Origin of the sequence: Nocardia sp. NPDC057668 (assembly GCF_042799795.1) — a bacterium.
Taxonomy (GTDB): Bacteria; Actinomycetota; Actinomycetes; order Mycobacteriales; family Mycobacteriaceae; genus Nocardia.
The window spans coordinates 193452-250747 of record NZ_JBHVIC010000008.1 but is presented as its reverse complement, the minus strand read 5'-3'; the positions used below and the strand labels follow the sequence as shown (position 1 = coordinate 250747).

The following is a 57296-nucleotide window of genomic DNA, read 5'->3' as shown; positions in this document are numbered from 1 at the left end:
GGACATGGACGTCGCCACCGCCAACGGCATCGAGATCGTGCAGCCGCTGGACGCGGGCGGCAAGTTCACCTCCATGGTGCCGCCGTACCAGGGCCTGATGGTGTTCGACGCCAACCCGGTCATCATCAAGGACCTCAAGGCCGCCGGAAAGCTGTTGCGGCACGAGACGATCGAGCACTCCTACCCGCACAGCTGGCGCTCGGGCCAGCCGCTGATCTACATGGCGGTGCCGTCCTGGTTCGTGGCGGTCACCAAGTTCCGCGACCGCGCGCTCGAACTCAACAAAGAGATCACCTGGGTGCCCGAGCACCTGCGCGACGGCCAGTTCGGCAAGTGGCTGGAGAACGCGCGCGACTGGAACATCAGCCGTAATCGCTTCTGGGGCGCGCCGATCCCGGTGTGGATCTCCGATGATCCGGCCTACCCGCGGGTCGACGTGTACGGCTCGCTGGACGCGCTCGAACGCGACTTCGGGGTGCGCCCGCAGGATCTGCACCGCCCCGGCATCGACGAACTGGTGCGCCCGAATCCCGATGACCCGACCGGGAAGTCGATGATGCGCCGGGTGCCCGAGGTGCTCGACTGCTGGTTCGAGTCCGGGTCCATGCCGTACGCGCAGGTGCACTACCCCTTCGAGAACAAGGAGTGGTTCGAGGGGAACGGCGCCGACAAGGCCGCGCACAGCCCCGGCGACTTCATCGTCGAGTACAACGGCCAGACCAAGGGCTGGTTCTACAACCTGCACGTGCTCTCGACCGCGCTCTTCGATCGGCCCGCGTTCAAATCGGTTGTCGCGCACGGCATCGTGCTGGGCGACGACGGCCTCAAGATGTCCAAGTCCAAGGGCAACTACCCGGACGTGAACGAGGTCTTCGACCGCGACGGGGCCGACGCCATGCGCTGGTTCCTGATGGCCTCGCCGATCCTGCGCGGCGGCAACCTCATCGTCACCGAGCGCGGCATCCGCGAGGGCGTCAGCCATGCGCTGCGGCCGCTGTGGAACGCCTGGACCTTCCTGGGCCTCTACGCGTCCGAGCCCGGGACCTGGCGCACCGACTCGGCCCATGTGCTCGATCGCTACATCCTGGCCAAGCTGGCCGCGACCCGCGACATCATGACCGACGCGCTCGAGGTGTTCGACATCGCCACCGCCGCCGAGGAATTGCGGTCGTTCGCCGACGCGCTCACCAATTGGTATGTGCGCCGGTCGCGTTCGCGCTTCTGGGAAGAGGACCGCGACGCCATCGACACCCTGCACACCGTGCTGGAGGTGGTGACCCGGCTGGCCGCGCCGCTGCTGCCGCTCATCACCGAGGTCATCTGGCGCGGTCTGACCGGCGGCCGCTCGGTGCACCTGACCGATTGGCCGAGCGCGGCCGAACTGCCCGGCGATCCGGAGCTGGTCGCGGCCATGGACGAGGTGCGCGTGGTCTGTTCCACCGTGCTCGGCCAGCGCAAGGCGCAGAACCTGCGGGTGCGGCTGCCACTGTCGGAGGTCACCGTGGCCGCCGAGGACGCCGAACGCCTGCGGCCCTTCGCCGAGCTCATCGCCGACGAGGTCAACGTCAAGAAGGTCGACCTCACCACCGATGTGGCCGCGCACGGCCGCTTCGAACTGGTCGTCAACGCCCGCGCCGCGGGCCCGCGCCTGGGCAAGCAGGTGCAGACGGTCATCAAGGCGGTCAAGGCGGGGGAGTGGAGCGAATCGGCCGACGGCGTGGTCACCGCCGCGGGTATCGCCCTGCTGCCCGAGGAGTACACCCAGCGCCTGGTGGCGGCCGAGCCCGATTCCACCGCCGCGCTGCCCGGCAACGCCGGTCTGGTGGTGCTCAACTCGGTGGTCACCGAGGAACTCGAGGCCGAGGGCTGGGCCCGCGACCTCATCCGCGATCTGCAGGAGACCCGCAAATCGCAGGGCCTGGACGTCTCGGACCGGATCTCGGTGGTGCTCGAGGTACCTGCCGAGCGGTTGTCCTGGGCGCAGACCCACCGCGATCTGATCGCGGGTGAAATCCTGGCCACCGCACTGACTTTCGGTGATGCGGGCGCGGACGCGGCCGATATCGCCGGTGGCGTGCGGGCGGCGGTCAGCAAGAACTGACGCGTGTCACCGGGCGGGGCGGGGCCTTCGGGCTCCGCCCCGCCCGGCGTTTTCCGCCCCGGCACCGGCCCGCGACGGGTGTCGCGGCGCAAAGGCAAGCGCGTAGCAATCCTCTCGTTATCAGACAGCGGCTACCACATTCGAGCGCCTATTGCAAGGTGAAGTTCATCTCCGGACACGCCGGGATTGGTCTTCTTGTGAAGCATGTGACTCATGGGATAAACAGCTAATAGATAGCTATTGCAGGTTCCGTGTAGTCGCGAGTTGTACCGCTGAAGGGCGAGTTCAATGACACGAAGACTGCTCCGCCGGATCGGATCCCTGTCCATCGCCGCCCTGTCGCTGCTCTCCATGGGCGCCCTCTGCGCGGGTGTCGCGCATCCCGACACCGGCTCCGCCTCGGGTTCGTCCTCGGGCAGCGGCAGCGGGTCGGCCTCCGGAAGCGCCAGTGGCTCGGCGCAATTGCCCATCACCAGCCCGCGCGCCATGGCCGCGTTGGCCCTGGCCAACACCCAGACCGGAAAGCCCTACCTGTGGGGCGGGGTCGGCCCCGACGCCTGGGACTGTTCCGGCCTGGTGCAGTGGGCCTTCCGCAGCGTCGGCATCGATATGCCGCGCACCACCTGGCAGCAGGCCGAAGTGGGGCTCGAGGTCCCGTTCGGCGCGCTGCAGACCGGTGACGTCGTCATTCTCAACGGCGATGCCTCCCACGTGGGCATCTACGCCGGCGGCGGGCACATCTTCAACGCCCACAGCCCCGGCGTGCCGGTGGGGCTGACCCCACTCTCGGAATTCGATATCTACGACATCCGCCGGTTCTACTGAGTCCGGCTGTCCGGCAGCGTTTCCGGACTACTCGATCACCAGTTCCACGGGGATGTTGCCGCGGGTGGCGTTGGAGTACGGGCACACCTGGTGGGTGGCCTCGATCAGCGCCCGCCCCTGCTCGTTGTGCAGGTGCTCGGGCAGTTCCACGCGCAGCACGACCGAGAGTCCGAAGCGCCCGCCCTCGAGGGCGTTGAGGCCGACCTCGGCGGTGACCGAGGCGTCGTCCGCCTCGAGCTTCATGCGCTTGGCGACCAGTCCCAGCGCGCTGGCGAAGCAGGCCGAGTAGCCCGCGGCGAAGAGCTGTTCGGGGTTGGTGCCCGCGCCGTCACCGCCGAGCGCCTGCTGCCGCGCGAGGGTCAGATCCAGGATGCCGTCGTCGGTGAACGAGCGGCCGTCGCGGCCGATCGAGGTGGCGACGGCGGTGTAGATGGGGGCCATGATTCCTCCAAGTAGACAGACTTGTCTGTTCAGGTGCTTCCCCAGAGTAGACAGATCTGTCTGCTATCGTCAAGACCATGAGCGCAGCCCGCGAACGCCTCCTGGATACGGCCACCCGGCTCTTCTACGCCGAGGGCATCCACACCGTGGGCATCGATCGGATCATCGCCGAGGCCGGCATCGCCAAGGCCACCTTCTATCGGCATTTCAAGACCAAGGACGACCTGGTCGTGGCCTATCTGACCCGCGAATACGACCGGCAGCGCACCGCTCTGGCGCAGCTGCCGGGCGCGGGTGTGGCCAACATCGAAGCCGTCTTCGAGCAGTTGGGCGCGATCAGCTGCGGGCCCGGATTCCGCGGCTGCCCGTTTCTCAACGCGGCGGTGGAGTTCGCCGATCCCGCGCATCCGGTGCGCGCGGTGGTCGACGACTACCGGGACTGGTTCCGGGAACTCATGGCCGAACAGTTGCGCGCCGCCGGTCACGAGAATCCGGACCGGGCGGCGCGCGCCCTGCTGCTGGCCCGGGACGGGGTGGCGGTCAGCGGCGGCCTGGCCGACGAGGAGACCGTGCGGGCGGGCATCCGGGCCGCCCTGTCGCAGCTCGATACCCGCTGACCCGGGGGTCGCGGTCAGACCGCGACCGTCTCCTCCATCTCCTCCTCGGCTGCCTCGTGCTCACGCGCCGAGGTCGAATCGGGCTGTGCGACAGGCGGGTTCGAGCCCGCGCGCCGCTCGGCCGCCGCGGCCGCGATCATGAGCACCGCGCCGGCGGCGAACCAGGCGAACAGGCTGCCCAGTCGCCCGGCGAAGCCGACGCCGTCGAAGTAGAGCAGGCTGCGCGCGCCCTCCACGAAACCCGCGCCGTTCCAGAAGCCGTGCAGCGCGCCGAAGAAGTCGTTCTGCAGCGCGGGTCCGTAGACGCCACCGGACGTGGTGAAGTTCAGCATGACGAACAGGACCATCATGACCAGCGTGGTCCAGCGCTTCAGGAAGGTGTGCAGGCCGATGCCCACGGCCAGGATGCCCGCCGAGTAGAGCCAGGACATGGCCCAGATCGCGCCGAAGTCGTGGTCGACGACGTGGAAGACCGGCCCGGCGATGGCCAGTCCGATCAGACTCACCGCGAGCGAGGCGGCCAGTCCGAACGCCGCGCGCACCCGCATGGACAGTCCCGCCCCGGCCGCGCCGATGGCCGCCACGCTGCCGTAGGAGCCGATGCTCAGGGCGACCAGCAGGAAGAAGATGCCCTGCGCGGTCGGATCGCCGGGCGCGGGCACGGCCACGTCGGTGACCGTGAGCGGCACGCCCTGTTTGCCGGAGACCTGGCCGAACACCGCCTCCACGGCCATGGCGGTGGTGTCCGAACCCGCGGTGGCGACCAGGAGTTCGGGATGCCGGTCGTCGGGCACGTAGGCGCCGGCGATCTCGCGATCGCGCAGCTGGGTGACGGCCGCGTCGCGTCCGGGGACGGTGATGACGTCCAGGGCGTGACCGCCGGTGTCCTTCAGGGTCTGGGCCAGCACCTTGACCTGCGGGGAGTCGCCGACCACGGCGACCGCCAGCTGATTGGGCTCGGGCTGGTGGAACGCGCCGAGATAGGCCAGGCCCATGCCCAGGCACATCAGCAGCGGGGTCAGCAGGTGCAGGGCGACGTGCCGAATCTGCGGCGAGGCCATGTGTCACTCCAATGGTTGGTAAATACAACTATGCGTGGTTGTAGTCTACAACCATGGATACCGAGGCTGTATTTCCGCGGTCCGGCGACCGGTCCGCCGCGATCGAGGCGATCGGGCGCGAACTCACCGCCTTCGCCCGCCGGGCCCGGGGCCGGGCGGCCGAACTGCATCCGGAGTTGTCGCTGGTGGCGTCGAGCATTCTCGACCTGGTCATCGAACGCGAGGGGTGCCTGTCCACCGAACTCGCCGGGCACTTCCACCTCGACAAATCCACCATGAGCCGGCAGGTCGGGGCCCTCGAGCGCCTGGGCTATCTCACCCGCGAGGTGGACCCGGCCAATCGCCGCAACCACATGCTGCACGCCACCGCCGAGGGCCGCCGCGTCGCCCGCGCGGCCGCCCGCAGTCGCACCGCGGCCTTCACCGAGCGCTTCCACGACTGGGACGACGCGGATATCGCGCGCCTGGCGGACTACCTGGCCCGGTACAACCGCGCGGACGAGTAACGACGACCGGTGCGCACCGCGCCGATGCGACAGGTTCGGCAGCGCCCACCGAGCAGGCGGGTCCGGGGCGTCACGGCCGTGAACAGCGCCGGGCCGCGCGATGATTCATCGGGCGCGATGGGAAAACCCTGCTCAGGCAGGCAGATTCAGGCCCTTGGCCAGGACCGGCCACGAATCGCGCAGCGCGTCTTCCCAGTAACCCCAGGAGTGTGTTCCGGGCTGACTGATCTCGAAGGTCGCCGGAATGCCCAGCTCGTCCAGCTTGGTCTCGAGATTGCGGGCGCACCAGTCGCTGGCCGCCTCCAGGATGCCGCCGACCAGCAACTGGCGCGCCAATCCGCCGTCGAACGGGCCGAGGCTGCGGACGTCGGCGATGTTGTCGTGCCTGCCGGGCAGGCCGCTGCCGTTCGAGACGTAGAGCTCGAGCCCGCGCAGCGCCTCCGCGTGCAGGTAGGGATCATTGGCGGCCCACAGCGGATCGCCTTCGGGGCCGTACATGTTCACCGGATTGCCGCCGCCGATGGTGACGACCAGCTCGGCGAACCTGCGCCCGATGGGATCGCTGATCTGCGCGCACCCGCTGTACGCGGCCACCGCCTTGTACAGGCCGGGCTTGGCGATCGGCAACTGCAGCACCGAGGTTCCCGACATGGACATGCCGATGATGCCGCGCACGCCGTTGGTGCCCAGCGCGCCGTCGACGATCGGGGGCAGCTCCTCGGTCAGGAAGGTCTTCCACTTGTTGACGCCCAGGTACGGATCCGCCGCGCGCCAATCGGTGTAGTAGCTGAACGCGCCGCCGATGGGCATGACCACGTTGACGTTCTTGTCCGCGAAGAACTCCGGGGAATCGGTGTTGCGCTTCCAGGTCGCGGTGTCCTGGCCACCGCCGGCGCCGTTGAGCATGTACAGCGCCGGGCGGGGGACCGAGGCGTCGGCGGGCCGCTGGACCTCGACGGTGAACACCTCGTCCATGGCGGCCGAGCGCACGTGCAGCACCAGATTGCGGGCGTCGCGTATCTCGAAAGCGGTGATGGACGAGCCGTTCTCGGACACCGGGGTGGCCAGCAGCCGCGCCGTGCTCGTGATGGGGTCGGCGGTGCGCGGTGTCGCCACCGCCGGCACCGCACCGGCGGTGAGTGCGCCGACCAGGGACCCGACCGTTACCGCGAACGCCACGACTCGCCTGCCCACTGCGCGCAAGACACCAATCCCCTCTAATCGGCCAACGTTTCCGTCCGGTTACATCGCTGTAGCCGCCCCGATGTTTCGGGTTTCGACGGATTTCGTTTCGGCGTGTATGCGAACCACTGACGCACTTGCGCCGAAAGCGTTGCCGATCAGGGGTTTTCTATTCCTCGACGAGCTGGCGCAGCAGCGGGCCGTAATCGGGATGGGTCAGCGCCGAGGCGAATTGGGCCACCAGATAGTCCGCCGGGTTGCCGGTGTCGTACCACTTACCGCGAATCACCTGGCCGTACACCGGATTCTCGGCGGCGAAGATGTTGATGGCGTCGGTGAGATAGACCTCACCGGTGCCGTGGGTGTACCAATTGTCAACCTGGCGGCGCAGTTCCGCGATGATGCCCGGGGTGACCACGTAGCCGCCGATGGCCGCGAAGCTCGAGGGGGCGTCGGCGGGCTTGGGCTTCTCCTTCAGGCCGCTGATGCGCATGAGCCCGGCTTCGCCGTCCTCCTCCACCACCGGCACGCCGTAGCGCTGGGATTCGGAGGGGTCCATCGGCATCAGCGCCAGCACCGGCGCGCCGGTCTTCTCGTAGGCGTCGATGAGCTGCTGGGCGCGCGGCACCTCGGCGACGAAGACGTCGTCGGGCCACAGCACCAGCATGGGTTCGTCGCCCAGGGTGCGCGCCGCGTTGAGCACGGGGGTGCCGTTGCCGTACGGGCCGTGCTGATCCAGGTAGGTGATGTGGCCCAGGCGGCTGAGGTTGCCGACCTCCTCCACGGCGTCGGCGTAGGCGGCCTTGCCGTCGGCGCGCAGCTGGGCCACCAATTGCGGGTTCGGGCGGAAGTGATCCTGGATCAATGACTTTCCGCTGCTCACCACAATCGTGATGTCGGTGATGCCCGAGGCCACCAGTTCGCGCACGGTGTGCTCGATGACCGGCTTGTCGCCGACCGGGAGCATCTCCTTGGGAATCGCCTTGGTCAGCGGCAGCAGGCGCGAGCCGATGCCCGCGGCGGGAATCACGGCCTTGCGAATCGTCATGGTCCGATCATCACACACCTGCGCGTACGGACCTGTCGGTAGCCGCGCGTAGATTGCGGGCTGTGACTCCCGCCGCCGACCCCATCGATACTGGTCACAGTGTTCTTCCGGGGTCCGGCGGGGTGGCGGCGGACGCGCCGCCCGCACGCGCGATTTCGCAGCAGACTCCCGGCGGGCTCCCAGCTCACCGCCCGGCCCGGCGCTGGGTGCTGCACATGGATATGGACGCGTTCTTCGCCTCGGTCGAGCAGCTCACCCGCCCGACCCTGCGCGGCCGCCCGGTTCTGGTGGGCGGCATGGGCGGGCGCGGGGTCGTGGCGGGGGCCAGCTACGAGGCGCGGGTGTTCGGTGCGCGCTCGGCCATGCCCATGCATCAGGCGCGGCGGCTGGTCGGGGTGAACGGGGTGGTGGTGCCGCCGCGCGGCGCGGTGTATGCCGAACTCAGCTCGCAGGTGTTCGAGACCATGCGCGCCCGGATCCCGGTGCTGGAGCGGCTCTCGTTCGACGAGGCGTTCGGCGAGCCCGCGGAATTGGCGGGCGCCACCCCCGGGGAGGTGCTCGAATTCTGCGAGGAGCTGCGCGCGCTGGTGCTCGCGCGCACCGGCCTGGTGGCCTCGGTGGGCGCGGGCAGCAGCAAGCAGCTCGCCAAGATCGCCTCCGACATGGCCAAACCCGATGGGGTGCGGGTCATCTCGCCCGCCGAACAGCAGGGGTTCCTGGCGGCGCTGCCGGTGCGCAGGCTGTGGGGGATCGGCCCGGTGGCCGAAAGCCGTTTGCGCACCCTGGGAATCGAGACCGTGGGTGCGCTGGCCGCCCTGCCCGAATCGGAGGTGGCCTCGATCCTGGGCACCGGGATCGGGCCGACGCTGCACCGGCTCGCGCGCGGCATCGACGACCGGCCGGTGGCCGAGCGGGCCGAAGCCAAACAGATCAGCGCCGAGACCACCTACGAGACCGACATCGTCAGCCTCGCTCAATTGCGCCCGGCCATCGAGGCGATGGCGGTGTCGGCGCACCGCAGGCTCGGCGCCGACGGGCGGGCCGCGCGCACGGTGGTGCTCAAACTCAAACGCGCCGACATGAGCATCGTGACGCGGTCCTCGACGCTGCCGTACGCCACCGAGGATCTGGCGACGCTCACCGCGGCGGCCCAGCGCGCGGCCATCGATCCGGTGCAGTTGGGCCCGATTCGCTTGGTGGGGGTGGGTTTCGCGGGGTTGTCCGAGATCCGGCAGGAGTCGCTGTTCCCGGAGCTGGACCGGGTGGTGGTCCTGGACGAGGTGTCCGACGAGCCCGCGGCGGCGATCCCCGCGCCGGAGCCGGTGGCCGCGCCGGTGGCGCGCTCGTATCTGACGCAGTCCTTCTATCCGGGGCTCGATGTCGAGCATCCGGAGTTCGGGCACGGGTGGGTGCAGGGCGCGGGGCACGGGGTGGTGACGGTGCGCTTCGAGACCCGCAGCAGCGGCCCGGGACCGGCACACACGTTCGCCGTCGCGGACCCCCTGCTCGCCAAGGCCGATCCGCTCGGCAGCCTGCGCTGAACTCGGACAATGCAGGACTTTCGGATCAATAAGTGATTCGTGAGGATTCGGACTGAAAGTGTCGCGACGCCCGCCGCGGAGGCGGGTGTTCACCCTCGGCGTGTGTAGCCTGGCCGTCGGGCAGCGTCGCCGGTCGGGTGCGCTGCACGTAGTCCAACGGACCTACTCGAACGCAAAGGACGAGCAGTTGAAGCTTCAGAAGACTGGACGTATCGCGATCGCCGCCCTGGCCGTGGTGGCCACCCTCGGGCTCTCCGCCTGCGGCAGTGGTGACAAGGAGGTCAAGCCCGTCAAGACCACCACCGCCACGACCACCGCAGCGTCTCAGAACTTCCCGCCGGCCCCGACCGTGGCGGAACTCAACGCGCAGCTGCAGAAGGCCCTGGATCCGAGCGTCCCGAACGAAGAGAAGCTGGACATGATGCAGGGTGTCGACGCCGACCCCACCCTGCCGCAGCGCCTGAGTGACGCCTACCAGCAGAACAACGCCAAGGTCGAGGTCACCGGCGTGACCGATCTCGGCAACGGCACCCTCACCGCCGACGGCCAGTTCTCCATCAACGGCGGCGCGCCGAACCCGGCCGTCGTGCCCTTCGTCGCCGAGAACGGCAAGTGGAAGGTGCAGAAGGAGTGGATCTGCAACGCGCTGTCGCTGGTCAATCAGACCTCCCCGGCCTGCGCCTGATCCACGCGTGAGGCCGAGACGGGCCCGTCGCTCCCGCGGAGCGGCGGGCCCGTTCGCGTGCGGGGGTGACCCCGGCCATGCGCACCGCCGGAACCGGCCCGCGTCACGACTGTTGAACATTTGACCTGGTCAGCGGGACCCGACCGTGACCGGGGCGCGCGTTGCCAGGGTTCCCCCCTACTATCGGCGATCGTGACGGACGTGATGGAGAAGGCGGGGCGTGATTCCGCCGGGCGAGCCGGGCCCGAGAACGTGGCCGCGGCTCGAACTGGATGGGAACGACCGCTCGCTCTGATCGCGGGCCTGATCGCTGTATTGGCCGCGGTGGCGGTGCCGCTGCTGCCGATCACCGTGGACTCCGCGACGCTGTCCTGGCCGCAGGGCGACTCCGCCCGCAGCGTGGAGGCCCCGCTGGTCTCCTACGCGCCGCTGACCTTCGACGTGACCGTGCCGTGCGCGGCGGTGAACCAGCTCGCCGCGACCGGCGGCACAGTGGTGGCTACCGCGCCGGACGGCGCCCCCGATCTCGAGCGCTACGGCTTCGTCGCGCGGGTGACCGCGCCGAAGGTTGCCGCCGACGGTGCGACCACTCCCGGCAAACTCGAAGCGGTACTGCAGAATCAGACGCTGCTCAGCGTGCCCATGACCGAACTGCCCGCCGACTGCGCGCTCACCGTGCGCTCGGGGATGACGAGTTCGGTCGCCACCCTCACCGGATCCACCCTGACCCCGATCACCCTGAACGGTGATTACCGGCCGCAGGTGGTCGGGATCTACAGCGATCTGACCACGCCCGCGGGCGCCGAGGTGATCTCGCAGCTGGACAGCCGCTTCTCCTCACATCCGGGACTGCTCAAGCGAATCGCCATCTGGACCGCGATCCTGGGCACCGTGCTCGCGCTCTTCGCGCTGTACCGGCTCGACGGCCGCGACGGGCGACGTCAGCGCCGCTTCCTGCCGCAGCACTGGTGGACCGTCAAACCGGTCGACGGCGTGGTCATCGGCGTTCTCGTGCTGTGGCACTTCATCGGCGCGACCACCTCCGATGACGGCTACCAGTTCGGCATGGGCCGCACGTCCATCGTCGCCGGTTACATGGCCAACTACTTCCGGTACTTCGGCGTGCCCGAGAACCCGGTCGGCACACCGTATTACGACCTGCTGGGCCAGATGGCGCAGCTCTCGACGGCCAGCCCGTGGATGCGCCTGCCCGCCCTGCTCGCGGGCATCGTGACCTGGCTGGTCATCAGCCGCGAGGTGATTCCGCGCCTGGGTGCGCGCGTGCGCTTCGACCGGGTGGCGGTGTGGACCGGCGCCCTGGGCTTCCTCGCGGTGTGGATGCCGTACAACAACGGCCTGCGGCCCGAGCCGATCGAGGCGCTGGGCGTCCTGCTGACCTGGGTGTCGGTCGAGCGCGCCATCGCCACCCGCCGGGTGCTGCCGTACGCGATCGCCGGGCTCATCGGCGCGTTCACCGTCACCGCCGGGCCCTCCGGCATCATCTGTATCGCGCCGCTGCTGGCCGGAATTCGGCCGCTGTGGCGGGCGGTCGACGCCCGCGCGCAGGCCATGAGCGCACCGGTCGCGCCGGACGCGGGTTTGTTCGCGATCCTGCGGGCGCGCGGGGTCGGCTATCTCGCCCTGCTCGCGCCGGTGGCCGCGGCGGGCGTGGTGGTGCTGGCGGTGGCCTTCGCCGATCAGCCGCTCGCCGCCATGTTCGAGATGCAGCGGGTGCACGAGCTCGCCGAGCCGTACGTGCAGTGGTACAACGAATATCTGCGCTACCAGTACCTTTTCATGCCCACCATCGATGGTTCGGTGGCGCGCAAGTTCGGCATGTTCATGCTGTGGGCGGGCCTGATCGCCTGCGCCGTGGTGCTTTTGCGCAAGGGCGGGCGGATTCCGTTCACCGCGGCCGGCCCGGCCCGGCGGCTGCTGGGCACCTGCGTCGGGGTCATGCTGCTGATGGCCACGACACCCACCAAATGGACCCATCACAACGGCGTCTACGCCGGATTGGCCGGTGCGGTAGCGGTTCTCGCCGCCGTGGCGGTCGGGCCGCGCGTCATGCGCTCGCCGCGCAACCGGGCGCTGTTCGCCGCCGTGCTGGCCTTCGTCATGGCCATCACCTTCTCCAGCATCAACGGCTACTGGTACGTGTCCAATCACGGGATCCCGTGGAACGACAAGCCGGTGGTGCTGGCCGGGCTCGGGCTGAACAAGCTCTTCCTGCTGGCCGCGCTGGCGCTGCTCGCGCTGGCCGGATGGTTCCATGTGCGAGCGCCGGAACCGGTGGGCCCGCACCGGATTTCGCGCCGGGCCTGGCGGGTGGTGGCGCTGCCGCCGCTCACGATCATCGCCGCGTTCATGGTGCTGTTCGAGATCGCCTCCATGGCCAAGGGCGCGGTGGCGCAGTATCCGGCGTTCTCGCTGGCCAAGTCGAACGTCGGCGCACTGACCGGCAACGCCTGCGGGCTCGGGCACGAGGTGCTGGTGGAGACCGATCCGAACCGGGGCATGCTGACCCCGGTGACCGGGGATGCCTTCGCCGCCTTCGGGGCCGACGCCACGGGCTTCGTACCGGGCGGCGTGGCAACGGATCTGACCGCCGACGACGAGGTGGACTCCAGCGCCATCACCACCGCGGTCACCGAGGAGGCCGACGAGGTCGCCGGAACGACAACGGCCGCACTGCCGTTCGGCCTGAACCCGGCCACCACGCCGGTGCTGGGGACCTTCGGCACCGAGGAGGCGACCGCCTCGCTCACCACGGGCTGGTACCGCCTGCCCGCGGTCGCCGACCGGACCGGGCTGATCGCGCTGTCGGCGGCCGGGCGCATTCGCTCCTTCGACAAGGACGGCGTCGCCACCGCCGGGCAGAGCGTCGAGATCGAGTACGGCACGGCCGATTCCGGTGATGAGCCGCGGGCGCTGGGGCGGGTGACGCCGATCGACGTCGGCCCGGTGCCGACGTGGCGCAACCTGCGGGTGCCGTTCACCGACATCCCGGCCGAGGCCACGGTGATCCGGGTGCTGGCCACCGACACCAGCCGCGACGGCAAGCAGTGGGTGGCGCTCACCCCGCCGCGGATGCCGGAGACCCGCACGCTGCAGGACGTCGTCGGCTCGACCGCGCCGGTGCTGCTGGATTGGGCGGTGGGACTGCAGTTCCCGTGCCAGCGGCCCTTCGATCACCGGTTCGGCATCGCCGAGACGCCGGAGTACCGGATCCTGCCCGATCGCGGCGGGGCCAAGGACACCAACACCTGGCAGGGTCACGCCGGTGGTGGTCCGCTGGGCTGGAGCCATATGCTGCTGCGCGCCCAGACCCAGTCCACCTACCTGAACAAGGCGTGGCGCAGCGACTGGGGCGAGCTGCAGCGGTTCATCCGCATCGACGACACGGCGACCCCGGCGCGCCCGGCGATCACCCCCGAATCCCGTTCGGGCATGTGGAGTCCCGGGCCGATCAATGTGAAGGGCTGGCAGTAGCACGGAAACCGCGCCCCGCTCCTCGAGGAGCGGGGCGCGGTGCGTGAGGCGCGGTGCGTGAGGCGCGGTGCGTGAGGCGCGGTGCGTGAGGCGCGGTGCGTGAGGCGCGGTGCGTGAGGCGCGGTGCGTGAGGCGCGGGGCGCGGTGCGCCTACGGCCCCGACTCGCCGCGGAGTTTCCGGACCTGGGCGACGGTGAGGGCGCTGAGCTGTTGTGCGTCCGGCTCTTTCGCGCCGGACATGGCGATCTGCACCACGGTCGAGCCGACCAGGGCCAGGCTCACCGCGGAGTAGAGGGTGAAGCCCTGGCTCGTGGTGACCACGCGGTAGGCGGTGGCGGCATCGCCGGCGGCCGGCTGCTCGAGGCTGCCGACGCGGAACTCGATGGTGGCGGACGGGTCGGCGGCATCGGTGCCGGAGTAGCTGCCGCAGTCGCGCAGCAGGGTCTGCACCGCTGTGAAGGCCCGGGCCGCACCGTCTCCGGCGTAGGCGGCGGCGTCGATGTCGATGCTCGCGAAATCCAGGCCGCCGAAGGTGGCGGTCGCTCGCGCGGCCGCGTCGGGGGCCTGTTGTGCGACGGGGGCCAGCACCTTCGCGCACTGCGCCGGGTCGGTGCTCGAACCCGAGCCGGCGGTGCTGCCCGCGGCCGGATCCGGCAGGGCCGCATACCCGTCGGGCAGCGCCTGCGCGTCCAGGATCGCGGCGCGCAGTGCGGGTGAATCGGGAACCGGGCCCTCGGCCCGCACCGTGGGCGGCGCCACCGCGGGCCCCAGCGGCGGCAGGGCCGGGGCGGTGTCGTCCTTGCCGCAGGCCGCCAGGGTCAGCGCCAGCACCCCGGTCAGCGCCACGAATGCGGTGCGCGCGCCCGGGATCACGGATGCGGTCGTTCCGGTGCCCCTCACGCGCCCCACTGCACCTGCGTCCGAAGCACCTGGCGCAGCGTCACATTGCTCTGCGGGTCGCGGTAGGTCTGGTTGCCGCCCACTTCGACCGAGCCCGACACCGGCAGCGGCAGACCGAGATCGACGGTGATCACGCCGTTGCCGTGCATGAGGTAGTCCATGATCTCCAGCTGCCCGGCCTCGTTGGGCAGGTGCCACACCGTGGATTTGGGGGTCTGGGTGACGTCGAGGGAGATGGTCAGCAGATTGCCGTCGCGGTGGGTGAGCGTCGCGGTGGTGACCTGCTCCAGGGGCACGCTGCCCGAGACCTGCTGGCGCACGGTCCACACCGCGCCCTCGCCGACCGGCTCGTCCGGGAACGCGATCGACTGGTACACGGCCTGATAGAACGCCTGCTCCAGGGCGGCGCGCGCGGCGTCGGAGGTCGCGGGCTTGGGCGCCATGCGCAGCGCGGTGATCGCGCCCGCGTCGCTGATGTCGAAGCCCGCGCGCGAGCCGTCGGCGGCGAGCAGCGCCTTGGCCAGGGCGGGATCGGGGGAGGTGACGCTGCCCAGGGTCAGTTCGACGCCGTCGCTGCCGGCCTCGGCGGTGAAGGGGATGGTCACCCCGGGCGGCGAGAAGTCCCGCACCGCCTGGGAATTGATCTGCTGTTCGATGTGGTGATCGGTGCGCAGGGTGACCTGCTGGGTGGTGCCCGCCTCGACCCCGGGCCGCAGCCGGGCTCGCGGTTCGGCGCCCGGCTCGACCACGGTGGTGGTCACCGCGGCGATGGGCATGGTCACTTCCTTGCCGATGCCGACGACGGGTTCGACGCCCTCGTTCTCGGTCGTGGTCTCCGAGCCCGCGCTGCACCCGGCGCTCAGCGCGGAGAAGGTGACGGCGAGGACCATGAGCAGCACACTCGGTCGAGGATTCCGATGACCCGGGCGCGTTCGGCCCGCGGGGCCGGAACAGCGTGCGGTGGCAGGCGCCGAGCTGGGGGATGAAGACAACACCGTCACGTCGAACAGGTTACGGCCACTTCCTGAAAATCAGCTGGGATGCGAGCGCGCCCGGGCGCCGCCGCCTTCGCACCCCTCGCAGCGCGTACCGAACGGCCCGTTCGCACGCCGAGCGCGGGGCAGGCAATTGCCATAGGGAATGATGTCAACCGTGAGTACCGACCGGCCGCGCGAATCCGGCGCAGACGAACCAGACGAGTCGCCCGGCGACAGCACGCCCGCCGGCGCCGCCGCGGACCGCGCTCCGGCCGCCGCGGAGACCGCGGCCGAGCCCGCGTCGCTCGCGAAGGATTCCGGTTCCGGCACACGGGCGGCGAGCCCGGAGAAGACCGAGGCCACCGGCCCGGACATCACGGCCGAGACGACCGGCGACGCCGCCGCCGACACCGGCGCGGACCCGGCGGCCGAGTCCGCCACGGAGACCGCGGCCGAGTCCGCGACGGACACCGCGGCCGAGCCCGCCGACGACGTCCCCGCCCGGCCCAAGCGCCTGCGCACCGTGCTCGCCCTGGCGGCCGTGCTGCTCGGCCTGGACCTGCTCACCAAGATCATCATGGTTGCCCAGCTCACGCCCGGCGAACCGGTGTACCTGATCGGCAAGACCGTTCGCCTGTCCCTGGTCCGCAACCCCGGCGCGGCCTTCTCCATGGGCGGCACGGGCATGACCTGGCTGCTGACCCTGATCGCCACCGCCGTCGTGATAGGCGTGATCCGCATCGGCAGTACGCTGCGCTCGCTGCCGTGGGCCATCGGCCTGGGCATGGTGCTGGGCGGCGCGCTGGGCAACCTGGTCGACCGGCTGTTCCGCGCACCCGGCCCGCTGCAGGGGCACGTGGTGGATTTCATGGCCGTGGGCTGGTGGCCGGTATTCAACGTGGCCGATTCGGCCATTGTCTGCGGCGCGATCCTGCTGGTCACCCTGACGCTGTTCGGCTTCGAACCCGACGGGACCCGTATGCAGCGCGCCGAGGACGAGAAGGAGGACGAGACCGCATGAGAGAAACCCGCAGTATGCCGGTGCCCGACGGCCTGGACGGCATGCGTGTCGACGCCGGCCTGTCCCGGTTGCTCGGCCTGTCGCGCACGGCCGTGGCCGCCATGGCCGAGGACGGCTCGGTGCAGCTGGACGGGGTGGCGGCGGGCAAGTCCGACCGGCTCAACGCGGGCTCCTGGCTCGAGGTCGAATTCCCCGAGCCCAAGCGCGAACTCGTGGTCGAGGCCACCCCGGTGGACGGGATGCGGATCCTCTACGCCGACGACGACATCGTGGCCGTGGACAAGCCGGTGGGCGTGGCCGCGCACACCGGCGTCGGCTGGAGCGGGCCCACGGTGGTGGGCGGGCTGGCCGCCATGGGCTACCGCATCTCCACCTCCGGCGCGCACGAGCGCCAGGGCATCGTGCACCGGCTGGACGTGGGCACCTCCGGGGTCATGGTGGTGGCACAGTCCGAGCACGCCTACACCGTGCTCAAGCGCGCCTTCAAACAGCGCACCGTGGACAAGCGCTATCACGCGTTGGTGCAGGGTCATCCGGATCCCAGCAGCGGCACCATCGACGCGCCCATCGGCCGCGCGCGCGGCAACGACTGGAAGTTCGCGGTCACCGCGGACGGCCGCCCGAGCGTCACGCACTACGACACCGTGGAAGCGTTCCAGGCGGCGAGCCTGCTCGACATTCACCTGGAAACCGGTCGCACACACCAGATTCGGGTGCACTTCTCCGCGGTGCGCCATCCCTGCTGCGGCGATCTCACCTACGGCGCGGACCCGCGCCTGGCCGAGCGGCTCGGACTGGAGCGGCAGTGGCTGCACGCGCGCCAGCTCGGGTTCAACCATCCGGCCGACGGCCGCTGGATCGAGATCACCAGCGAGTACCCCGCCGACCTCGAGCACGCGCTGGACGTGCTCCGCGCGCACTAGTGCGGACCGGCGATCGGCGGCGGCTCGCGATCGCCACCGCCGCAGCGGCTTTCGCCGCCTTCGTCTACGGCCTCGGGGTGGCTGTTCCGCCGCGGCCCGCGGTCATCGCCACCGATCGGCTCGGCCCGGAGAACGGGGAGCCGGTCGCGGAGTATCTGGCCCGCGCCCGGGCGTCGCTCGCGGGTGCGGACGGTACCGCCGGGCACTGGGCGCTGCTGTCCTTCACCACGGGCATCACCGCCGATCGGATTCCGGAATACGCGGGCGGACTGCGCATTTCGGAGATCACCTACCACGTGCCGCTGGATCGGGTGCGCACGCCGATCGTCACCGTGCCAGTGCCCGCCGGTGACGAGGCCGCCCGCGCCTCGGTGAAAGCCGCTGCGTACCAAGTGGAATACCTCGCGCCGCTGGACGCTCGCGCCGTGCGCGTCAACGCGGTCACCGCCGCCCGGTTGCGCGCGAACTGCGCCTGCGTCGTGGGAATCGTGGTGTACGGGACGCTGCCCGAACTGCGCGCCCTGGCCCTGCTGCCAAGCGTCCGGGCCGTCGAGGCGCTGCCCGCGGACGCTCCCGCGGGCGTGTTCGCCCTGGTTCCCCTGCTCCCGGAATCGGACCTGCTGGCCGTCCCCGGCCCGGACGACGGACCGGTTCCCACCGACTGACGGTTCGGGCCGGTCGCCGCCGGCCGTCCGGCGCGGCACGCGCGCACCGGGCCGGTGTCGCTCGTGGCCCGCCGCCGAAAGTCTTGGGCGGCAGGCCCGCCGGTCATGATCGATGCGCCCGTGCGATCCCCGCGGCCCGGCCGCGCCGCCGTATGCGACACACCCGGAATGCATGATTCGCGCCGATGGTGTGCAATCGAATCGGGTATTCGGAGTGGCGCATTGTCGACCTATCACGGGCGTATGTCGACGTCCGGAAAAGTTTGCTGGCGGCGAAATTTGGTTTGCTGAAACCCAGTGAAACCGGACAGTATTCGAAACCGGGAGGTATTCTTTTCCTGCCACCGGGGGAAATGAGAAGAGACGCCGTAAATCTCGGGCAAATGCCGTGTGTCGCTACCGGCACATGTGTAGCGTCCTGAAATCGTAAAGTCTTCAGCGCGAGTGGTGGCTCAGTGTTCGGTATTGATAGCTGTCTCAAACGCATCATGGATATCCCCGGTGCGCGGAGTGTGACGCTCGTCGACGCGGCGAGTGGTCTTTCCGTCGCCGCCGCCGGTAGTCACGACCTGCTCGACCAGCACGAGGACGCGGCCAGTACCACCGAGGTGGTCCGGGCGGTGCTGCAGTGCCCGGCGCTGATCAACAGCGCCTACGGCGACGACATCACCGAGATCATTGTCTGCGGCAGCGGCGGATATCACCTGCTGAATCTGGTGAACGGCGACTACGAGGGCCGGCTATTCGTGCACGTGCTCTTCGACGACGCGACCGGCAACCTCGGCATGGCGCGATTCCGGATCCGCGGGATTCTGTCCGAATTGGTCGAAGGCGATCATGAGCGGTGAACTCGCCGTCGAATTGCGGCGGCTCGAGCAGCAGGGCAGCACCGGTGTCCTGCGCACCGGCGACGGCGCCTTCCATCTCACCGACGGCGCGATCACGCGGGCAGACTGCCGCCGCACCACCGGGCTCGACCGGCTGGTCATCGAGGCGGGCGTGGCCACCGCGGAGGACTGGCGCGCCGCCGAGGGCGGCAACGGCGGTTCGCTGCTGCGCACCCCGCAGCTGGAAACCCTTGCGGTGCTGTCGGTCTTCGACGCCGCCTACTTTCTGCTCGCCAACGCCTCGGCCCCGGAGTTCAAACCCGCGCCCGCGCACTGGCTGGCTCCCGTCTGTCATCTCACCCCGCGCGCCATCGTGGACGAATGCGCGCGCCGCGGCGATCCCGAGGCCGGGCTCTGGCCCGCCACCATGGTCGATCGCGTGCCGGTGGTCCCGGTGCGGCGGGTGCGCACCCAGCGGGTGGTGCTGACCGGTGGCCAGGCCGAGGTGCTCGCGGCCGCCGATTCCCGGCGCAGCATCACCGGGATCGCACATGAATTGGGCCGCACCACCTTCGGCTGTCTGCAGGCGGTGCGCGACCTCACCGCGGTGGGCCTGATCGTGGAGCCCGCGCGGGCCGGGTCGACTCCCGCCCCGCTCGTCATGACCGACTCGGTGGTGGTCACCCCCGCCGCGGCCGCGCCGGCGGGCCTGCCCCGCCGCCGGGCCCGCCAGTCCGCGGCGGTCACCGCCGCCGAGCGCTGGCAGCCGGTCGATCGTGACGTCCTCGTGCGCGTGCGCGCGGCCCTGGAAGAGCTTGCGTGACAGCGCGCAGGAGAACGTTCGGCGATTTGATGGGAAGGTTGACCAAGGTGGCGATGTCCGGACCCGAACCGAACACGGTGTTACCGGCGCAGCTGCAGGCACTACGCACACGCGTCCCGCAGCTGACCGGAGCGCTGGTGGCCTCCACCGACGGCCTACTCATCGCCCACGACCTGCCGACCCACATCGAGCCGACGGGTATGGCCGCGCTCAGCGCCTCGCAGCTGGCGCTCTCGCATCGGCTGGCCACCACCGCGCACGGCGGCAACTTCCGCGAAGTGGTGGTGCGCGGTGAGGGCGGGTACGTGGTGATCTACGCGGCGGGCTGGACCGCCGCGCTCACGGTTTTGGCGGGCCCCGAGGTGAACGTGGGCCGGCTCCACCTGGAGTCGCGCCCCGTTGCCCGCACCATCGCCGACCATCTGTCGGCGGCGAACGACCTCGGAAAGCACCAGAAGAAGAACACCGATTGAAAGGAACGCCATGTCCAACATGGATATCGCGCTGAAGGACATGATGGTGATCGACGGCGCCGTCGGCGCCGCCGTGGTCGACTACAACAGCGGCATGGCCCTGGGCCTGCTCGGCAGCTCGAAGGCGCTGGACCTGCAGGTCGCGGCGGCGGGCAACACCGAGGTGGTGCGCGCCAAGATGCGCACCATCGAACAGCTGGCCCTGAACGAGGAGATCGAGGACATCCTCATCACCCTGGGCAGCCAGTACCACATCATCCGCCCGATGACGGGCCGGAAGTCCAAGGGCCTGTTCCTGTATCTGGCCCTGGACAAGGTGCGGGCCAACCTGGCGCTGGCCCGGCACCGGCTCAAGGGCATCGAAGAGGATCTGGAGGTCTAGTCGCACGGGCTCGGCCCGAGGTCCGCTCGTATCGCGACGTCCGGTGAGTGCGCCCGGGTCCCGTGCGAGGCGGCCGTCCCCACGCGGAGACCTCCGGTACGGCCGGAGGTCACCGCGGGGCGCGCATCCGCGTCTTCCCGCCCTTGCCGCCGTGCGATCGCACCGTCCGTGAGAGTGTGGTGCCCACGCACCGATCACGAAAAGGGATGGGGTCCGATGGATTTGACGACCGCGCAGGCCGATCGAGCAGCGGGGGTGCTGCTGGGCACCGCGGCCGGTGACGCGCTCGGGGCGGGGTACGAATTCACCCATCCGGGTCCGGACCGCGTCATCGACATGATCGGCGGGGGCGCGTTCGATTGGGCTCCCGGCGAGTGGACCGACGACACCTCGATGGCCATCGCGGTGGCGCGCGGCCTGGTGCGGGCCGGAAACCTGCACGAGCCCAGCGGATTGGACGCCACGGCGGCCGAATTCGTCGCGTGGTGGGATTCGAAGCCTGCCGACATCGGCGCCCAGACCTCCCAGGTGTTGCAGTGGCGCAGCACATCCGGGCGCGACATGCAGATTCGCGCCCACGAACTCGGCGGGCTCAAGGCCGGGAACGGTTCGCTCATGCGCACCGCTCCGGTGGCGCTGGGCTACCTCGACGACGAAACCAACTGCGGCAGAGCCGCCGCGCTGATCAGCTCGCTCACCCACTACGACCCGCAGGCGATGCAGGCGTGCACGCTGTGGTCCCTGGCGATCCGGCACGCGGTGCTGCACGGGGACTACGCCGGTGTGCGGCAATCACTGTGGGCGGTGGACGCCGCCTTCTGGGAACCGCTGCTCGACACCGCCGAACACGGCACACCCGCGGACTTCCCGAAGAACGGCTGGGTGGTGCACGCGCTGCAGACCGCCTGGTGGGCCATCACCCATACCGATTCGCTGCCCGCCGCACTGGAATCGGCGGTGCGGGCCGGCGGTGACACCGACACCACCGCGGCCATCGCGGGCGGGCTGCTCGGCGCCCGCTGGGGCGCGTCGGCGATTCCGGAGCGCTGGCTCGGGCTGCTGCACGGCTACCCCGGCCACCGTGCCGAGGATCTGCGCAATCTGACGGACCTGATCCTCGAACGCCGCACCGGATCCGCGACCGGCTGACTCCATCCGGGCCTGCCGAGCCGGCGCGTGTGCGGAATCAGTCCGCCAGGCGCACCACGCCGTCGAGATAGCGCCGGCAGCGACCGGCCAGTCGCACCCGGTCGCCGGACAGCGAACAGCGCAGCGCCCCACCGCGTTTGGACAACTGCCGGGCGGTGAGGGTGGTCCGGCCGAGGTCGGCCGACCACAGCGGTGCGAGCTGGGCGTGCGCGGATCCGGTCACCGGATCCTCCGGGACGCCGACCCCGGGCGCGAACACCCGCGAGACGAAATCGACCTCCTCGCCCAAAGCGGTCAGGATGGCCGCCCGGCCGAGCTTCGGGAAGGCCGCGAAATCCGGGCGCGCGTCGCGGACCTCGTGTTCGGCGGTGAGCACGAGCACCACGTCGGTGCCCTCGAAGGCGCGCAGCGGCCGCACGCCCAGCGCCCGCGCCAGCAGGCGCGGAATGTCATCCTGCACATCGATTTCCACCGAGGGCACCGACGGCAGATCCAGCACCAGATCGTCGCGATCGCGATCTACCCGCAGCCAGCCGCTGCGAGTGTAGAAGTGCACGCGGTCCGCGCCCGGATGCATGTCGTCCAGAATCTGCGCGGCCGCGGCCAGGGTGGCGTGCCCGCACAGGTCGACCTCGACCTGCGGGGTGAACCAGCGCAGATGAAAGGCGGGTGAGTTGTCCGGCGGCGCACCGGCGTCCGGCGGCAGGGCGGAGGTGTAGAAGGCGGTCTCGGCGAGGTTGTTCTCCTCGGCGAGCTGTTGTAGCAGCTCGTCGGTGAGCCAGGAGAGCAGTGGCATGACCGCCGCCGGGTTGCCCGAGAACGGTGCGTCGGCGAACGCGTCGATCTGGTGCAGCAGGACCTCCATGAGCCCCAAAGTACCCCGCGCGTCAATGACAGCCCCGGACAAGGCAGTTCACGGCGAGCCGAAACATGCGACCAGTACGCGTTTACGCGAAAGCGGCGATGCACCTGTAGGGTGCACCGCCGCTCGGTGTTCGGTCCCGCTCCGGAATCAGCGGGGCATCATGGCTTTTCGCCCGGGGAGGTCGGCAGCAGGTGCGGGGTCTCGCCCTGCAGCCGGGCGCTGATGTACCACGCCACCTCCACCAGCACGATGCCGATCGCGCCCAGGATGCACGCCCACGTGGTGAAGGCGGCATTGGTGGGATCGAGCTTGAAGAACTCGCGGGTGAACGGCAGCGCGAACAGAACCAGGTAGCCCACAACGGATCCCGCGACCAGCAGCACCTTCCACCACACCCACGGGCGGGCCACGATGGCCAGCACCCAGACCGCGATGATCAGCAGCGTGATCAGCGCGGTGGTGCCCGCCTGGACCTTCTGCGTCTCGGTCGCGTCCGGGCCCTGGTACGACATGAGGTACGAGATGAAGGTCATGATCCCGATGACCAGGCCGGACGGAATCGCCAATCGCATGACGCGCTTGACGAATCCGGTGCGCGCGCGTTCGTTGTTCGGCGCGAGCGAGAGGATGAAGGCCGGGATGCCGATGGTGAACCAGGCCGCGATCGTCACGTGGCGCGGCAGGAAGGGGTAGCCGATGGCCTCGTAGTGGAAGATCTGCGAGCCCACCCCGGCGATGCCGACGAGGAAGGCCAGCACCACCGAGTAGACGGTCTTGGTGAGGAACAGGTTGGAGACCCGCTCGATGTTGCCGATCACCCGGCGGCCCTCGCCGACCACGTAGGGCAGGGTCGCGAACTTGTTGTCCAGCAGCACGATCTGCGCGACCGAGCGGGTGGCCGGGCTGCCCGAGCCCATGGCGACGCCGATGTCGGCGTCCTTGAGGGCGAGCACGTCGTTCACGCCGTCACCGGTCATGGCCACGGTGTGCCCGCGCGACTGCAACGCGCCGACCATGGCCCGCTTCTGATCCGGGCGCACCCGGCCGAACACCGTCTCGTTCTCCAGCACATCGGCGAGTTCGCCTTGATCGCTGGGCAATTGGCGGGCGTCCACGGCGTGCGCGCCGCCGGTCAGGCCCAGCGAGGAGGCGACCGCGCCGACCGAGACCGCGTTGTCTCCGGAGATGACCTTGGTGGCCACATGCTGGGAGGCGAAGTACTCCAGGGTGTCCTGGGCGTCGGGGCGGATCCGCTGCTCCAGCACCACCAGCGCGGCGGGGGTCACGGCGCCGGGGGCGTCCGCGGCGTCCACGGGACGGTCGCTGCTCGCCAGCAGCAGCACGCGCAGGCCCTGCGCGCCGATTTCCTGTGCGGTGGAGGCGATGTCGCTGTTCGAGTCCAGCAGCACGTCGGGCGCCCCGAGGAGCCAGTTGCCGTGCTCGCCGAAGGAGAAGCCGCTCCATTTCTTGGCCGAGGAGAACGGCGCGACACCGCTGGTCCGCCAGCCCGGGTTGTCCGGCAGCGCCTCGGCGATGGCCAGCACGCTGGCGTTGGGTCGCGGATCGTTGGCCGCCAGCGCCGCCAGCACCTGCCGCAGATCCTGCGATCCGCCGGCGCCGGAACCGGATTCGCCGTTCAGCGCGAGCGCCGCGCCGACGCTGTCGCCGTCCACCGGCCGGATCTCGCCCAGCCGCATGCCGTTCTCGGTGAGGGTGCCGGTCTTGTCCGCGCACACCACGTCCACCCGGGCCAGGCCCTCGATGGCGGGTAGCTCCTGCACCAGGCACTGCCGCCGGCCCAGGCGCACCACGCCCACCGCGAAGGCGATGGAGGTCATCAGCACCAGGCCCTCGGGCACCATGGGCACCAGTGCCGCCACCATGCCGTTGACCGCGGGCCGCCACGACTCCCCGCTGGAGACCAGCTGGTTGTAGATGGACAGCAGGCCCGCCGGAATCAGCAGGTAGGTGATGACCTTCAGGATGGTGTTGATGCCGTTGCGCAGTTCGGAATTGACCAGCGTGAACTTGCTGGCCTCGTCGGCGAGCTTGGCCGCGTAGGCGTCCTTGCCCACCTTGGTCGCCCGGTAGGCGCCGCTGCCGGAGACCACGAAGCTGCCCGACATGACCGGCGCCCCAACGCTTTTGTCGATCGGGTCGGCCTCGCCGGTGAGCAGCGACTCGTCCACCTCGAGCAGTTCGGCCTCGATGACCTCGCCGTCGACCACGATCTGATCGCCGGGGCCGAGTTCGATGATGTCGTCGAGCACCACCTCCTGCGGCGCCACGGCCTGCGCCTTCCCCTCACGCCGGACCATCGGCTGGGCCTGCCCGACGATCGCGAGCTGATCCAGGGTCTTCTTGGCGCGCACCTCCTGGAAGATGCCGATGGCGCTGTTGGCCACGATGAGCAGGCCGAACATGCCGTCGATGATCGAGCCGGTGGCCAGCACGAGAATGAACAGCACGCCGAGAATGGCGTTGATCCGCGTGAAGATGTTGGCTCGGACGATCTCGCGGACCGAGCGGCTGGCGCGCTCGGGAACGTCGTTGGTGAGCCCGTCGCGGCGGCGCTGGTCGACCTCGGCCGAGGTCAATCCGGTCGCCGGTGGGCTGGCGGGCGTCGCGGCCTGCGCAGTGATCGACATGATCGACAGCCTAGGCCGTCGAACGGCCGGAAACCGGTTCGGCCAGGTGGCGGGCGCGCGCGTCGCCGCGGCCGAATTGGACGTCCGATATTCGATATCCGGTGATAGTTGCGCACGCTAACGTAGTGGGAGTGGATGATCCGCGCTCGACCCCGGAAGCGGCCGCGGACGGCGGCGCGATCGGCACCCATACCGTGCCGGCCCCGGCCGGGCGCGACCTCGGCATCACCTTCGGGGTTGGCGCGTATTTCATCTGGGGACTGTTCCCCGCGTTCTTCGGACTGCTGGCCTTCGCGAGCCCGGTCGAGGTACTGGCCGAGCGCATTCTGTGGACCCTCGTCGTCGCCCTGCTCCTGCTGTTCGCGGCCGGGCGTTTGCGGGAACTGCGGCGGATCGACGCGCGCACCTGGCGGCTGGCCGCGGCGGCGTCGCTGGCGCTGTCCATCAACTGGGGTGTGTACGTCTACGGCGTCATCTCCGAGCAGGTGGTGCAGTGCGCCCTCGGCTATTTCATCAATCCGCTGGTGACGGTGGCGTTCGGCGTGCTGATCTTCCGGGAGCGGCTGCGCCGGCCGCAGTGGCTCGCGCTGGCCCTGGGCGCGGTCGCGGTCGTGGTGCTGACCATCGATTACGGCAGCCCGCCCTGGATCGCGCTCGTGCTGGCCTGCTCGTTCGCGGTGTACGGACTGGTCAAGAAGGTGATCCGGCTCGACGCGCTGCCCGGGCTCGCCGCCGAGGGACTGGCCGCGGCGCCGTTCGCCGTGATCGCGGTGGTGGTGCTGGCGCTCACCGGGAACGCCACCTTCGGGTCCTCGGGGTCGCATACCGCGCTGCTCATGGTCACCGGCCCGGTGACCCTGGTCCCGCTGCTGCTGTTCGCGCTGGCCGCGCCCCGGGTTCCCTTGTCCACCATGGGAATCCTGCAGTATCTGACGCCCGCGCTGCAGTTGAGCTGGGGTGTCTTCGTGGGGCACGAACCCATGCCCGCCTCGCGCTGGGCAGGGTTCGCGCTGATCTGGATCGCACTGGGGATCTTCACCGTGGACGCCCTGCGGCGGGCGCGGCGGCCCGCGATCGCCGCGGTCTGACCCGCGGCCGTCCGCGGCGGCGTCGCCCGGTCCCGATCCACGCGGACGCATCCGCCCCGGTCGGCGCCGCCGTCATTTTCCGGGGCTTGTCTGAAATGGGGGCAGTTCAGTATGTTCCCGGCGAGACGGCAGGCCCCGCCGTCCGGAAAGGAAACTCCCCATGCGCACTCGCTATCGTGCCGGAATCCTCGCCAGCGCCCTTCTGTTCGCCCCGCTCGCCGCCGCGGCCACCGCCGCCGCCGTGCCCCTGAGCCCGTCGCCCGCCCCCGCCGACCAGGTCGCTCAGGTCTGCACCATGCAGTACCCCGCCAGCCTGCTGTGCCAGCTGGGCAGCCTGTCCGCCGACTCGGGCTCCGGCGGGAAGTAGCCCGCCACTCGGCCCGGCCCGCCGGCCCATGGTGACCGTCGTCACCCGGGGGTTGGCGGGCCGCTCCGTTTCCGGATAGCTTCGAAGACGTGGCGGTGCTCCTGTCGGCCGACTTGTACCGGTCCAGGGTCGGGATCGCCACGAGCACAGGAGTTTTCCCATAACCATCCAGTTCAACCACACCATTGTCGCGAGCAAGAACAATCGGGAAACGGCCGAATTCTGGGCCGACATCCTCGGCCTGACGGTGGGAGCGGAATGGGGTCCGTTCATCGCGCTCGAAGTCGAGAACGGCGTCACCTTCGATTTCGCCACCGTGCCGCCCGAGCTGCCGGGCGGGCTGAATCCCACGCACTACGCGTTCCTGGTCTCGGAAGCCGAATTCGACGCGGCGTACTCGAATATCCAGCGCCGCGGGCTCACCTACTGGGCGGATCCGCAGCGTAGGGGCGAGAACGAGATCAATCACAACGACGGGGGCCGGGGCGTCTACTTCCTCGATCCCAGCGGCCACTACCTGGAGCTGATCACAGTTCCCTACGGTGGCTGGCCCGCACGGTAGTTCGTCGCGCGCGGTTCACGACCTCGTACCCGCCGCACGCGGCGGGTACGAGGCCCGCGCTCAGGCCGAGACCGCGGTGCCCAGCGACTGCGCGCCCAGGAACTTCGGCGCGAACTTCTCGTAGAAGCGATCCAGCTCGCGAATCTCGAAACCCGCGTCCTCCAGCATGATTCGCACATCGCGATTCAGATTGCAGCCGCCGAACAGGGTGTTCTGCACGGGGTTCAGGCGCTGCTGCCACTTCTGCACGCCGGGATCCGGCGCGAGGCCGTGCTCGGCGAAATGCAGGGTGCCGCCGGGGGCGAGCACGCGCCGCAGCTCGGCCAGCGCGGCCTGCACGTCGGGAATCGTGCACAGGGTCCAGGTGGTCAGGGCCGAATCGAAACTGTTGTCCGCGAACGGAAGTGACTGTCCGTCCAGGCCGGAGCGCTCGACCGGGACGGTGGAGCGCGCCACCCGCCCGGCCGCCATGGCCCAGCCCCGGTCGGCCGGTTCGACCGCGCTCACCGAGGTCACCGCCGCCGGATAGAACGGGACGTTGCGGCCCGAGCCGAAGCCGATCTCGATCACGCGCCCGCGCAGTCCGGCGCAGGCCTTCTCGCGCACCGGATCCAGCATCGCCGACCCGCACGTCTTGTCGATGATGTGCGGCAGCACCCGCTCCTCGTAGATTCCCACCTCACCACTCTCCCGATGAATCGGCGTGTGCGCCAGCTTCGGTGCGTGAACGGGATCCGCGTCGTGAGCCGGGCACCTCGGATCCACGGTGGTCGCGATGGCGCCGATCGATCGGTGCGGCGAGTTCTCCCCGAGGACCTGTCCGGCGATCGGCCACGGTTTCGATGATCGGTGTTCCAGGTACGACGGCAACTTGGTCGACCGGCGGAGCGACCGTAAGCACCGGGCGGACCGGTCCCGAGCCGCAGGGCGGGAGCGACGACCGCCGCGTACGCGGGGTTCGGCGTCGTACGGCGTACCGGGGGTCACGGGCGGATAACCGCTCGGACATGGGAAATAACCTCTGGGGCAGGGGCAGTAACGCTCCGCCGCGCGTCATTGCCCGGGGTGGGGCGCGGTTCTACCGTGGAGCGGTGAGCACTGTGGCTTCCTCCCCGGTTCCGGCCGAATCGTCCACCCCGGTGGGCGGGTACGCGGCTCCCGAATTCGCGCCGCTGGTCCGGGCTTTCGCCCGGCGGATGGGCGGGCGGCCGGGGGCGGGCGCGGGGCTGGCGGTGCATCGGCACGGGGCGCCGCTGGTCGACGTGTGGGTCGGTGAGGCCGCGCCCGGGCAGGACTGGAGCGCCGGGACCGGATCGGTGGTCTTCTCCGCCACCAAGGGCATCGCGGCCACCGTCATCCACCGGCTCGCCGACCGCGGGCTGCTGGACTACGACACGCCGGTCGCCGCCTACTGGCCCGAGTTCGCTGCGCAGGGCAAGGAGCGAATCACGGTGCGGCAGTTGCTGTCTCACCGGGCGGGATTGTCGGGGCTGCCGGATATCGCGCGCGGGCTCGACGACGTCCTGGATCACCGGCTGATGGAGCGACAGCTGGCGGCGGCGAAACCCGATCACCTGCTGGGGATTCCGACCTATCACGCGCTGACCTTCGGATGGCTGCTCGCGGGTCTGGCGCGGGCGGTCACCGGGCGCGGCATGGCCGAGCTGTTCCGGACCGAGATCGCCGAGCCGCTGGGCACCGACGGCATCCACCTCGGCCGGCCGGGGCCGGGCAGCGCCACGACCACCGCTGTGCTGCGCGGGAATCGGCTCGCGCCGGTGGGCAGCACCTACGCGTCGCTGGTGCTCGGGCGGGCCTACGGGTTCCCGGGCGCGGCGGGCGCGGCCGCGCGGGCGTTGTTCCTGCCCGGCCTGGAAGCGTTCGTCGAGGGCGACGATCCGCCCATCAACCACACCGAACTGCCCGCGGGCAACGGCATCTGCACCGCCTCGGGTCTGGCCACGCTCTACGGCGCGCTGGCGTGCGGCGGCATGTCGAACGGTCACCGCTTCCTGACCCCGCGCACGATGAAGGCCGTGCGGCGCATCGAGTCCTACCGGCTCGACCACGCACTGTTCTACATCCCGATGCTCTGGCACATGGGGTATCACTCGCTGCCGGTGCCCGGCGCGCGCACCGGCTTCGGGCACATCGGGCTCGGTGGTTCCTTCGGCTGGGCCGATCCGAGTTCGGGCGTGTCGATCGGCTTCGTCCACAACCGCCTGGCCCTGCCCGCCCTGGCCACCGATCAGCTGGCCGCGGGCTGGGTGCTGCCCCTGACGATGCGCGGCGCCCGTTCGGCCCGCCGCGCTCCCGCCCGCCCGGCCGACCGCGCGGCCTGACCCCGCCTACTGCGAGTCCACCGCCAGCAGCCCGAACCTGTTGACGCTGGCGTGGTTGTGCCCGTCCGCACTGGTGATCACGACCTCGGTCGGGTTGGTCAGCGCGATGGCGCAGAAGTTGTCCCCGTCCCGCTCGATGCTGATGGACAGCAGCCGCTTTCCCGCACCCTCCTGCCACTCCCGCATGCTCTCGTACAACCCCCGCATGGAAGTGCTCTCGAAGTACACGAGGTTCTGCTTGTTGTTCTCCGACATGATCAAGCTCCCATCACCGTCCCACGGGGCGATGACGCCCCACACCCGTGATACCCCGCCCCATCGAACCCACGCCACCCGTTCCGCCGCTCGCACTGCCGCAAAAGGTCTCGCGTCGCGGCAGCGGAATCCCGGGGCTCGATGGCCCCGCGGGCGCGGTGAATCTCGAAGCCCGTCAGCGCATCCCGTCCACGCCCAGTCGCGGGCAATGGTGGTGGATGGCGCCCGCGAGCTCGTAGACCGAGACCGGGAGGGTGACGGCCGAGATGGAGACCGAGCCGTGGCCGAGACCGCGGTTTCCGCGGCTGAGGATGCGTGTGCGCAGCGAGGACCGGGACAGATAGGCGTCGGGGTCACGCAGGGTGATGTTCAAGAAGCGTTGCCCCTGCACCCGGCCCACGTGAAGTCGTTCGATTTCGGGCCAGGTGACCGTGCCGAGGCGGTGATGGGTCAGTCCTCGGTCGGTGAGGACGAGTTCCGGAGCTCGGCGGAACAGTTGCCGTACAGCGCCGATCAGAGATCCGCCGAACAACAGCACCGTGACCATGCCGAGGGTGGCCGTCAGTGGTTCTTCGACGGTCACGAGCGCCGCGCCCAGCGCGACGAAGATGACGCAGCCGAGGGCGAGCGCGATTGTGCGCATCTTCGACGAGTGATAGACGGTTCTGCTACGCGCACCCGACATGAGCGACCCCTCCCGGCTCGAGGCATCGGACGACGGTGTCCGGCGCAATCCGTCTGCCTCACTTCGAATCTACGGACCTGGAGTCCGGACAGCCCCGGGATTTCGCGACGAGCCGCCCGCGCCCGGCCGCCCGGCTCCACGGGATCCGGCGATTAGTTTTGGTCGCCGGAGGCGTCTGTGGTGGTGAACCGGTGTGACGAACGAAGGAGAAGCTGTGGCACGGGACGTGTGGGCGCTGGTGCACGCCGAGCGGGCGGCGCTGGTCGCGGACCTCGCGACGGTGAGCGACGAGCGGTGGGAGACGCCGTCGCTGTGCCCGGGGTGGAGTGTGCACGACGTGGCGGCGCACCTGGTCGACACCGCGAGCACGACCCGGCTCGGGTTCGTCCTGGGGTTGGTGCGGGCCCGGTTCGACTTCGACGCCCAGAATGCCCGCGGTATCGAGCGTCAGCGCGGGGCGACGCCCGCGGAGACGCTGGAACGGCTGCGGTCCGTCGTCTCGCGCACTTCGACGCCGCCCGCGCCGCTGGACACGCGGCTGGTGGAAGAGGTCGTGCACGGGGAGGACATCCGGCGGCCGCTGGGGATCTCGCACAAGTATTCGGGGGAGGCGGTGGAGCGGGCGTTGCGGCTGCAGGCCCGGACCTCCCGATCCTTCGGCGGCGCCCAGGAATTGGTGGCGCTGGTGAGCGTCGTCGCCACCGACTCCGACCTGCGGCTCGGCGCGGGGCCCGAAGTGCGCGGCACCGTCCTCGCCCTGCTGCTGGCCCTGTCCGGACGACGCGACGCACTCACCGAACTGGACGGCCCGGGGGTCGAGACGCTCGCCGCCGCCCTCTGAAACCGTGCCTGCGGGCCGACGGCCCGCCACTCGCGGTGGCCACCCTCGCGTGGGCGGGCCGACCGCCGAGTCTCCGGGCTGGAGGCCGTGCGCGGGTACCCGCTCGGCGGCGTAGGCCGCGCTCGTCCGCAAAGCCGATCCCGCCGCGATCCTCGAAAGCCGCTCACCGGCAGGGGTATCCGTTCGCGACCGCGATCCGGATTGCCATTATGTGCGCATGAGTCACCGTCTCGAGCTGCGCAGCGCCGACCTCCACGAAGTCCTGTCCTACCTCGGCTCCGAGCCGCGCGGCGAGGGGGCGGCGCGCCTGCTCGGCACGATGCGCGAGACGGCCGCCGGTCGCCAGCGCGGCCTCGAGGAACACGGAACCGCCTGGGCCCTGACGATTCCCGCCGCCCTCGACCAGCTGGCGGCGGGCCGTCCCGACGAAACCGGGGAGTCGGCGGCCGCGGCCTACGTGACCGCCCTTCAGATCGTCGTCGCCGGTCTCGGCTCCGAACCCGGCACGGTCGGCGAGTACACCGACGCCCGCACGCACTTCGCGGAGCTGGACGCGGAGCTCGACCGCGTCGGCGTCCCCGCCGAGCTGCGCCCGACCCGGTTCCTCTTCGCCGAATTCCCCTTCCCGCTGCCGGATTCGGCCTCCGGTCCCGCCCTCGGCCACCTCCCGCTGTTCGACGCCGCCGAGGTCATCGACGCCTACCGGGCCGCGCTCGACCACGTTCACCCGCCCCACGCCGACACCCTGGCCGCCCTCACCGCCGCCCTCGAGTACCACCACGAGGAATGGGACGCCCTCCGCGAGGAACACGAGGACGCCGACAACCAGTACGTCTTCTTCGCGCTGTCCTGACCCGGGCCGGTGTCCGCCGCCGTCGGGTGCTCGGCGCGACGTGACCGCCCACGGCACGGCCGGCGGACCCGGCAGTGGTCGGGCGCGCTCGACGCCGTGTGACCGCCCGCCTGACGACCCCGGCGGTGGTCGGGCGCTCGATAGAACGTGACCTCCCGCCGGACGACCGGCGGCCTGCTGTCGGCCGGCTCGGATCGCTCGCACCGTGCAAGAGCTCGAGTTGCCCGCCGGCGAGCGAAGACCTTCCGCGGCCACGCCGCGCGGAGGATCCGGGCGGAGCGAGCAGCGCGGGCTTCCGGGTCGCAGACTGGGGGAGTGCAACTACCCGTGGGTGCGGTGATCTGTGCGTTCATCGCGGCGCTGCTGTTCGCGGTGTCCGCGGTGGCGCAGCAGCGGGCCGCGGCGGCGGTGCCGGAGGGCGAAGGGCTGCTGCGCACGCTGGTCCGCAATCCGCGCTGGTGGGCCGGGATCATCGGGGACGGTGGGGGATTCGCGTTTCAGGTCGCGGCCCTGGCCCTGGGTTCGGTGCTGGTGGTCCAGCCGATCCTGGTCACCTCCCTCGTCTTCGCACTGCCGCTGGCGCAGCGCTTCGGGGCGGTGCGGGTCACGCCGCTCATGTGGGCCAACGCCTTCGCCCTGACCGCCGCGCTGGCGGTCTTCCTGATCGTGGGCGACCCGGCGGAAGGCGTCTCCGACGCACCGACCCGGCAGTGGGCGGGACCGCTCGGGGTGATCCTCGGCCTGGTGGTCGCGGCGGTGATCGCGGCGCGCGTGGTGCAGGCAGCCGCTTGGCAATCGCTGCTGTACGGCACGGCCGGCGGCACCTTGGTCGGGGTGTCCGCGGCCCTGACCGCCCACGTGACCGACCTGTTCGAGCACAGTCTCGCGTCGGCCGTAACCAGCTGGCAGCTCTACCTCCTGGTTGCCACCGGTCTCGCGGGCGTCTATCTGCAACAGCTCGGCTACCAGGCGGGATCGCTCGCCGCCTGCCTGCCCGCCTTCACCGTCGCCGAACCCATCGTCGCCGCGTTCCTCGGATTCACGGTCCTCGAGGAACGTTTGCGCAGCGGACCCCTGGGCACTGTCTTCGTGATCGCGGCCGTCGCGATCATGTGCGTCGCCGCCGTCGCGCTGTCCCGCGCACAAGCGGGCGCGGAATCGACGATGCCCGCGCCGCCCGCGCAGTGACCTCGAGCACGACACGCGAGCGCGAAACGCCGTAGGCCCAAGTCGGCTCCGCGTGGCTTCGAAAGCAGTCGGTGGGGGCGCTTAGTATGTCTGCGTGTCAGCCTCGGGATCATTCGTTCATCTCCACAACCACACCGAGTACTCGATGCTCGACGGCGCGGCGAAGATCACGCCTCTGTTCAAAGAGGCCAAACGGCTGGGCATGACAGCCGTGGGCATGAGCGACCACGGCAACATGTACGGCGCCTCGGAGTTCTACAACTCCGCCAAGAAGCAGGGCATCAAGCCGATCATCGGCATCGAGGCGTACATCGCCCCCGAATCCCGCTTCAACACCAAGCGCGTGCAGTGGGGCGATCCGTCGCAGAAGAGCGACGACGTCTCCGGCTCGGGCGCGTACACCCACATGACCATGGTCGCGGAGAACGCGCAGGGCCTGAAGAACCTGTTCAAGCTCTCCAGCCTCGCCTCCCTGGAAGGCCAGCTCGGCAAGTGGGCGCGCATGGACGCCGACATCATCGCCGAACACGCCGCCGGCATCATCGCCACCACCGGCTGCCCGTCCGGCGAGGTGCAGACCCGCCTGCGCCTGGGCCAGGAGCGCGAAGCCCTCGAGGCCGCCGCGAAGTGGCAGGAGATCTTCGGCCCGGAGAACTTCTTCCTCGAGGTCATGGACCACGGCCTGTCCATCGAGCGCCGCGTGCGCGAGGGCCTGATCATGGTCGGCAAGCAGCTCGGCATCCCGCCGCTGGCCACCAACGACTGCCACTACGTGCACGAGTCGGACGCGACCAATCACGAAGCGCTGCTGTGCATCCAGACCGGCAAGACCCTGGCCGACCCCACCCGCTTCAAGTTCGACGGCTCGGGCTACTACCTCAAGTCCGCCGAGGAGATGCGCGCGATCTGGGACGAGGAGGTTCCCGGCGCCTGCGACAACACGGTCGCCATCGGTGAACGCGTGCAGTCCTACGACGACGTCTGGGCGCACCGCGACCGCATGCCCATCTTCCCGGTCCCCGAGGGCGAGACCCAGGCCAGCTGGCTGCGCCACGAGGTCATGAAGGGCCTGGACCGCCGCTTCCCGAACGGCCCGAAGCAGGAATACCTCTCGCGCGCCGACTTCGAACTCGACGTGATCATCGAGATGGGCTTCCCCGCCTACTTCCTCATCACCGCCGACCTCATCACCTACGCCCGCTCGGTCGGCATCAACGTCGGCCCCGGCCGTGGTTCGGCCGCCGGTTCGCTGGTCGCCTACGCCATGGGCATCACCAATATCGACCCGATCCCGCACGGGCTGCTCTTCGAGCGCTTCCTCAACCCCGAGCGCGTGTCGATGCCCGATATCGATATCGACTTCGACGATCGCCGCCGCGGTGAGATGGTCCGCTACGCCACCGAGAAGTGGGGCAGCGACCGCGTCGCACAGGTCATCACCTTCGGTACCATCAAAACCAAAGCCGCGCTGAAGGATTCGGCGCGCGTGCTGTTCGGCCAGCCCGGTTTCGCCATCGCCGACCAGATCTCCAAGGCGCTGCCGCCGCCGATCATGGCCAAGGACATCCCGGTCGCGGGCATCATGGATCCCGAGCACGAGCGGTACAAAGAGGCCGCCGAGGTCCGCGAGCTCATCAATACCAATCCGGACGTCAACAAGATCTACGAGACCGCGCGCGGGCTCGAGGGCCTGATCCGGAACGCGGGCGTGCACGCCTGCGCGGTCATCATGTCGTCCGAGCCGCTCATCGACGCCATCCCCATGTGGAAGCGCGCGCAGGACGGCGCGATCATCACCGGCTGGGACTACCCGTCCTGCGAGGCCATCGGCCTGCTGAAGATGGACTTCCTGGGCCTGCGCAACCTCACCGTCATCGGCGACGCGCTGACCAACATCAAGAACAACCGCGGCATCGAACTCGACCTGGACACCCTGCCCCTGGAAGACCCCGCGACGTACGAGCTGCTCGCGCGCGGCGACACCCTCGGCGTCTTCCAGCTCGACGGCGGCGCGATGCGAGACCTGCTGCGCCGCATGATCCCCACCGGCTTCGACGACATCGTCGCCGTGCTCGCGCTCTACCGCCCCGGCCCCATGGGCATGAACGCGCACAACGACTACGCCGACCGCAAGAACGGGCGGCAAGAGGTCAAGCCCATTCACCCGGAGCTCGAAGAGCCCCTCAAGGTGATCCTCGGCGACACGTACGGCCTGATCGTGTATCAGGAGCAGATCATGCAGATCGCGCAGAAGGTCGCCGGGTACTCCCTCGGCCGAGCCGACATTCTGCGCCGCGCCATGGGCAAGAAGAAGGCCGAGATCCTGGAAGCCGAATTCGTCGGCTTCGAGGAGGGCATGCTGGCCAACGGCTTCTCCAAGCCCGCCATCAAGGCGCTGTGGGACACCATCCTTCCGTTCGCCGGCTACGCGTTCAACAAGTCGCACGCCGCCGGCTACGGCCTGGTGTCGTTCTGGACCGCCTACCTCAAGGCCAACTACCCGGCCGAGTACATGGCCGGTCTGCTCACCTCGGTCGGTGACGACAAGGACAAGGCCGCGATCTACCTCTCGGACTGCCGCCGCCTCGGCATCCAGGTGCTGCCGCCGGACGTCAACGAGTCCGAGATCGAGTTCGCCTCGGTCGGGCACGACATCCGCTTCGGCATGGGCGCGGTCCGCAACGTCGGCGCGAACGTGGTCTCCTCGATCATCGCCGCGCGCAAGGAGAAGTCGAAGTTCACCGACTTCTCCGACTACCTGAACAAGGTCGATGCCACCGCCTGCTCCAAGAAGGTCATCGAATCCCTCATCAAGGCGGGCGCTTTCGATTCGCTCGGGCATCCGCGCAAGGGCCTGCTGCTGATCCACTCCGACGCGGTCGACGCGGTCATGTCCACCAAGAAGGCCGAGGCCATCGGCCAGTTCGACCTCTTCGGCGGTCTGGACGACGACGATTCCATGGCGAGCGTGTTCAACGTGAAGGTCCCCGACGAGGAGTGGGAGACCAAGCACAAGCTCGCCCTCGAACGCGAGATGCTGGGCCTGTACGTGTCCGGCCATCCGCTCAACGGCGTCGAGCATGTGCTTGCCGCACAGTCCGATACGAACATCCCGACCATCCTGGGCGGCGATATCAAGGACGGCCACCAGGTCACCATCGGCGGCATCTTCGCCAGCGTCACCCGCCGCGTCAACAAGAACGGCCTGGCCTGGGCCTCGGCGCAGCTCGAGGACCTCTCCGGCGGCATCGAGGTGCTGTTCTTCCCGCAGTCCTACTCGGTCTACGGCATGGATGTCACCGAGGACGCGATCGTCCTGGTCAAGGCCCGCGTCTCCGCGCGCGACGACCGCATCTCGCTGATCGCCAACGATCTCGTGGTGCCCGACCTGTCCCACGTCGGCGTGGACAAGCCCATGTCGGTCACGATCCCGACCCGCCTGTGCACCCCCGACAAGATCAGCGCGCTGAAGCGGGTCCTGAGCAGCCACCCCGGCACCGCCGACGTCCACATCCGGCACATCGGCTCCCGCGAACGCACCACGGTCCTCAAGGTCTCGGACAACCTGCGCGTCTCGCCGTCCTCGGCGCTGATGGGCGACCTCAAGGCCCTGCTCGGCCCGGGCTGCCTCGCGGGCTAGCCTGCCGATCCGGGCGCGGGCGCGGCTGCCCCGGCGGCCGTGCTCGCGTGGCGCTGCGCCGAAAGCGCCTGTCCTACAACCAGGTCGGGTCGCCGAAGACCGCGCCGCTGTCGTCCACTTCGGCGGATTTGGCGTAGAGGTAGGTGTATTGGCGGATGCTCACCGGGCCGGTGCACGTGTTCACGACGAGGTGGAAGTCGCGGATCATGATGGTGCCGGTGATGCCGGGTGCGAGGTCCTTCTCCGCGACCGGGACCTCCCGCACCTCGCCGGGGGTCAGGTTGATCGTCGCCAGGGGGCCGGGGTCGACCGAGAAGGTCGGGTTGTCGGGGTTGAGTCCGAGCGGCTCGGCGGAGGTGACGCCCAGCGTGCCGATACCGATGCTCACCGCGCAGCCGACGTGGTAGCCGGTCTTGAGTACGCCGCCCGCCATACCGTCGATGCGCCCGTACGCGGCGGAGTTGACCAGTGACTCACGGGTCGTGCCCATCTGGTTCAGGGGCGCGATGCGGTTGATGACCTCGTCGCGGTTTCCCACGGTGAAGCTGCCGAACAGCGACTGATAGGTCCGCTCGTGTGGCGCCATGGCGACGAGGTCGGCCTGGGCGGGCGGGGCGAGGCAGATGGCCGCTCCGGCTGTCAGCGCGACCATTCCGAACGGTTTCATCCGCATGCGGCTCACGGTAATAGAAAAACCGTATTACACCTGCTCGGGACACGAACCGGACGGTTGCTTTTCAGTTAACGCCGGGTGTCGGAGGGGGCGGATCACCCTCGATGGGGCTTGTGATTCGCGGGCCGGACGGCGCCGGCGATCCAGCGCAGTGCCGCAACGGTCGCGCCCGCCAGCACGGCGGTCTGCGCGGCGCCGGTGATGAGCAGTAGCAGCAGGGCTACGGCCAGGCCGAGGCCCAGGGCCTCGAGCTTGAAGACCGGCCACGCCGAGCCCGCGATGCCCACGGTCGCGCCGTGCACACGGGTGCGGGTGTCTCGAATCGGGTGAACCACTGCCATCTCTTCAGGGTATCGAAGAAGAAAAGTTCGGTCCAGCGAACTTTTCTGTCGGGAACAACACAGCGACCGAGTTCGTTGGCATCTTTCATGCCACTCACAGGAGAGTACGAACCGAGTCCGACCGCCTGGGCGCGCGAACAGGCCGAACGGTACGAGGAATCGAACGGCGCCAAGGGTGCGACCATGCAGGGCAAGCCCGTCGTCCTGCTCACCACCTGCGGCGCGAAATCCGGCAAGCTCCGCAAGACGCCGCTGATGCGGGTGGAACACGACGGCGAATACGCGGTCGTGGCCTCCCTGGGCGGCGCCCCCAAACATCCCGTCTGGTACTGGAACATCAAGGCCGACCCGCACGTCGACCTGCGGGACGGCGCGGTGGTCAAGGACTACACCGCCCGCGAGGTGACCGGCGCCGAGCGCGAGCAATGGTGGAAGCGCGCGGCGGAGGTGTGGCCGGACTATGACAACTACACCAAGAAGACCGATCGCGTGATTCCGGTTTTCGTGCTCACTCCCCGCGACTGACCTCGCCGGATTTCGGTACTCGCCGCCCCGCGCGTCCCCATCGTGGCGCGCGGGCGGCATCGTGTGCACGCGCGCGGGCAGCATCGTGGGCCCGGGCGGCGAGTTCACGATCGCGCGTTCGGGATCGTGCGTTCGCCGGTCGCCGCGATGCCGCCCGACCCGGCTCAGTACCATGTGTCGGGTGTCGGATCCGCTCGCAGTAGCAGAGAAAGTGCCCAGTTCCGTGCCCGAGTTGAGCGCGGACGAGATCGATGCCGCCGCGAAGCGAATTTCCGACATTATCGAGCCGACACCGCTGCAGCGAATCGCGCGGCTGTCGGCGAGCACGGGCGCCGAGGTCTACCTCAAGCGGGAAGACCTCACCGCCGTGCGCTCGTACAAGCTGCGTGGCGCGTACAACCTCATCGTTCAGCTCACCGCCACCGAACGCGCCGCCGGCGTGGTCGCCGCCAGCGCCGGAAACCACGCCCAGGGCGTGGCTTTCGCGTGCAACGCGATGGGCATCACCGGCCGCATCTACGTCCCCACGACCACCCCCAAGCAGAAGCGCGATCGCATCCGCGTGCACGGCGGCGATTACGTCCAGCTCATCGCGGTCGGCGACACCTACGACGCCGCCGCGGCCGCGGCCGTCGAGGACGTCGCGCGCACCGGCGCGACCATGGTCCCGCCCTTCGACGATCCGCGCACCGCGGCCGGGCAGGGCACCATCGCGGCGGAGATCCTGGAACAGCTCGACCGCGCCCCCGACCTGGTGATCGTGCCGGTGGGCGGCGGCGGTTGCCTGGCCGGTGTCAGCACCTATCTGCGGGAACGCTCGCCGCGGACCGCGATTCTGGGGGTCGAGCCCGCGGGTGCGGCCTCGATGACCGCGGCCATGGTCGCGGGCGGTCCGGTCACCCTGCCCGAGATCGATCCGTTCGTGGACGGCGCGGCCGTGCGCCGGATCGGCGCGGTGCCCTACACCGCGGTGGCGCGGCTGGGCGGGCAGGCCCGCTCGCACGCCTCGCTGCCGTTGCTCACCACAACCGAATCCGTCGGCGGCGCAGGCGCTTTCCGCATGATGACGATCGACGAGGGCGCGATCTGCACCACCATGCTCGAGCTGTACCAGAACGAGGGCATCGTCGCCGAGCCGGCGGGCGCGCTGGCCGCCGCGGCGCTGCGTGAGATCGATCTGGCCCCGGACTCGACCGTGGTGTGCCTGCTCTCGGGCGGCAACAACGACGTCTCGCGCTACGGCGAGGTCATCGAACGCTCCCTCGTGCACCGCGGCCTGAAGCACTACTTCCTGGTGGACTTCCCGCAGGAGCCCGGCGCGCTGCGCCGCTTCCTCGACGAGGTGCTGGGCCCGGACGACGACATCACCCTGTTCGAGTACGTCAAGCGCAACAACCGGGAAACCGGCGCCGCCCTGGTCGGCATCGAACTGGGCACGCCGGACGGGCTCGAGCCGCTGCAGAAGCGGATGGACGAATCCCCGATTCGCGGCGATCGCCTCGAACCCGGTTCACCCGCGTACCGCTACCTCACCTGAGTCGCGCCGTCCCGCCCCGGATTCCGGGGCGGGACGGACATTTTCGCCGACTCTCCGCATCGACGGCGCGTTTGCCGTTCTCCACCGCCGAGTCGCGCACGGTGGGATATTCTCGTGCGCCGACGGTGCTTTTGCCGCATGCTGTCAGGGGGATTGCGCGGTTTTCCCGGGGGACGGGCTAACGCCCGCGGGGATTCTCCCCGATGAGTCGAGTAGTCGACTACGCGTGTGGGACGACTATCCAGGGGTGGAGGATCGGTTCATGAAAAGGCTTGTGGTGTGTTGCGACGGCACCTGGAAGGCCGAGTCCAGCAGCACGGTATCGAACATCGTGAAGATCGCGCAGACGGTATGCCTGACCGGCACCGACGGCGCCGGTGAGCCTGTGGGACAACGGGTTTACTACATTTCCGGGCCCGGGGCCCGGGGCTTCGCCTCCGATCGGCTGCTGGGCGGGGCATTCGGCCTGGGACTGGAAGCCAATCTGTCCGCCGCCTACTGGCAACTCGCCCTGAATTGGGAACCGGGCGACGAGATCTTCATCTTCGGTTTCAGTCGCGGCGCCTATACCGCACGCAGCCTGGCCGGCATGATTCATCGCCTCGGCATTCTCACGTATGCCGCCATGATCGCGGGGAAATATCCGGAGGCGCTGCGGATCTATCAGCAGCGCAAAGCGAATCCGATGGACGCGGACCCGCCGGAATGGGCCGAATTCCGCCGCGCGCACTGCTATCCGGATCCGGTGAAAATCAACTTCCTCGGCGTTTTCGACACCGTCGGCGCGATGGGCATTCCGGGAATCACCGCCTGGCGGCATCGATTCCACGATGTGCGGCTCTCCAGCAGCGTGCACTGCGCGCGCCAGGCGCTCGCCCTGGACGAGCGCCGCCGCTCCTTCGAGCCGTGCCTGTGGGAGGTGCCGGTCGAACTGGCCGAGAAGTACCGGCGCACCGATCGGGTCAAGCAGGTCTGGTTCGAGGGCGTGCACTCCGACATCGGCGGCGGCTATCCCGAATGCGCGCTCTCGGACATCACCCTGCGCTGGATGATCGCCGAGGCCGCGGCCGAGGGCCTGGCCTTCGATCAATCCCGGCTGGCCACGCTGCTGGCCAACTGCGCGGGCAAGCCCGAGCACGAACGGCTGCACGACTCGCTCTCGATCGGCTTCCGGGTCCTGAATTTTCTTCGCCTGCTGCGCAATCCGCGCAGTCCGCGCTTCTTCTGGGACTCCTGGCGCCGGGTGCTGGCCGCCACCGATCAGGACAGCTACCTGGCGTCGGCGGCGCACACCACGGCCGAGTACCGGCCGCTGAATCTGCGGCGCTGGCGCGCCGCGCTGGCGGGGGAGGTGCCCGCCGACCTCATCGAGCCCACCGACTTCGGGCCGTTCGTCGCCCCGGCCACCGGGACCGCGGTGCACCCGATCTTCGTCGGCGCGACCGCGCGGGTACACGCGCCGGATGCGGTGCCGGGGGCGCCCGCGCCGGATGCGTACGCGGTGGAATGGGCGTCTCCGGCGGTGCGCGCGGTGGCAGGAACCGTCTCGTCGGGGCACTCGGCCCGCCCGCCCTCGCCGGCGCACTCGGTGGGTGTGTCCGTATCGGTACAGGAACCGAATGCCCTTGTACCGCAACGAGATTGCTCGGGCGACGACGAATCCGCCGCTTAGTTGCTGTCGGTCCTGCACCCGGAACCGGTCGACCGGAACCGCGTGCGCTGGAACTCTGTGCGCGGAGCTGAACGCGGTGCGCCGGAACCCGGCGCGCGGGCTCAGCGCACCAGCAGCGCGACCGGCAGCCGGGCGAAGAGCTTCTCCAGCCGCGAGCGCCCGGAGAAGGTGTGCCCGGTGAGCCGGTCGGTCCAATGCCCCTGTGGCAGATCCAGGACCGTGTCGGCCCAGCCGCCCGCCTCGTCCAGGCGAATGCTGTGCCTCGTGACCGCCACGATGACCTCGGGGGTCTCACCGCGCCGCCCGCGCGCGTAGGCGAGCAGATTGCCGGCGTGATCCCCCGAGGCGAACAGCGGGGTGTAGGTGCCGCCGACGAAGCAGTCCGGCCGTTCCCGGCGCAGCCACAGCGCGTACGCCACGATCCACATCTTCACCGCGCCCGACGGATCCAGATCCGGTGTGCCGGTGAGCGATTGCAGTAGCAGCGAGCGGTGGGTGAAGTCCACCGGGCGGCGGTTGTCGGGATCGACGAGCGAGTCCTCCCACAGCTCGCAACCCTGGTAGATGTCGGGAATGCCCGGGGCGCACAGCTGCAGCAGTTTCTGCGAGAGCGAATTCGTCCAGGCGTGCAGCGCCAGATCGGTCACCAGCTCGCCCAGCTCCGGCCCGACCGGTCCGTCGATGATCTGATCGATCCAGCGGTGCACGGCGTTCTCGAACTCGACATCGGGTTCTTCCCAGGACGATCGGGTCCCGGCCTCGCGAACGGCCTTCTCCGCGAACTGATGCAGCCGCTCCCGGAATCCGGGGACCGCGGCGGCCGGTCTGCCGTCGGACGGCCAGGCCCCGAACATGTTCTGCAGCAGGAACAGTGTGGTCGCGCCGTCGGGCCCGGGCGCGATCTCGTTCCACGCGCCCACCGCGCGCGCCCAGATGTCGGGCACCTGCGAGAGCATTCCGATCCGCGCGCGGGCGTCCTCGCCGCGTTTGGTGTCGTGGGTGGACAGCGTCGTCATGGTCGCGGGCCAGCGGGCCGCGCGCTCGGCCATGGACAGGTGGAATTCGATGGGGGAGTCGCCGAACCGGGTGGGGTCCGCGCCCATCTCCTGCAGGGACACCAGGCGCGCGGCCCGGTAGAACATGGTGTCCTCCACGGCCTTCGCGGTGATCGCGCCGCCGACCTGGTGGAACCGGGTGGCGGCTTCGGCGTTGACCGCGAGCGCGGTGGCCAGCACCTGCAGCGGCGCGGTCAATTCGGCGTTGCGCCGGATCACCTCGGTGATGACCGCGCTGACCCGCCCGGCCAGCGGCGTGTAGTCGGTGCGGTACACCGGCATGTGCGAGAGCACCTCGATGGTGGCGTTGATCAGCGCCATGGTGTCGAAGGCGTCCGCGCGCGCGTCGCGTTTGACCGCGGCGACCAGCCGCCGCACCTCGGGCACCAGCATTGTCTCGGCGACCGCGCGCTTGATGCGATGCTCGTTCTCGGTGAACCAGGCCTTGTCGCTGCCGTGCCCGGTGAAGGTGCGGGACAGGTCGGTGAGGATCTTCTCCCCGTCCGGATCGATGAGCACGCCGCCGATGTCGGCGAGGGTGTCGTACCCGGTGGTGCCGTCCACCGCCAGCGCGCCGTCCAGGGTTTCGCCCGGGGCGAGGACCTTCTCCACCAGCAGCAGGCGATGGGGGCCGACGAGCTTGCGGAGTTTGGCCAGATATTCAGCGGGCCGGGCCAGCCCGTCGGGATGGTCCACGCGCACGCCGTCGATCAGGTCGTGTTCGCACCAGGCCGCCAGCTCACGATGGGTGGCGTCGAAGACTTCGGGGTTCTCCTGCCGGATGGCGGCCAGCCCGCCGACGGTGAAGTAGCGCCGGTATCCGCACAGCCCGGATTTCCAGTTGACCAGGCGATAGTGCTGCTTGTCGTGGATGCGCAGCGCGTTCTCGCCGTCGGTGCCGGGCGCGATGGGAAAGCGCATGTCGTGCAGCGCGAGCATGGGTTCGAGCCCGCCGCGATCGACCGAGAGCGCCGCCGGGTCGTTCTCGTTGGCCAGCACCGGCAGCGCGATTCGCCCGCCCGCGCCGTTGGCCGGGCTCCAGTCGATGTCGAACCAGTGCGCGTACTTGGAGTCGCGCCCGTGCTGCAGCACGTCCCACCACCAGGCGTTCTGCCGCGGATCGGTGACGCTCACGTGATTGGGCACCACGTCCACGATCAGGCCCATGCCGCGCCCGCGCACCTCGTCCGAGAGGGCCTTGAACCCGGTCGGACCGCCCAGCGCCGCGGCGACCGTGGTCGGTTCGGTGATGTCGTAGCCGTGGGTGGAACCGCGCGCGGCGGTCATCACCGGTGACAGGTACAGGTGCGAAATGCCCAGCTGCTGCAGGTATTCGGCGATGGCGCGGGCATCGGCGAAGCTCAGCGTGTCGGGTCGCAGTTGCAGCCGGTAGGTGCTGCGGACGGGCGAGGGCCGGGCGATGGGGCCGGTGCGGTGTTCGGGCGTGCTGGTCATGTCGTGTTCGATCATGCCGTACGGCGCAGCACGAGCAGACAGCGTGCGGGCACTTGCAGCGCCCCGGCGGCGGTGAGCGGGAGGTCGGCGGCGGGCCGCCCGGTGGGGGTGGAGCAGTCCAGCTCCACCGACCAGGTGCGGGCGTGATCGGCGTCGGGCAGGGTGAACTCCAGGGCGGCGTCGTGGGCGTTGAAGCAGAGCAGGAACGAATCGTCGGTGATGCGCTCACCGCGCGGGCCGGGCTCGCGGATGCCGTCGCCGTTGAGGAAGACCGCCAGCGATCGGCCGAAGCCGGTCTCCCAGTCGACGTCGGTCATCTCCGCCCCGGACGGGGTGAACCAGGCGATGTCATCGGGATGATCGTGTTCGGGCGCGGGTCTGCCGTCGAAGAACCGCCGTCTGCGGAACACCGGATGCCCGGCGCGCACCGCGACCGCGCGCCGGGTGAATTCGAGTAGATCGGCGTTGGAGTCCATGAGCGACCAGTCCATCCACGACAGCGGTGAATCCTGACAGTAGGCATTGTTGTTGCCGTGCTGGGTGCGGCCGAGTTCGTCGCCGTACAGCAGCATCGGGGTGCCCTGGGAGAGCAGCAGGGTGGCGAGCAGATTACGGGATTGCCGTGCGCGCAGTGCCAGAATATCCGGATCGTCGGTGGGTCCCTCCACCCCGCAGTTCCAGGAGCGGTTGTAGGTCTCGCCGTCGTGGTTGCCCTCGCCGTTGGCGTGATTGTGTTTCTCGTTGTAGGACACCAGATCCGCGAGGGTGAAGCCGTCGTGCGCGGTGACGAAGTTGATGCTCGCGCTGGGGCGGCGGCCGGTGGCCTCGTACAGATCCGAGGATCCGGTGAGCCGAGAAGCGAACTCGCCCAGTGTCGCCGGTTGCCCGCGCCAGTAATCCCGCACGGTGTCACGGTATTTGCCGTTCCACTCGGTCCAGGCGGCCGGGAAATTGCCGACCTGGTAGCCGCCCTCGCCCACGTCCCAGGGCTCGGCGATCAGCTTGACCTGGCTCACCACCGGGTCCTGGTGCACGAGGTCGAAGAAGGTGGCCAGGCGGTCGACGTCGTGCAGTTCCCGGGCCAGGGCGGCGGCCAGGTCGAAGCGGAAACCGTCCACGTGCATCTCGAGCACCCAGTAGCGCAGGGAGTCCATGATCAGCTGCAGGGTGTGCGGGTGCCGGACGTTGAGGCTGTTCCCGGTGCCGGTGTAGTCCATGTAGTGCTGCGGATCGTTTTCCACCAGGCGGTAGTAGGCGGCGTTGTCGATGCCGCGGAAGCCCAGGGTGGGGCCGAATTCGTTGCCCTCGGCGGTGTGGTTGTAGACCACGTCGAGTATCACCTCGATGCCCGCGGCGTGCAGTGCCCGCACCATCGCCTTGAATTCGGTGACCGCCGCCCCCGGCGCGGTGCCCGCGGCGTATTCCGCGTGCGGGGCGAAGTAGCCGAAACTGTTGTAGCCCCAGTAGTTTCGCAGCCCGCGATCGAGCAGCAGCCGGTCGTGCAGGAACTGGTGCACCGGCATCAGTTCGACCGCGGTCACGCCCAGGCGGACGAGATGGCCGATGATCGCCGGATGCGCCATGCCGGCGAAGGTGCCGCGCAGGGCCGGGGGTACCGCGGGATGGGTGTAGGTCATGCCCTTGACGTGGGCCTCGTAGATGACCGTCTCGTGATACCCGCGCTGCGGCGCGCGATCGTGCTGCCAGTCGAAGAACGGGTTGATGACCACGCCGGTCATGGTGTGGCCCAGCGTGTTCTGGCCGTAGTTGTAGGGCGCGACGTCGGCCCCGAAGTCACCCTCGAACGCCTTGCCGTAGGGATCCAGCAGCAGTTTGCTCGGGTCGCAGCGCAGCCCGCGGGCGGGATCGTAGGGGCCGTGCACGCGGAACCCGTAGCGCTGACCCGGCCCGATCCCGGGCAGATAGGCGTGCCAGACGTAGCCGTCCACCTCGTCCAGCGGCACCCGCGTTTCCCCGTCCGCGCCGATCAGGCACAGCTCCACCCGGGTCGCGACCTCCGAGAACAGCGAGAAGTTGGTGCCCGCGCCGTCATAGGTGGCGCCGAGGGGATAGGCGGTCCCCGGCCAGACACCTAGCGGTGCCGAATCGGTGGTCGCGGGAGCCATGCCCAGACCCTATCGGTCCGTAGCGGGCGCTCGGTCGGCTGCCCTCCGGGGGGCGGGCAGATGATCGCCCGGTCGCGTGGACGGTGCCGGCGCAGGGGGTTCGGGCCGGCGCGGGTGGGCCACGACCACGGCACACTCCCGAACGGGAGCCGTGCGGATCCCGTGCGGACGGGCCCGGGAGACCCGCGGATCGTGCGCGGGCGGGTACGGCCGGGACGCGGTGGGCCGGACCGCGTACGCGGTGGGCCGGTCTCGGCCACCGGCGCGGCGGTCGGTGAGAAGCGGTCGGCGGGAGGCGGTCAGCGGGAGGCGGGCGGACCCGTGAGTGGGCGGCACAACCGCTGGCCGAGGAGGTTGTGGCCGAACAGGAACTGCGGGTCTTCCTGGACCAGGTGGAATCCCGCGCGGTCGTAGATGCGGCGGGCGGCGGTCTGGGCGTTGGTCGTCCAGAGGGCGAGTTCGCGGTAGCCGGCCGCGGTGGCGAAGTCGATGCAGGCGTTCACCAGGGTGCTGCCGATGCCCAGGCCGCGGGCGGTGGGCTCCACCAGCAGCACGCGCAGGCGGGCGGTGTCGGGGCTCTCCTGCATGCAGTAGACCGCACCGACCGGGGCGCCGCGGTGTTCGGCGATCCAGGCGCGTTCGCGGTGCGGCTCATGGCAATTGAGGAAATCGGCGACGATGCGGGCGACCAGGGCCTCGTACTCCCGACTCCAGCCGAATTCGCGGGCGTACACCGCGCCGTTGCGCTGGATGACCCAGCCGTGGTCGCCGGGACCGGGATCGCGCAGGGTGACGGCGGATTCGGGCCGGGCGGTCGCGAACGGCGAGCCGGACGTGGCCGCCGCGTCGGACGGGGTGACCGGTGCGCCGGACCGCGCGGTAACCGGCGCGCCCGGAGCGGCGTTCCGGTCGCCGGGGGTGGAGGATCCGGCGGCGACCGTGTCCGCGCGACCGGATGGTGGCGTGCCGCCCGGGTTTTCGCCGTCCAGAATGGCCTCGATGACGGCCATGGCCTCGACCAGCCGGTCGCGGACGGCGGGGGAGTGCGGGTGCAGTAGTTCGCCGATGTCCTGCTGGGAGCGCTTGTCCAGTTCGGTGAAGACCGCGCGGCCGGTGTCGGTGAGCTCCACGACCTGGCGGCGGGCGTCGACGTCCGAGCGTTTGCGCGCGATCAGGTCCTTGGCCTGGAAGCGGGTGAGGATGCGGCTCAGGTACCCCGCGTCCAGGTCCAGGACGCGGCGCAGATCCACCACCTCGGCGGCCCCGAAGGTGGCCAGCTCGAACAGTATCCGGGCCTCGGTGAGGGAGAAGTCGGTGCCGAGCACGCCGTGCCGCAGCGCCCCGACGACGCGGGTGTAGCTGCGGTTGAAGGCGCGGACCGCGGCGATGTGCGCGGCGGCGACATCGGGATCGGCGGCGGGGTGACAGGCCCCGGTGTAGGAGCTTCCGGTATCCGACGCCATGGCGACCCCCGTTCATTGACTTGGTCAAACGGTACGGGACAGTGCCCGGTCAGCGGCCGGATTCGCCGGACTTCGCACCACCTCGTGGTAACTTGAACGCCGTTCAAGCCTGCCGCCGGGGACCGGCGCGGGCGTGTCGCCTTGCGAAGGAGTGCCGTGGCCGCGATTCCCGAGACCCAGGTCCGCGCCGCTGCCGCCGCCGCGGGCGCGCTGTCCGCCGCCGAGCTCACCGCGCTGGACGCGGCACACGTGTGGCATCCCTACGGCGGATTTCCGGCAACGACCGAACCGCTCGTGGTCGCCTCGGCCGCCGGCACCCGGCTCACCCTCGCGGACGGCCGCGAACTGGTGGACGGCATGAGTTCGTGGTGGGCGGCCATCCACGGGTACCGGCACCCGGTGCTGGACGCCGCGTTGCTCGCGCAGTCCCAGCGGATGAGTCACGTGATGTTCGGCGGGCTCACCCACGAACCGGCCGTGCGGCTCTCGCGTCTGCTGGTCGAGCTCACCCCCGGCGGCCTGGACAAGGTCTTCCTCTGCGACTCCGGGTCGGTGTCGGTGGAGGTCGCGGTGAAGATGTGCCTGCAATATCAACGCGCACTGGGCCGTCCGGGCAAGCGCCGCCTGCTCACCTGGCGCGGCGGCTATCACGGCGACACCTTCACCCCCATGAGCGTGTGCGATCCCGAGGGCGGCATGCACTCGCTCTGGACCGACGTCATGGCCGAGCAGATCTTCGCCCCCGCGCCGCCGGCGGACTACGACCCGGCCTACGCCGCCGAGCTCGAACGCCTGATCACCACGCACGCGAGCGAACTCGCGGCCGTGATCGTGGAACCGGTGGTGCAGGGCGCTGGCGGCATGCGCTTCCACGACCCGCGCTACCTGGCGGACCTGCGCCGGATCTGTGACTCCGCCGGCGTGCTGCTGGTCTTCGACGAGATCGCCACCGGATTCGGCCGCACCGGAAGGCTTTTCGCCGCCGACCACGCCGGGGTCACCCCCGATGTCATGTGCGTGGGCAAGGCCCTGACCGGCGGCTACCTGACCCTGGCCGCCGCCCTGTGCACCACCGGGATCGCCGAGACCATCAGCCGCTCGCACGGCGGGCTCATGCACGGGCCGACCTTCATGGGCAATCCGCTGGCCTGCGCGGTGGCCGTGGCGTCCCTGGAACTGCTGCTCGCGCGCGACTGGCAGGGCGAGGTCGCGATGATCGAATCCGCTTTGCGCACCGGTCTTTCCGAGGCGGCGGCCCTCCCCGCGGTCGCCGATGTCCGCATCAAGGGCGCGATCGGCGTCGTGGAACTGCACCACCCGGTGGACATGCGCAAGGCGACGGCGGCCGCCGTCGACGCGGGCGTCTGGCTCCGCCCCTTCCGCAACCTGATCTACACGATGCCCCCGTTCATCAGCACCCCCGACGACGTGGCCCGGATCACCGCGGGCATCCTCGCCGCCGCGTCCGCCTGACCCGGCCGCGGCCCGGATGCGTTGCGGGCCGGTCGATTCGGTCGCCGTGGGGGCCGGGGTAGGGATCGAATGCGACCGGTCGGCACTTTCGTGGTCGCCGATCACCGCGTCCGGCGTCCGGATGCGCTGTCCCGCAGTGTATTTGCGGGTGGCTCGACTGTTTCCGGGCACGGCGGCATCGCGGGGGGTGGGCTCGGCCGCGGCCCTTACGCGGCCGAGAGGTGCGAGTGTGCGCTCAGCGGCTGGCGCGTTTCTCGCGGTTCCGTTCGGGATTCTCACTGTCCGACAGCACTTCCCACACGCGGAAGACGCAGTGGAATTCGTCGGACCAGCCCCGGGCGATCAGCATGTAGGTGTCGCCGTCGCGCAGGATCGTGCGCCGGCTGATCAACTTCGGATGATCGGGGATGAATTTCGAGACGAGATCGGGGACCTTGGCGAGTGCTTGTTCGCGGGTGCCCACCACTTCGCCGAGGATCTTCGGGGACCAATTCTTGGACTCGCCGAATCCGGTCGTCTGCTCGACCACTATTGCCCATCGTGGCATCGCGCAGCCTCCTTAGGGCCTCCAGCATAGCGCCGTCGTGCACCCGAGCATGCGTCCTGAACGGTGTTCAAGTATGCTGCGGAGCTGTGAGTGCCGATCCCTTGAGATGGTTGGACGAGCGCGCGGCCGAGCGGGTGGACGCCGGACTGCGCCGGGAGCTGCGCGCGCGTGCCCCCGAATCGCCGAGCATCGATCTAGCCTCGAACGACTATCTCGGGCTGGTGCACCACCCGGAGGTGGTGGCCGGCGCCATCGAGTCGGTGCGGCGCTGGGGCACCGGTTCGACCGGATCGCGGCTGGTGACCGGCACGACCGCCGAACACGAACTGCTCGAGGCCGAACTGGCCGAATTCACCGGCGCCGAGACCGGTTTGGTCTTCGCCTCCGGCTACGCCGCCAACCTCGGCGCGGTCACCGCGCTGGCCGGGCGCGGCGCGCTGGTGGTCTCGGACGCGGGCAGTCACGCCTCGCTCGTGGACGCCTGCCGGCTGTCCCGCTCGCGGGTGGAGATCGCCCCGCACCGCGACGTGGTCACCATCGACCGCCTGCTCGCGGACCGCACCGAGGAACGCGCCCTGGTGCTCACCGATTCGGTCTTCAGCGCCGACGGCGATCTGGCCCCGCTGGCCGAGCTGCACCGGGTGACCCGGGCCAACGGCGCGATCCTGATCGTGGACGAGGCGCACGGTCTCGGCGTGCGCGGCGACGGCGGGCGCGGGCTGGTGCACGAGTGCGGCCTGGCCGGGGAACCGGATCTGATCATCACCGCGACCCTGTCCAAAGCCTTTGCGGCACAGGGCGGTGTGGTGCTGGCGGCCGAGCGTGTGCGCGCGCACCTCATCGACACCGCCCGCACCTTCATCTTCGACACCGGCCTGGCCCCGGCCGCGGTCGGCGCGGCCCGCGCGGCCCTGCGCGTGCTGCGCGCGGATCCGGAGATGGCCGGGCGCGTGCTGGCCCGGGCCGACGATCTGGCCCGCATCGCCGGTGTCCCGCAACCTGATTCGGCCGTTGTCTCGGTGGTGCTCGGCGAAGCCCAGGTCGCCTACGACGCGGCCCAGGCCTGCCGGGCCCGCGGCCTGAGCGTCGGCTGCTTCCGCCCGCCGTCGGTCCCCGAGGGCACCTCGCGCCTGCGCCTGACCGCCCGCGCCAACCTCACCGAACCGGAACTGGCCACCATCGCCACGGTATTGACCGAGGTCCTGGCCGCGGCCCGCGCCCGCACGTCCGTTCCCGCGTGAGCACTCCCGAATCGGCGGATGTGCGGTCGGCCGGAGGCGGTTCCGCGCGAACCCGTGCGGCCCGCCGGCGGCCGTGTCCCGCTGTCGTGCCCGGTGCGCGACGATTCCGGTATCCGACGATGAAAGCGATCCCCGCGTGAGCCTGCTCTTCGTAACCGGCACCTCGACCGATGTCGGCAAGACGATCGTCACCGCGGCCCTGGCCGCCACCGCGCGGGCCGGCGGGGCCGAAGTGGCGGTCGTCAAACCCGCCCAAACCGGTATCGCCCCCGGCGAACCCGGCGATCTGGCCGAGATCACCCGGCTCAGCGGGGTCACCCGCACCGTGGAACTGGCGCGCTACCCGGATCCCCTCGCGCCCGACACCGCCGCGCGGCGCTGCGGGCAGCCGCTGCTCACCCTCGCCGAGACGGCCGCCGCCATCGAGGCGTGCGCCGACGCCGATCTCACCCTCGTCGAGGGTGCGGGCGGACTGCTCGTGCGCATGGGCGAATTCACCCTGCTGGATCTGGCGCAGAAACTCGGCGCGCCGGTGCTGGTGGTGGCCGCCGCCGGGCTCGGCACGCTCAATCACACCGAATTGACCACGCGCACGCTGCGTTCCGCGGGGGTGCGGTGCGCGGGTCTGGTCATCGGATCGTGGCCGGAGATCCCGGATCTGGCGTCCGAGTGCAATCGCACCGATCTGCCGGCGGTCACCGGGCACGAGATCGCCGGCGTGCTGCCCGCCGGATCGGGTGCGTGGTCGCGGGCCGAGTTCACCGCCGCCGCCCCCGCCTGGTTCGACCCGCAATGGGCGAATACGTACCTGCGGCCCGCAGAATAGCCACCACCGCACCACTTCTGACCTGCGAACACTCCACTCCAAGTCCCCTCCGGAGCGACCGCTCGGGCGTAGGGTGACGCCGTGACCTCCACCCGTGTCGAGTGGTTCGTGGGCGCACCCCGCCCGAACGTCTTTCGCGCCCTGCTGGATGCGCGCTCGGTTCGCACCTGGATGGTGCCCGACGGCATGACCGGCCGCGTCCACGAGTTCGAGCCCCGGGTGGGCGGTCGCTTCCGAATCTCGCTGACCCATCCCCACCCGATCGACGCGGATCGCTACCGCACCGACACCTTCCACGGCCGCTTCACCCGCCTCGTCCCGAACACCGAGGTGGTCCAAACCCTGCGCTTCGAAACCGATCACCCCGCTCTCCAGGGCGAAACGACCCTCACCTACACCCTCTCCGACGCCCCCGGCGGCACCCGCGTGACGGTCCGCCACGACAACCTGCCCGCCGCCCTCGCGACGGCCGACACCGCCGTCGGCTTCCGCCGCGCCCTGGCGAAACTCGCCACCCTGACCGAGAACACCCCCACCCCGGAGGAATTCGCCACCCTGGCCGCGGCGCCCCCCGCCGACGTGATCACGGTCGTGCACGCATCCGCGCCCACCGACCCGGCGGCGGCGGTAAGCTCCGCGTCCGTCACCACCCCCGACCCGACGGCCGCGCTTGGACCCGCACCCGGCACGGACCCGCGTATGGTGCCGCCGCTCACCGCTATCGCCCCCGATCCGGAACTCCCGCGGCCCACGAGTCCCGCCTCGATCCGGGCGTCCGTGCCCGTCGCCCCACCGCCGATCCGACCCGAGCCCGACCTGTCCACTCCCGAGCCGACGGCCACCGCACCACCCCCGAATAACGCGTAACCACCGCACCACCCCTGCCTAGCGCGTAATTCGGCACATTCCACTCGCCCCCGCATCGCACAAAACTCGCCGCGCTTGGACCGAATCGTCCGTGACGCACCACTTTCTGGTCGTTCCACGATCGACCGCTCGGTGTTCGAACCGTTCCGGCCAGGAGGGGTTGCCGCGGGCGATATCGGATGGCTGGGCTCGAATCCGATGAGCGGGGGTCACCCGTGGACGTCCCGCCTTGCCGCGGCGATCGGCGCTGCGGTCGCTAGGGCTCGGCTGCTCGAGCCCGGTCATATTTAGCGGAATGCCAACCGGGGCGTGCCGCGGCCGCCGGTCCGGATGCGTGGCCGCCGGGTGGTGAGATTTGTCGCCTTCGGGAGTGACGTGGGCTTTTCGCTGCCCGGGCGCTGCCGGTGGGTGCGCGGGCGGCGGGGGCGTGCCTACTGTGGATTGGTATGGCGCTGCCGGGATATCCACACCCGTCCACGCGCGCCGAGTACGACGACGCTCGGCGCCGGGCCCGGCTGCGCGAAACCAGGCTGGGGCGGGGGTGGGGGCGGCGGGCCCGGATCGGGTTGCGGCTGAGCCTGATTCCGCTGGTGCTGCTGGGGATATTCGCGCAGTACTGGTGGCTGGACGTGACCCCGGAACGGGTGCGGCTCGCGCACACCGAACCGGCGGTCATCCCCATTTCGGGGCCGTCGAACCCGCGGGTGGCCGACACCGCCGTCTTCGACCTGGTCGGGCTGGGCGTGCTGGACGCCACCGACACCGCGCGGGCGCTGCCCTCGCTCGCCGGGCTCGGATCGGTGTGGGCGGTGCGCTACGACAACAGCGGTATCGACACCAAGGTCATCGCCGATCTCATCGTCAAGGTCACCGACGCCGCCCACGTGCCCAACGTCGTCCTGACCGGGCACAGCATGGGCGGGGTCATCGCGCTCGAGGTCGCCGAGCACATCTACACCGAGAGCGAGCACCGCGTCCTGGCGGTCATCCTGGACTGCACACCGGTGGATCTGCACGCCGTGCGCGCGGAGAGTCGCAGCCAGGGCGAGAACCTGGCCCGCTGGACCGGCTGGATCCCCGGCGCTCGCGAGAGCCGCCTGCTGCGCTTCGCCGTGGAAACCTACGCCCGCCACGAACGTTTCAGCGGCGGCGGCCGCTACGGCATCCGCTTCGATCGGCTCGGCAAGGTGCTGGACGAGGTTCTGCACGACAAGATCCTCGAGACCGACACCGCCAGCAACGGCCTCATCGAGGCGCAGTTCCGGGCCATCGTCGCGGGCGGCGCGATCGACGACCTGCGCACCCTGACCGAACCCGTTCCGGGCGAACAGCGTCCGGCCATCGTGTTCATCCGCCCGCGCGCGGCCTCCCGCGATCCGATCGTCGACGTCGAGTACTCGCACCGCGTGCTGATCGAGCACGCCGGCGGCGTGAACGGCACCCTGCTCGTGGTCACCACCCGGAAAACCCGGCACGCCAACCCGATTCAGCAGCCCGAGGAATACAACGACGTGATCGAGCACCAGATCGTGCCGTTCGTGCACCGGGTGCAGCGGGACGCGGCGGCGGCGCCGGTCACGCCGGACGCTCAGCGCACGCGCGAACCAAGCAGGTGACGTACGCCGCTGATGAACAGCTGCAGCCCGAAGTCGAAGCGGGCGGTGGCATCCGGGGTGTCGTACAGCGGCGAGCTCTCCTCGGCCAGCGCGCCCGCGGAGTCCATCTGCATCCGGGACTGCTCGTCCACGGTCTGCCCGAGCACGTAGTACAGCAGCGTGAACGCCGCGAGTTCGGCCTCCTCGCGGGTCATGCCCGCGCGAATCGCCGCCCCCGCCATACGTTCCCGCCCCTTGCTGGTGGTCAGTCGGGAGGCGTAGGTGGCCGAGACCAGTTCCGCGCCGTCGCGGTAGGCGAGCAGGCACGAGCGCAGCCGATGCGCCAATTCGGTGATCTGCCCGGACCATTCGGTGGTCTCCACCGGCTCGTCCATGGGCGCGAGCACCCGGTCCGCGACCGCGCCGAGCAGCGCCTGTTTGTTGGGGAAGTGCCAGTACAGCGCCCCGGGCTGCACGTGCAGCGAGCCCGCGAGCCGCCGCATGGTCAGGTCGGCGAGCCCGTACTGGTCGAGGATGGCGATGGCCCCGTCGACCACGTCCGTGCGGTGCAGTTGCACTGAAACCTTGCCCCTTCGTGTTCCGGCTCACTCTGCGGACTGCTAGCCTACCCTGAACACCGTTCAAGTTGGTCGGCCACATCGGCCGGACGAAGGGATTCGCGCGCATGACCCAGGCAGCCGTCCGTACCGAGGCCGACACCGCGGCCGGTGAGGACATCCTCGCCATCGCCCGCGAGCAGGTGCTCGAGCGCGGCATCGGACTCACCCAGGAGCAGACGCTGCGTGTCCTGCAGCTCGGCGACGACCGGCTCGAGGAGACCCTGAGCCTGGCGCACGAGGTGCGCATGAAGCACTGCGGCCCCGAGGTCGAGGTCGAGGGCATCATCTCCCTCAAGACCGGCGGCTGCCCCGAGGACTGCCACTTCTGTTCGCAGTCCGGCCTTTTCCAGTCGCCTGTGCGCGCCGCCTGGCTCGACATCCCGAGCCTGGTCGAGGCCGCCAAGCAGACCGCCAAGTCCGGCGCGACCGAGTTCTGCATCGTCGCCGCCGTGCGCGGCCCGGACGAGCGCCTCATGGCGCAGGTCGCCGCCGGCGTGGAGGCCATCCGCAACGAGGTCGACATCCAGGTCGCCTGCTCGCTCGGCATGCTGAATCAGGCGCAGGTCGACCAGCTTTCGGCCATGGGCGTGCACCGCTACAACCACAACCTCGAGACCGCCAAGTCGCACTTCCCGAAGGTGGTCACCACTCACTCCTACGAGGAGCGCTACGAGACCCTGCGCATGGTGCGCGAGGCCGGTATGGAGGTCTGCTCCGGCGGCATCCTCGGCATGGGCGAGTCGCTCGAGCAGCGTGCCGAATTCGCTTCGCAGCTGGCCGAACTCGAGCCCGACGAGGTGCCGCTGAACTTCCTGAACCCGCGCCCCGGCACGCCGTTCGGCGATCTCGAGGTGCTCCCGGCCGCCGACGCCCTGCGCGCCGTGGCCGCCTTCCGCCTCGCGCTGCCGCGCACCATGCTGCGCTTCGCCGGCGGCCGCGAGATCACCCTCGGCGACCTGGGCGCCAAGCAGGGCATCCTCGGCGGCATCAACGCCGTCATCGTCGGCAACTACCTGACCACCCTGGGCCGCCCCGCCGAAGCCGACCTCGATCTGCTCGGCGAGCTCAAGATGCCGATCAAGGCGCTCAACGAGACACTCTGACGCCGAATTCGCCTGCGCAGCCGGTACCGTACAGGTGACGGCGGCGCGGCTCGGTCGTGGCGTACTCCGTCGCGACGGCCGGCATCGACGCCGATAAATCGACACTGAGAAATCATTGGGGTGGTCGTGGAAATAGAGGAGCGCTACAACCCCTACACGGGCAAGCGCGTGGTGCCGGGCCTCGAGGATTCGATGCCCACCGCCGCCGCCCTGGGTTTGGAGCCGCCGCGGTTCTGTGAGCACTGCGGCCGCCGCATGGTCGTGCAGGTGAGCCCCGACGGCTGGTGGGCCAAGTGCTCCCGGCACGGGGTGCTCGATTCGAGCAGCCTGGAACGCCGCTAGTGGCAACCACATTCACCGCCGCCGGGCCGTCGGCGGACTCCTCCGCGATGCTGGCGCGCGAAGTGCGCGCGGCGGCGGTGGTGTTCGGCGCCCTGGTGGTCGTGAGCGGGCTCGCGGGTGTGCTGTGGGCATACCTGGCCCCGGCCGAGGAGCTGTGGGTGATCGAACCCGATCGCGGCGCGGCCCTGACGGGGGAGAGCCTGCACCGGTTCGACAGCGTCGCGATCTTCGTGCTGCTCGGGCTGGCCACCGCCTTCCTGAGCACCGCCGCCGCCTGGCGCTGGCGGCGGGTGCGCGGCCCGATCCTGCTGCTGGGCCTGCTCGGCGGGTCCCTGGCGGGCGCGGTGGTCATGCGGCTGGTCGGGGAGGCGCTGGCCGAAGCGCGGCATCCGCGCCCGGACAATCCGGCGGTGCACACCATCGTCGAGTTCGCCCCGACCGTGGAGGGCTGGCCCGCGCTCATCGTGCAGCCGCTGGTCACCGTGCTGGTGGTGTTGTTCCTGGCCGCGCTGAGCACCTCGGACGACCTGGGCTCGGGCCTGGAACTGCCGTTCGTGCACCCGCGCCCGGAGCCGAACATCCTGGCCCCCGGGGCTTTCGGCTCCGACATCAGCTACGGGCCGTACGGCACGCCGGGCGTGCAGCTCGGCAACGCGCAGGGCCCCGGCCCGCGCGATCCGGTGGTGCCGTTCGAGACCCCGGATCGAAACGACCCGCGCTGAGCGTCACCGCGCGATAGCGCCGGACTCACCCGCGGCGGGGGGGGGGCCCGCCGAGAAGGGGGGGGGGCCCCCCCCGGGGCCGCCCCCCCCAGGGGCATAAAAAAAACCCGGGGGGGGCGGGGGCACCCCGAACCACGCAG

The 57296-nt window shown here is 70.0% G+C and carries 52 protein-coding genes (1 of these 52 only partly in view); 34 read left to right on the top strand and 18 right to left on the bottom strand.

The genetic code is table 11. The features are described 5' to 3' along the window. Nucleotides 1-2101, top strand: the 3' portion of a protein-coding gene (gene ileS / locus ACFVBH_RS37250) for an isoleucine--tRNA ligase (protein ID WP_379009127.1). The gene continues 1070 nt to the left of window position 1, outside the view; 2101 of the gene's 3171 nt are visible here — the last part of the coding sequence; its start codon lies off the left edge, out of view; it ends in the stop codon at nt 2099-2101. 288 nt (nt 2102-2389) lie between these two features. Continuing rightward, nucleotides 2390-2926: an NlpC/P60 family protein gene (locus ACFVBH_RS37245; RefSeq protein WP_354987275.1), complete on the top strand. Its 537-nt coding sequence runs from the start codon at nt 2390-2392 to the stop codon at nt 2924-2926. 27 nt (nt 2927-2953) lie between these two features. Here ACFVBH_RS37245 and ACFVBH_RS37240 read toward each other — a convergent pair whose 3' ends face one another. Then, nucleotides 2954-3367 carry an organic hydroperoxide resistance protein gene (locus ACFVBH_RS37240; RefSeq protein ID WP_354987274.1) on the bottom strand — a complete coding sequence of 138 codons (414 nt, stop codon included), beginning with the start codon at nt 3365-3367 and terminating at the stop codon, nt 2954-2956. A 77-nt stretch (nt 3368-3444) separates the two neighbouring features. Between ACFVBH_RS37240 and ACFVBH_RS37235 the strand changes: the two genes are divergently transcribed. Then, nucleotides 3445-3984, top strand: a complete 540-nt coding sequence (locus tag ACFVBH_RS37235) for a TetR/AcrR family transcriptional regulator (RefSeq protein WP_379009121.1) — start codon at nt 3445-3447, stop codon at nt 3982-3984. Nucleotides 3985-3998: 14 nt separating this feature from the next. Here the strand turns inward: ACFVBH_RS37235 and ACFVBH_RS37230 are convergent, their stop codons facing one another. Then, a complete protein-coding gene (locus ACFVBH_RS37230) occupies nt 3999-5045 on the bottom strand; it encodes a hypothetical protein (protein ID WP_379009119.1) in 1047 nt (348 codons plus the stop codon). 53 nt (nt 5046-5098) lie between these two features. Here ACFVBH_RS37230 and ACFVBH_RS37225 point away from each other — a divergent pair, with 53 nt between their 5' ends. Then, on the top strand, nt 5099-5551 hold the full coding sequence (locus tag ACFVBH_RS37225) for a MarR family winged helix-turn-helix transcriptional regulator (protein WP_379009116.1): 453 nt from the start codon (nt 5099-5101) through the stop codon (nt 5549-5551). A gap of 132 nt (nt 5552-5683) precedes the next feature. Here ACFVBH_RS37225 and ACFVBH_RS37220 read toward each other — a convergent pair whose 3' ends face one another. Both ACFVBH_RS37220 and ACFVBH_RS37215 read right to left on the bottom strand, forming a co-directional pair. Next, nucleotides 5684-6730, bottom strand: a complete 1047-nt coding sequence (locus tag ACFVBH_RS37220) for an alpha/beta hydrolase (RefSeq protein WP_379009112.1) — start codon at nt 6728-6730, stop codon at nt 5684-5686. A gap of 172 nt (nt 6731-6902) precedes the next feature. Next, complete coding sequence (locus ACFVBH_RS37215) at nt 6903-7781, bottom strand: UTP--glucose-1-phosphate uridylyltransferase (protein ID WP_354987270.1); 879 nt, start codon at nt 7779-7781, stop codon at nt 6903-6905. A 215-nt stretch (nt 7782-7996) separates the two neighbouring features. On the opposite strand from ACFVBH_RS37215, the gene ACFVBH_RS37210 reads away from it, so the two are divergent. From ACFVBH_RS37210 to ACFVBH_RS37200, 3 genes are all read left to right on the top strand, one after another. Further along, on the top strand, nt 7997-9322 hold the full coding sequence (locus ACFVBH_RS37210) for a DNA polymerase IV (RefSeq protein WP_379009903.1): 1326 nt from the start codon (nt 7997-7999) through the stop codon (nt 9320-9322). Nucleotides 9323-9509: 187 nt separating this feature from the next. Continuing rightward, on the top strand, nt 9510-10007 hold the full coding sequence (locus ACFVBH_RS37205) for a hypothetical protein (protein ID WP_354987269.1): 498 nt from the start codon (nt 9510-9512) through the stop codon (nt 10005-10007). A 192-nt stretch (nt 10008-10199) separates the two neighbouring features. Further along, the gene (locus tag ACFVBH_RS37200) at nt 10200-13499 is read left to right on the top strand and encodes an arabinosyltransferase domain-containing protein (protein ID WP_379009108.1); all 3300 of its coding nucleotides are present in this window, start codon (nt 10200-10202) and stop codon (nt 13497-13499) included. Between the two features lie 150 nt (nt 13500-13649). On the opposite strand, the gene ACFVBH_RS37195 is transcribed toward ACFVBH_RS37200, so the two are convergent. Both ACFVBH_RS37195 and ACFVBH_RS37190 read right to left on the bottom strand, forming a co-directional pair. After that, nucleotides 13650-14399, bottom strand: coding sequence for a hypothetical protein (locus tag ACFVBH_RS37195; RefSeq protein WP_379009105.1), 750 nt, complete (start codon nt 14397-14399; stop codon nt 13650-13652). After that, entirely contained in the window at nt 14396-15289 is an 894-nt protein-coding gene (locus tag ACFVBH_RS37190; RefSeq protein WP_354987266.1) for a hypothetical protein, read from the bottom strand. The genes ACFVBH_RS37195 and ACFVBH_RS37190 overlap by 4 nt, the downstream gene beginning before the upstream one ends. Nucleotides 15290-15749: 460 nt before the next feature. On the opposite strand from ACFVBH_RS37190, the gene lspA reads away from it, so the two are divergent. From lspA to ACFVBH_RS37150, 8 genes are all read left to right on the top strand, one after another. Beyond that, nucleotides 15750-16397, top strand: coding sequence for a signal peptidase II (gene lspA, locus ACFVBH_RS37185; RefSeq protein WP_379009897.1), 648 nt, complete (start codon nt 15750-15752; stop codon nt 16395-16397). Continuing rightward, nucleotides 16394-17320 carry an RluA family pseudouridine synthase gene (locus ACFVBH_RS37180; RefSeq protein WP_354987265.1) on the top strand — a complete coding sequence of 309 codons (927 nt, stop codon included), beginning with the start codon at nt 16394-16396 and terminating at the stop codon, nt 17318-17320. Before lspA ends, ACFVBH_RS37180 begins: the two co-directional genes overlap by 4 nt. Beyond that, nucleotides 17320-17985 (top strand): hypothetical protein, encoded by a 666-nt coding sequence (locus ACFVBH_RS37175; RefSeq protein WP_379009101.1) that lies wholly within the window; start codon nt 17320-17322, stop codon nt 17983-17985. The genes ACFVBH_RS37180 and ACFVBH_RS37175 overlap by 1 nt, the downstream gene beginning before the upstream one ends. Before the next feature lie 455 nt (nt 17986-18440). Then, nucleotides 18441-18833 (top strand): hypothetical protein, encoded by a 393-nt coding sequence (locus tag ACFVBH_RS37170; RefSeq protein ID WP_379009098.1) that lies wholly within the window; start codon nt 18441-18443, stop codon nt 18831-18833. After that, nucleotides 18823-19635 (top strand): hypothetical protein, encoded by an 813-nt coding sequence (locus ACFVBH_RS37165; RefSeq protein WP_354987262.1) that lies wholly within the window; start codon nt 18823-18825, stop codon nt 19633-19635. The genes ACFVBH_RS37170 and ACFVBH_RS37165 overlap by 11 nt, the downstream gene beginning before the upstream one ends. A 29-nt stretch (nt 19636-19664) precedes the next feature. Continuing rightward, nucleotides 19665-20108 carry a roadblock/LC7 domain-containing protein gene (locus ACFVBH_RS37160; RefSeq protein ID WP_354987261.1) on the top strand — a complete coding sequence of 148 codons (444 nt, stop codon included), beginning with the start codon at nt 19665-19667 and terminating at the stop codon, nt 20106-20108. Between the two features lie 10 nt (nt 20109-20118). Then, on the top strand, nt 20119-20490 hold the full coding sequence (locus ACFVBH_RS37155) for a hypothetical protein (protein ID WP_354987260.1): 372 nt from the start codon (nt 20119-20121) through the stop codon (nt 20488-20490). A 216-nt stretch (nt 20491-20706) separates the two neighbouring features. Then, nucleotides 20707-21639 (top strand): ADP-ribosylglycohydrolase family protein, encoded by a 933-nt coding sequence (locus ACFVBH_RS37150; RefSeq protein ID WP_354987259.1) that lies wholly within the window; start codon nt 20707-20709, stop codon nt 21637-21639. Between the two features lie 37 nt (nt 21640-21676). Here the strand turns inward: ACFVBH_RS37150 and ACFVBH_RS37145 are convergent, their stop codons facing one another. Both ACFVBH_RS37145 and ACFVBH_RS37140 read right to left on the bottom strand, forming a co-directional pair. After that, nucleotides 21677-22504: a PhzF family phenazine biosynthesis protein gene (locus ACFVBH_RS37145; protein ID WP_354987258.1), complete on the bottom strand. Its 828-nt coding sequence runs from the start codon at nt 22502-22504 to the stop codon at nt 21677-21679. A gap of 158 nt (nt 22505-22662) precedes the next feature. Further along, nucleotides 22663-25152: an HAD-IC family P-type ATPase gene (locus tag ACFVBH_RS37140; RefSeq protein ID WP_379009092.1), complete on the bottom strand. Its 2490-nt coding sequence runs from the start codon at nt 25150-25152 to the stop codon at nt 22663-22665. Between the two features lie 194 nt (nt 25153-25346). On the opposite strand from ACFVBH_RS37140, the gene rarD reads away from it, so the two are divergent. From rarD to ACFVBH_RS37125, 3 genes are all read left to right on the top strand, one after another. Beyond that, nucleotides 25347-26240, top strand: coding sequence for an EamA family transporter RarD (gene rarD / locus ACFVBH_RS37135; RefSeq protein WP_379009892.1), 894 nt, complete (start codon nt 25347-25349; stop codon nt 26238-26240). Between the two features lie 160 nt (nt 26241-26400). Continuing rightward, nucleotides 26401-26607 (top strand): hypothetical protein, encoded by a 207-nt coding sequence (locus ACFVBH_RS37130; RefSeq protein WP_379009090.1) that lies wholly within the window; start codon nt 26401-26403, stop codon nt 26605-26607. A 160-nt stretch (nt 26608-26767) separates the two neighbouring features. Then, nucleotides 26768-27169 (top strand): VOC family protein, encoded by a 402-nt coding sequence (locus ACFVBH_RS37125; RefSeq protein WP_379009856.1) that lies wholly within the window; start codon nt 26768-26770, stop codon nt 27167-27169. Nucleotides 27170-27229: 60 nt separating this feature from the next. Here the strand turns inward: ACFVBH_RS37125 and ACFVBH_RS37120 are convergent, their stop codons facing one another. Then, nucleotides 27230-27847 (bottom strand): class I SAM-dependent methyltransferase, encoded by a 618-nt coding sequence (locus ACFVBH_RS37120; RefSeq protein ID WP_379009087.1) that lies wholly within the window; start codon nt 27845-27847, stop codon nt 27230-27232. A gap of 413 nt (nt 27848-28260) precedes the next feature. On the opposite strand from ACFVBH_RS37120, the gene ACFVBH_RS37115 reads away from it, so the two are divergent. Continuing rightward, a complete protein-coding gene (locus ACFVBH_RS37115; protein WP_379009084.1) occupies nt 28261-29511 on the top strand; it encodes a serine hydrolase domain-containing protein in 1251 nt (416 codons plus the stop codon). Between the two features lie 6 nt (nt 29512-29517). On the opposite strand, the gene ACFVBH_RS37110 is transcribed toward ACFVBH_RS37115, so the two are convergent. Then, nucleotides 29518-29766 carry a hypothetical protein gene (locus ACFVBH_RS37110; RefSeq protein WP_379009080.1) on the bottom strand — a complete coding sequence of 83 codons (249 nt, stop codon included), beginning with the start codon at nt 29764-29766 and terminating at the stop codon, nt 29518-29520. Nucleotides 29767-29941: 175 nt separating this feature from the next. After that, a complete protein-coding gene (locus tag ACFVBH_RS37105; protein ID WP_354987252.1) occupies nt 29942-30409 on the bottom strand; it encodes an STM3941 family protein in 468 nt (155 codons plus the stop codon). A gap of 256 nt (nt 30410-30665) precedes the next feature. On the opposite strand from ACFVBH_RS37105, the gene ACFVBH_RS37100 reads away from it, so the two are divergent. The 4 genes from ACFVBH_RS37100 to dnaE all read left to right on the top strand — a co-directional run bounded on the left by ACFVBH_RS37100 (nt 30666) and on the right by dnaE (nt 36973). Then, nucleotides 30666-31292: a maleylpyruvate isomerase family mycothiol-dependent enzyme gene (locus ACFVBH_RS37100; protein WP_379009077.1), complete on the top strand. Its 627-nt coding sequence runs from the start codon at nt 30666-30668 to the stop codon at nt 31290-31292. Nucleotides 31293-31509: 217 nt separating this feature from the next. Further along, complete coding sequence (locus tag ACFVBH_RS37095) at nt 31510-32145, top strand: hypothetical protein (protein WP_379009074.1); 636 nt, start codon at nt 31510-31512, stop codon at nt 32143-32145. Nucleotides 32146-32460: 315 nt separating this feature from the next. Next, entirely contained in the window at nt 32461-33333 is an 873-nt protein-coding gene (locus ACFVBH_RS37090) for a DMT family transporter (RefSeq protein ID WP_379009071.1), read from the top strand. A gap of 94 nt (nt 33334-33427) precedes the next feature. Continuing rightward, nucleotides 33428-36973 (top strand): DNA polymerase III subunit alpha, encoded by a 3546-nt coding sequence (dnaE, locus tag ACFVBH_RS37085; protein ID WP_354987247.1) that lies wholly within the window; start codon nt 33428-33430, stop codon nt 36971-36973. A gap of 73 nt (nt 36974-37046) precedes the next feature. Here dnaE and ACFVBH_RS37080 read toward each other — a convergent pair whose 3' ends face one another. Continuing rightward, entirely contained in the window at nt 37047-37646 is a 600-nt protein-coding gene (locus ACFVBH_RS37080; protein ID WP_379009061.1) for an MspA family porin, read from the bottom strand. 95 nt (nt 37647-37741) lie between these two features. Continuing rightward, nucleotides 37742-37987, bottom strand: a complete 246-nt coding sequence (locus tag ACFVBH_RS37075) for a hypothetical protein (RefSeq protein WP_379009057.1) — start codon at nt 37985-37987, stop codon at nt 37742-37744. A gap of 87 nt (nt 37988-38074) precedes the next feature. On the opposite strand from ACFVBH_RS37075, the gene ACFVBH_RS37070 reads away from it, so the two are divergent. From ACFVBH_RS37070 to ACFVBH_RS37060, 3 genes are all read left to right on the top strand, one after another. Beyond that, nucleotides 38075-38512 carry a nitroreductase family deazaflavin-dependent oxidoreductase gene (locus ACFVBH_RS37070; protein WP_379009053.1) on the top strand — a complete coding sequence of 146 codons (438 nt, stop codon included), beginning with the start codon at nt 38075-38077 and terminating at the stop codon, nt 38510-38512. Nucleotides 38513-38684: 172 nt separating this feature from the next. Next, complete coding sequence (ilvA, locus tag ACFVBH_RS37065) at nt 38685-40049, top strand: threonine ammonia-lyase IlvA (protein ID WP_354987243.1); 1365 nt, start codon at nt 38685-38687, stop codon at nt 40047-40049. 262 nt (nt 40050-40311) lie between these two features. Next, entirely contained in the window at nt 40312-41721 is a 1410-nt protein-coding gene (locus ACFVBH_RS37060) for a phospholipase effector Tle1 domain-containing protein (RefSeq protein WP_379009049.1), read from the top strand. A 101-nt stretch (nt 41722-41822) separates the two neighbouring features. On the opposite strand, the gene treY is transcribed toward ACFVBH_RS37060, so the two are convergent. The 3 genes from treY to ACFVBH_RS37045 form a co-directional block, all read right to left on the bottom strand. Then, the gene (gene treY / locus ACFVBH_RS37055) at nt 41823-44231 is read right to left on the bottom strand and encodes a malto-oligosyltrehalose synthase (RefSeq protein WP_354987241.1); all 2409 of its coding nucleotides are present in this window, start codon (nt 44229-44231) and stop codon (nt 41823-41825) included. 11 nt (nt 44232-44242) lie between these two features. Then, nucleotides 44243-46357, bottom strand: coding sequence for a glycogen debranching protein GlgX (gene glgX / locus ACFVBH_RS37050; RefSeq protein ID WP_354987240.1), 2115 nt, complete (start codon nt 46355-46357; stop codon nt 44243-44245). A gap of 299 nt (nt 46358-46656) precedes the next feature. Continuing rightward, nucleotides 46657-47820: a GNAT family N-acetyltransferase gene (locus ACFVBH_RS37045; RefSeq protein ID WP_379009042.1), complete on the bottom strand. Its 1164-nt coding sequence runs from the start codon at nt 47818-47820 to the stop codon at nt 46657-46659. A gap of 210 nt (nt 47821-48030) precedes the next feature. On the opposite strand from ACFVBH_RS37045, the gene ACFVBH_RS37040 reads away from it, so the two are divergent. After that, nucleotides 48031-49293 (top strand): adenosylmethionine--8-amino-7-oxononanoate transaminase, encoded by a 1263-nt coding sequence (locus ACFVBH_RS37040; RefSeq protein WP_379009841.1) that lies wholly within the window; start codon nt 48031-48033, stop codon nt 49291-49293. 235 nt (nt 49294-49528) lie between these two features. On the opposite strand, the gene ACFVBH_RS37035 is transcribed toward ACFVBH_RS37040, so the two are convergent. After that, nucleotides 49529-49840, bottom strand: a complete 312-nt coding sequence (locus ACFVBH_RS37035) for a hypothetical protein (protein ID WP_354987238.1) — start codon at nt 49838-49840, stop codon at nt 49529-49531. 86 nt (nt 49841-49926) lie between these two features. On the opposite strand from ACFVBH_RS37035, the gene ACFVBH_RS37030 reads away from it, so the two are divergent. The 4 genes from ACFVBH_RS37030 (at nt 49927) to ACFVBH_RS37015 (ending at nt 54390) form a co-directional block, all read left to right on the top strand. Then, on the top strand, nt 49927-51081 hold the full coding sequence (locus ACFVBH_RS37030) for an 8-amino-7-oxononanoate synthase (protein WP_379009038.1): 1155 nt from the start codon (nt 49927-49929) through the stop codon (nt 51079-51081). Between the two features lie 136 nt (nt 51082-51217). Next, nucleotides 51218-51907 carry a dethiobiotin synthase gene (gene bioD, locus ACFVBH_RS37025; RefSeq protein WP_354991750.1) on the top strand — a complete coding sequence of 230 codons (690 nt, stop codon included), beginning with the start codon at nt 51218-51220 and terminating at the stop codon, nt 51905-51907. Between the two features lie 81 nt (nt 51908-51988). Further along, nucleotides 51989-52774 (top strand): SRPBCC domain-containing protein, encoded by a 786-nt coding sequence (locus ACFVBH_RS37020; RefSeq protein ID WP_379009035.1) that lies wholly within the window; start codon nt 51989-51991, stop codon nt 52772-52774. Nucleotides 52775-53220: 446 nt separating this feature from the next. Continuing rightward, nucleotides 53221-54390, top strand: a complete 1170-nt coding sequence (locus ACFVBH_RS37015) for an alpha/beta fold hydrolase (protein ID WP_379009033.1) — start codon at nt 53221-53223, stop codon at nt 54388-54390. On the opposite strand, the gene ACFVBH_RS37010 is transcribed toward ACFVBH_RS37015, so the two are convergent. Further along, nucleotides 54363-54947 carry a TetR/AcrR family transcriptional regulator C-terminal domain-containing protein gene (locus ACFVBH_RS37010; protein WP_354991753.1) on the bottom strand — a complete coding sequence of 195 codons (585 nt, stop codon included), beginning with the start codon at nt 54945-54947 and terminating at the stop codon, nt 54363-54365. The genes ACFVBH_RS37015 and ACFVBH_RS37010 overlap by 28 nt on opposite strands. A gap of 107 nt (nt 54948-55054) precedes the next feature. Here ACFVBH_RS37010 and bioB point away from each other — a divergent pair, with 107 nt between their 5' ends. From bioB to ACFVBH_RS36995, 3 genes are all read left to right on the top strand, one after another. Continuing rightward, nucleotides 55055-56092: a biotin synthase BioB gene (gene bioB, locus ACFVBH_RS37005; RefSeq protein WP_354991754.1), complete on the top strand. Its 1038-nt coding sequence runs from the start codon at nt 55055-55057 to the stop codon at nt 56090-56092. A gap of 120 nt (nt 56093-56212) precedes the next feature. Then, a complete protein-coding gene (locus ACFVBH_RS37000) occupies nt 56213-56434 on the top strand; it encodes a hypothetical protein (RefSeq protein WP_379009948.1) in 222 nt (73 codons plus the stop codon). Further along, nucleotides 56434-57156 carry a DUF2567 domain-containing protein gene (locus ACFVBH_RS36995; protein ID WP_354991755.1) on the top strand — a complete coding sequence of 241 codons (723 nt, stop codon included), beginning with the start codon at nt 56434-56436 and terminating at the stop codon, nt 57154-57156. The genes ACFVBH_RS37000 and ACFVBH_RS36995 overlap by 1 nt, the downstream gene beginning before the upstream one ends. Nucleotides 57157-57296 lie beyond the last annotated feature (140 nt).

Excerpts from the sequence above, each read along its gene's own strand:
- ACFVBH_RS37235 (WP_379009121.1), top strand. The coding sequence starts at position 3,445 with ATGAGCGCAGCCCGCGAACGCCTCCTGGATACGGCCACCCGGCTCTTC.
- bioB (WP_354991754.1), top strand. The coding sequence starts at position 55,055 with ATGACCCAGGCAGCCGTCCGTACCGAGGCCGACACCGCGGCCGGTGAG.
- ACFVBH_RS37015 (WP_379009033.1), top strand. The coding sequence starts at position 53,221 with ATGGCGCTGCCGGGATATCCACACCCGTCCACGCGCGCCGAGTACGAC.
- ACFVBH_RS37180 (WP_354987265.1), top strand. The coding sequence starts at position 16,394 with ATGAGAGAAACCCGCAGTATGCCGGTGCCCGACGGCCTGGACGGCATG.
- ACFVBH_RS37110 (WP_379009080.1), bottom strand. The coding sequence starts at position 29,766 with ATGTCGGAGAACAACAAGCAGAACCTCGTGTACTTCGAGAGCACTTCC.
- ACFVBH_RS37245 (WP_354987275.1), top strand. The coding sequence starts at position 2,390 with ATGACACGAAGACTGCTCCGCCGGATCGGATCCCTGTCCATCGCCGCC.
- ACFVBH_RS37155 (WP_354987260.1), top strand. The coding sequence starts at position 20,119 with ATGTCCAACATGGATATCGCGCTGAAGGACATGATGGTGATCGACGGC.
- ACFVBH_RS37075 (WP_379009057.1), bottom strand. The coding sequence starts at position 37,987 with ATGGCAGTGGTTCACCCGATTCGAGACACCCGCACCCGTGTGCACGGC.
- ACFVBH_RS37130 (WP_379009090.1), top strand. The coding sequence starts at position 26,401 with ATGCGCACTCGCTATCGTGCCGGAATCCTCGCCAGCGCCCTTCTGTTC.
- ilvA (WP_354987243.1), top strand. The coding sequence starts at position 38,685 with ATGTGTCGGGTGTCGGATCCGCTCGCAGTAGCAGAGAAAGTGCCCAGT.
- ACFVBH_RS37145 (WP_354987258.1), bottom strand. The coding sequence starts at position 22,504 with ATGGAGGTCCTGCTGCACCAGATCGACGCGTTCGCCGACGCACCGTTC.
- ACFVBH_RS37225 (WP_379009116.1), top strand. The coding sequence starts at position 5,099 with ATGGATACCGAGGCTGTATTTCCGCGGTCCGGCGACCGGTCCGCCGCG.
- ACFVBH_RS37045 (WP_379009042.1), bottom strand. The coding sequence starts at position 47,820 with ATGGCGTCGGATACCGGAAGCTCCTACACCGGGGCCTGTCACCCCGCC.
- ACFVBH_RS37230 (WP_379009119.1), bottom strand. The coding sequence starts at position 5,045 with ATGGCCTCGCCGCAGATTCGGCACGTCGCCCTGCACCTGCTGACCCCG.
- ACFVBH_RS37160 (WP_354987261.1), top strand. The coding sequence starts at position 19,665 with ATGGGAAGGTTGACCAAGGTGGCGATGTCCGGACCCGAACCGAACACG.
- ACFVBH_RS37105 (WP_354987252.1), bottom strand. The coding sequence starts at position 30,409 with ATGCGCACAATCGCGCTCGCCCTCGGCTGCGTCATCTTCGTCGCGCTG.
- ACFVBH_RS37190 (WP_354987266.1), bottom strand. The coding sequence starts at position 15,289 with ATGGTCCTCGCCGTCACCTTCTCCGCGCTGAGCGCCGGGTGCAGCGCG.
- ACFVBH_RS37150 (WP_354987259.1), top strand. The coding sequence starts at position 20,707 with ATGGATTTGACGACCGCGCAGGCCGATCGAGCAGCGGGGGTGCTGCTG.
- ACFVBH_RS37215 (WP_354987270.1), bottom strand. The coding sequence starts at position 7,781 with ATGACGATTCGCAAGGCCGTGATTCCCGCCGCGGGCATCGGCTCGCGC.
- ACFVBH_RS37035 (WP_354987238.1), bottom strand. The coding sequence starts at position 49,840 with ATGCCACGATGGGCAATAGTGGTCGAGCAGACGACCGGATTCGGCGAG.
- treY (WP_354987241.1), bottom strand. The coding sequence starts at position 44,231 with ATGACCAGCACGCCCGAACACCGCACCGGCCCCATCGCCCGGCCCTCG.
- glgX (WP_354987240.1), bottom strand. The coding sequence starts at position 46,357 with ATGGCTCCCGCGACCACCGATTCGGCACCGCTAGGTGTCTGGCCGGGG.
- ACFVBH_RS37070 (WP_379009053.1), top strand. The coding sequence starts at position 38,075 with ATGCCACTCACAGGAGAGTACGAACCGAGTCCGACCGCCTGGGCGCGC.
- ACFVBH_RS37140 (WP_379009092.1), bottom strand. The coding sequence starts at position 25,152 with ATGTCGATCACTGCGCAGGCCGCGACGCCCGCCAGCCCACCGGCGACC.
- ACFVBH_RS37060 (WP_379009049.1), top strand. The coding sequence starts at position 40,312 with ATGAAAAGGCTTGTGGTGTGTTGCGACGGCACCTGGAAGGCCGAGTCC.
- ACFVBH_RS37210 (WP_379009903.1), top strand. The coding sequence starts at position 7,997 with ATGGATATGGACGCGTTCTTCGCCTCGGTCGAGCAGCTCACCCGCCCG.
- ACFVBH_RS37165 (WP_354987262.1), top strand. The coding sequence starts at position 18,823 with ATGAGCGGTGAACTCGCCGTCGAATTGCGGCGGCTCGAGCAGCAGGGC.
- ACFVBH_RS37240 (WP_354987274.1), bottom strand. The coding sequence starts at position 3,367 with ATGGCCCCCATCTACACCGCCGTCGCCACCTCGATCGGCCGCGACGGC.
- ACFVBH_RS37095 (WP_379009074.1), top strand. The coding sequence starts at position 31,510 with ATGAGTCACCGTCTCGAGCTGCGCAGCGCCGACCTCCACGAAGTCCTG.
- ACFVBH_RS37080 (WP_379009061.1), bottom strand. The coding sequence starts at position 37,646 with ATGCGGATGAAACCGTTCGGAATGGTCGCGCTGACAGCCGGAGCGGCC.